The organism is uncultured Campylobacter sp., from assembly GCF_938030785.1.
In the GTDB taxonomy this organism is placed as follows: domain Bacteria; phylum Campylobacterota; class Campylobacteria; order Campylobacterales; family Campylobacteraceae; genus Campylobacter_B.
Map to the genome: position 1 here is coordinate 1 of NZ_CALHIK010000089.1, position 43,211 is coordinate 43,211.

Here is a 43,211-nt window from a genome sequence, read left to right on the forward strand (position 1 = left end):
GCGCCAGGCTAAATATAAAACAGCTTAAAGCTCGCTTCGATCTCATCGCTTATCATCCCGTCTTTAGCCCGCTTTTTCAAAAGTTCCTCGATCTCGCGCTCGCTAGCCTCCGCGCCGTCCATATGCAGGTGCCACGCGGCGTTTTGCACCGCCTCTTGCAGGCTGCGTTTTTGCTCGCGCTTTTCAGTTAAAATTTCGCTTTTAAATTTGATGTCGCGCGCGCCAAGCAGCGCCTCGAACTTTTCGGCGGCGGTAGCAAGTCTTTTATGCCCTGCGCCGAAGCGCTCAAATAGCGGCGCAAGCATCGATGAATTGCGCTCGCTCGCCCAGTTTAGATAAATTTTTCGCTCGCCCAAAGCCAAAAACGCTTCAAAATCCTCCGTGCTTTTTAGCGCGGGGCTCATCGTAAGAAACGCGATGTCAAAAACTGCGGGAATTTTAAAATTTTCACTCTCGCGGTTTTCGCTCGCAGCATCTTTAAAATTTAAAACCTGCGCTTCTTGAGCTTTCGCATTTGAAATTTCGCTTTGCGGGCGCGGATAAATTTTAAAATTTTTTCCCGCCGTATCCCTGAAACCATCGCGGCTCAGCCGCTCGCAAAACTCCGCAAAGCTTAAATTTAATACGTTTTGCAGGCGGATGCCAAATTCCTCCGCGCTGCGTCTTAGCTCGCGCAGCATCCCCTCCGAGCTATCGATCGCCGTGACCTTGGCGCCCAGCGACGCGAGATATAGCGAGTAAACCCCCGTACCGGCGCCCACGTCGAGCACGCTTTTGCCCGCAAAGCTCACGTCCCAGCCGCGCAGTATCTCAAATACCCGCTTGCCGAAATCCCCTAACTCGCCGTTAAATTTAGCGTAACTTTCGGACTTTTTATCCCAGCTATTTTCATCTGATTTTTCGCCGATTTTCTCCACCGCTAGCCTTTAAATTTTTTGTAATAATAGCAAAATTTGGCAATTTTTCCGAATTTGGGCTATAATAAATGCTTTCAAAATCTAGGCGAAAGGGCGTTCATGACGGACGTGACGATAAGAAATTTAAACTTTGCTTACGAAAAACGCGAAATTTTAAAAGATATAAACTTAAGCTACGAGCTGCGCGATTTTTTAGCGATTTTCGGGCCCAACGGCGGCGGCAAAAGCACCCTTTTGAAGCTGCTTTTGGGGCTGCTGCGACCAAGCTCGGGCACGATCGAAATTTTAGGCAGATCGCCCGCGCTTGCCAGGGCGCAAATGGGCTACGTGCCGCAGTTCATCGCGATAAACAAAAGCTTTCCCATAAGCGTGCTCGAGGTAGTTTTAATGGGGCTGATAGATAAGAAAATTTTCGGCTTTTACAGTAAATCCGAGCGCGAGCAAGCCATGCAAGCCCTGGGGCGCGTAGGCATGCAGAGCTTAGCAGACTGCCGTATCAGCGAGCTTAGCGGCGGACAAAGACAGCGCGTTTACATCGCGCGGGCGCTGTGCGCGAAGGCTAAAATTTTACTTCTTGATGAGCCGTTAGCGAGCATCGACACGATGGGGCAGGTTCAAATTTACGAGCTTTTAAAATCCTTAAACGAGAGCGGCTGCGGCATAATTCTAATCAGCCACGACGTGCAGCTTGCGCTAAACTACGCAAACCGCGCGCTTTACGTCGCAAACGGCTCGGCGCATACTCATGAGATCGATCCGGGGGGCAGAGCGGAATTTTTAGATCACCTGCGACGCGAGCACGGGCACTTCTGTGCCGTCGATCTCGCGCTTAACGAATGCTGCTGCAAGGAGGGCGAAAATGGCTGAAATTCTATCCTATGATTTTATGCGAAACGCCCTATTCGGCGGGCTTTTGGTCAGTATAGTCTGCGGCGTCGTAGGCTCTTTAGTCGTGATAAATCGCATGAGCTTCATAGCAGGTGGCATCGCGCACGGCGCATACGGCGGTATCGGCATCGCGCTATTTTTAGGCATCTCGCCCGTGCTGGGAGCTAGCGTATTTGCACTATTTTTGGGGCTGCTCATCGCCTACGTTACGCTGCGAAACACCGAGCGCTTCGACGCCGTAATCGGCGCGATATGGGCGTTTGGAATGGCGCTGGGGATAATTTTCGCCGATCTTACGCCTGGATACAAATCCGATCTGATGAGCTTTTTATTCGGCTCGATCCTAGCGATAAATCACGAAAATTTAATCTTCATCGGCATTTGCGGCACGGCATTTGCGGCGCTTACGGCGTGCTTTTACAGGCAGTTTTTAGCGATCAGCTTCGATAAGGAATTTGCCCTGCTGCGCGGAGTTAATACGAGCGTCTTTTACTACGTCCTCGTGGTAATGGCGAGCCTCGCGGTGGTAGCATCGATTCAGATCGTAGGACTAATCTTAGTGATCTCGCTGATGACGATCCCGCCCTTCATCGCCGAAAAAATTTCAAAAAACTTAGGCTCGATGATGGCGATAAGCTGCGCGCTATCGGCACTTTTCTGCGCGGCGGGGCTTGTTTTGAGCTTTAAGCTCAATCTAACCAGCGGCGCTTCGATAATACTAGTCGCCTCGGTCTGCTTTTTCGCAAGCTCGATCTTTAGCAAACTTCGCGCCTAAAAGCCCACCCAGCTCGCTAAGCAGGATACCTGCGAGTATCAGCGCCGCGCCTAAAATTTGAAGTGTGCTTAGCTTCTCGCCGAAAGCATACCCCATTATGCCCGCGCTTACGGGCTCCAGCGCGAAAATTAGCACCGTTTTTATCTCGCTTACGCCGCGATTTTGCGCCATCGTTTGGATCACAAACGCCGCGACGGTGGCAAAGATCGAGGTCAAAACCAGCGCGAAAACGAAATCAAAGCTCGGCGAAAAGATTAAATTTCCAAGTACCTTTATCTCGCCTTCAAACTGCGCGTGCGGAGCGAAAACCGCCGCGATCAGCGCACAGACGCAGACGCAGATAAACTGCACGATCACAAAGCCGTAGAGGTTGCTTTTGCGCGCGCAGACGCCGGTAAATACGATATGAAGCGCGTATGCAAACGCCGAAATCAGCGTCAGCCGCTCGCCTATGCCGAAACCCACCGCGCTTGCTCCGCTTAAAAAATACAGCCCCAAAAGCGCCGTGGCTGCGCCGCCGAAGGCGCTCGCACCGACCTTTTTACCGAAAAACGCAAGCATTAAAAAGGGCACGATGACGACGTTTAGTCCCAAAATGAACGCCACGGTCGAGGAGAGCGCATAATCAAGCGCTATGGTCTGGCAGGAAAAATCGCAAAATAGCATCAGCCCGCAAAACACGCCCCGCCCTATCGTGCCGCGGTCAAATTTGACGCCGAAGCGCAGGCAGGCGAGGTAGGTAAAAATGCTCGCCGCCAAAAAGCGCCAAAACAAAAAGCTAAAAACGTCGCCGCTATGCAGCGCGCGCTGAACCGGCACGAAAGTGCATCCCCAAACGATCGCTACGAAAAGCAGCCCCAGATCCCACAGCCTGCTAGGCGGAACGGGGTTTTGCGCGCGGCTTTGCGCGGAATTGGAATTTCGCCCGAAACTCTGCGTGGAATCGGAATTTTGCGTGGAGTTGGAATTCTTTGCAGAATCGGAATTGTTCGTAGAATTCGAGCTTCGCGTGGAATTTGAACCGAAGCTATGCGGCATGCTAGCTCCGCCAGGATCGTTTGTAAGGACCTTGGTAAAATTTTTCTCGGAGCGTTGCGCGTGAGCGGCGGCGAGGCTTTTTGCGAGGCTTAAATTTGGATCGTTTACAGCGCTTGTGCGGCTCGGCAAACCCGCGCTATTTGCGCCGTTGCGAGTGAAATTTTCCGCAAAATTTAATATAAAATTTTTTCTGAAATTTCTTGCCGAATTTTCGCAAGGATCTGTTTTGGAGGATTTCGCGGAATTTAAAGCTTTATTTTCGGTGCGGCTCATATCCTGCGCGGGATTTAAATTTAACGCAAGAGCCGCAAAATTTAAAGCGGATTTTCTCCCTGGATTTCTGACGTGCGGAGCGGAATAGAGCGCGACGAGATTGCGCTCGGCAAAACCGGCCGAGGCACGATTGCGCGCGGCAAAACCCACCGAAACGGAAGCAAATTTTAAATTTCTTCCGCGGATAGAATTTGAGCGGACATCCGCATCTTGAAATTTGAAATTTCTTTTGAGGCGGAGAGCGGGAGCGAAATTCGCCGCGCCACCCGGCGCTGTGTTTTTCGCGCACGCAAACGCCGTATTTGAAGCAGAATTTAAAGCTATATTTTTAGCGCGCTCACGCACCGGATCTGAAATAAAATTTAAAGCGGATTTTGAATTAAAATTTTCCGCGGGCTCCGAGATAGAATTTTTCATAAATTTAAAGTAAAATTTCGCCGAGATCTTGGCGCAGCCGCGCCTATCTGACCGTCTTTATCGCGTTTAAAATCGCGCCCGAGTTTTTGCGAAACTCCCTTTCGTTTTTGCTTAAAAAATCAAAACTTTCGTTGATGAAGGCGCTGCTGAATTCGCTGCCGAAATCGTCCGCAATCTCCTTGCCCACGGCATTTTTGTAGCTTTTGGCAAAGCCCGCGTCCGAGCCCAGAGCACGCGCAAACGGCAGCAAAATATCGTAAATTTCATCAAAGGCGTTTGTACGCAGATAGTGGCTAAACAGCACTTCGCCGCTCATAATCGCCTTGGTATCGGCCTCTGGCATCTCTTTGATTTTAGTAAGTATCAAATTTTTTAGCGGCTCGATCGCGGGATTTAGCTTTTGAGTGGCCAGGCGGCGCATATTTTGCACGGCGATGCTTTTTTTGCCGGCGCGCTGCGTCAGATAGCCCGGCAGATCGAGCTCGTAGTCCTCGATCCCTTCGCGCTCGTATTCGCTTGCGGCGCGCTCGATTAGAGTGCTTAGCGAGCTTTTAAAATTTTCGCTATCGCCCACGTTTGCGCTGATGACGACGTCCAGCCCCTTTACGGCGACCTCTTCCCAACTCGCAGCCGCTATGAGCGGCAAAAGGCAAAGAATTAGATTTTTAAGCAAGGCTTTTTCCCGATTTAAGATTGTTCATTTTATTTCATAAATTTTAATGTATAATCAACGCTTTTATAATACCAAAAGGGCTAAATATGGAGCTTTTACTCATCGCTTTTGCGCTTGCGATGGACAGCGTCGCGCTTAGTATCTCAAACGGCGCGAAATATCCGAATTTTAAATTTGCGCAGATCGTGCGCGTCGCGTTTTTCTACGCGGCGGCTCAGTTTATAATGCCGCTTGCAGGCTACGCTTTGGGGATAAATTTCGTAAAATTTATCGCGCAGATCGATCACTTCGTCGCGTTTGGAATTTTATCGTTTTTAGGCGTCAAGATGATCGCGGAATCCCGCCGCGAGCAGGACGAGCCAGCTCTACGCCTAAGCACGAAGGAGCTGGTACTGGGCGCGATCGCTACCAGCATCGACGCGATGGCCGTGGGCGTGACCTTTGCGTTCGGCGAAATAAACATCCTCTACGCCTGTTGCGTAATCGGGCTCGTCTGCTTCGCGCTGTGCGTCGCGGCGTGCTACGCAGGCAAGCTAACGGGCGAATATCTACACTCAAAGGCGCTCGTTTTAGGCGGCGTGATTTTGATCTTAATCGGGATTAAAATTTTGCTCTCGCACCTCGGCGTCATCGATATTTAGCGGCTTTTAAGCGCCGCTTTGAGATAATTTTTAAAACTAATTCGCAGGAGTAAAAATGAAAAATTTAATAAATTTAAGCGGCGGCGACCGCTTAAATTTGCGCGTGCAGGACAAAATTTTAATCAGTGAGAGCGTCAAAAACGGCAAAACTAGGCAGACGCAAAAGGAGTTTGCAAGTGCTGGCGAGGCGCAAAAAGCCTGCGCGAAAAAGGAGTGGGAGAGCTTAAAAAAGGGCTATGTCCTGCAAAACGCGGGCGCAAAAGCGGGCGAAGCGAGTCTGCACGTCTACATCGGCGGCGGATACACGGGCGCGCTAGCCTTTGCGGGCGCAGAAGGCGAGCTTTTCGTCTATAAATGCGGCGGCTACAAAGAGGGTGGCGCGCTGGATGATTTTCTCATCAGGCTGGACGCAAGCGGCGCCGTAAAGCAGCAGATCGTCCTGCCAAAGCCGCTTGCATGGCAGGCGGAGCGCACGGGCGAAATTTTGCTTTTGGATCTGGATCACTTTATCTTTAAATTTGACCCGGCGAGCGGCGAATTTAGCGATCTCTCTCAATGGTTAAGCTTTAAAAATAGCAAAGAATTTACGAGTTTTGTTTGCGCTGCGAAAGATACGGCGGCGTTTGCGATGTTCGGTCAAATTTTTACTCTGCGCGGCGGCGAGATTTCGCCTCTGTCCGAGTACAGATCCGAAATGAAAAACTACACGCCGATCTTGTGTGCCACTCTTAACAATGATGGCATGCGGCTAGCGCTTCATTGCAAGCAAAACGAGATCAAAATTTTAAACACTCTAAACGGCGAAATTTTAAACGAGATCAGGGGCGACTTCGGCATTTTTGATAAAATTTGCTTTCTAGCGGACGGCTCGCTACTAGGCAAGGAGCGCTACGCAGGCAAGCTAGTTTGCCTCGATACCGCAAGCGGCGAACGACTTAAGCCCGCGTGGTTGCAGGGCGAATGCGCCGAGGCGGACGAGTTTTGCGTTAGCGCGGACGGTTTGAGGCTTGCATTAATCAGCTACGACAAAGCCCGCATCATCGATCTAAAAAGTGGAAATTTGCGGCTTAGCTTTGAGCTTTCGCACGTCGTGAAGCGCTGCGAAGCGAAATTTGAGCGTATAAACGGCGAGGAATTTTTGGCCGTACGCACCGACTACGGCTGCTTTAGCTTATATCGCGTTTAAATTTAAAATAGCACGGGGCCATTAAATTTACAATGCGGATTTACGAATAAAACCGCAAAATTAAAATTTATCGGCGGGTTTTACCCGCGCAAATTTACCCGCCGATCAGAAATACAAAAATTTAAGCCGCCTTAATCTCTCGTAGCCTATACCAAGCGATGATTTGTAAGATAAACGCCGCCAGAAGTATAAAATATCCGATAGCTATAGCGACCGTTAGCGCACCGACGACCGTGCAAATGAAGTAATAGAGGAAAAATTTATCGCCCGATATTCTTGAAAGCTCATTATAAACTTGGAATTCTTTAAAAAACGCATAGATCATACCGATTATGCCGGCGATGAAGAAAATGACGCCGATGGCTATGCCGATACCGCTGGCACCGCCATATTTAGCGCTAGCGCCTATCAGTGCGAATACCCCCATAGTCGCACCTATAAAGATAAGTATGGTCGCTACGACGGTGGCTACTAGATAAATGATGTAGTTTTTCTTAAGCGTAGGGCTGGCGGCTTTATTTGAAAGCTTGATGATAGCGAGCAATATACATATAAAACCTGCGATGACGAAAACTAAACCGATAAACGGAATAACGCCTAAAATCGGTAGCGCCGATCCCGCTAGTCCAAGCGTTCTGATGGTTGATAAATTGTCATCCCCAAGAGAAAAATTAGAGAAATCTAAGTTAATGAGCTTTATTTTTGTAAGGTATATCTCCTTTGCAGTTTGACCTTCTGCGATAAAATCAACTTCATCGCCTTGACTCAAAACGACTGGTTTGCCTTCCTCGTTTGCCGATTTCACATCCTCTTGCTGGTATGAGTAGCGGCTCTCATCTGCGGCAAGGATAATGCCCTTAGCCAAAATAGTTCCTTTCACAGTTTCTCCTTTGAAATTAAATAAAATGTGGATTATATATTTTTTAAACAAAAGCTTATCTTAAAGATAGTAGTTCAGCATCAAATCCGCTTTATCCGCGGTCAAATTTACCCGAAGGATCGTCTTACTCACCGCTCTTTCGCAGCGTGAAATTTTAATCTTATCATAGCGCAGCTCTACGCCCGAACTCACGCCGTGCCGCACGTCCAAAACATAAAATTTCAAAATTTAAAAGCGAAATTTCATAAAAGCGATCGGCCTTAAATTTAAATCCGTCGCCTAGGAATTTTAAATCAACTCAAATTTAAAATTTACGAAGGCTTTTTATTTTTTGCCCGCCAGAAGCTTTGAGCTGCCTAGCATCAGCCATTTGGCTTCGCGCGGGCTCATAAAAAGCCCCTGCGTCGTGTCTATAAGCTCGACTCGCTCGTAGCCCTGCTCCTTAAGCCGCGCGATGAAAGCATCCATGTCGCCGTAGTTTCCGCGCGAAAAAAGATCATGGATTGCGAAGCTGCCGCCCTTTTTAAGCACGCGGAGCGTCTCTAAAAGCAGCGCCTGGCGGTCCTTGCGCATAATGTTATGATAGACGTAGTTGCTTGTAACCGCATCGAAGCTGCCGTCCTCAAAGGGTAGCTGCGTGGCATCAGCCTGCTCGAAGCTAGTGTTTTGCACCGCTTCGGCGCGCGCATTGGATTCGCACAGCTGCTTGTTAAAAGACGCATACTCAAAGCCCCAGCGATCGACGCCCAGCACCGATGCGTGCGGGTTGCGCTTGGCGACGGCGATCGTTAGCGCGCCGCTACCGCAGCCCACGTCCAGCCCGCGCCCGCCCTCGGGCAGATCCACGTATTTCGCCGTGCCCTCTACGATCGCGCGCGAGAGCTGACGCTTGCCGCCGTAATCAAACGCGCGGTACCACACGACGCAGTAGATCGTAAAGCCAACCAAAACCAGCGCCGCTGCGCCGAAAAGCCCGGCAAGAAACCACCTCAGCACGCCGCCAACAAAAGCGCCGCAAACGCCGAAAATCAAAAACAAAACTAACGCTACGCCCGCACCCGCGGCAAAGCTCGCGATCATGCCCTTAGGCACCCAGTTTTTATAGTCCGGTTTCATCTTCGCTCCTTTTATTAAATTTAATCCCGCGGCGAAAAAGCACGCTGCGGCGAAATTTTAAATTCCGCCCGTAAATTTTAAATTTCGCAGCTCAAACCTCGCTTAAATTTAAACGCACGCTAATAGGTGTATTTAAACTCCGCGTAATAGTTGCGTCCTGGAGCCGGAGTATAGACGTCCGAGCGTAAATTTTGGTTGTAATTATACTCCTCGTCAAAGACGTTTTTGACTCCGGCACTTATCAAAAATCCGCTTGCGAAGCGGTACGCAGCGCCCAGATCTACGATCGTGCGCGAGTCGATTCTATCGTGGTTGCCGTCGTGCGATGATGAGAAATATTTAAAATCGCTCATCAGCGTCAAATTTCTAATCGGCTCGTAATCGAGCCCTAAAACGAACTTCGAGCGCTCCACCAGCGGAACCTGCTTACCTTTATTCGCGCCGGATTGGATCTTGGCGTCCACATATGAAAAGGTCTCGCTGAGCTTTAAATTTGAAAGCAGACTTTGCTCCGCATACAGCTCCACGCCCTTGCGGCGCGTCTCGTCGATATTGATAAAATGCCAACCGTCGGTGATCGAGCTGCCTAAGGTTTCGTTTACGATCTCGTTTTTCGTATCGGTCCAAAAGATCGTAGCGCTTACGTATTGCCCGTAGATTAGATCTTTAAGACCGATCTCGTAGGTTTTAAAGGTTTCGGATTTGAGGTTATTAAGCACATAAGGGCCGTTGCGACCGAGCTTATCGATGAGCTGATTAGGGCCTGGGGAGATATAGCCGCGCTCAAATTTAAAATATAGATTGCCATCCTTGGAATAATTAAAATTCGGCGTAATCTCAAAAGCGTAGTTGTTTTTATGATCGCTTACTCGGGTACTATTTTGCGTCTGCGAGATTATGTTTCCCATCCTTTTTATAGTAGTCGAAACTCTGCGATCTACTTTGTATTCGGCGCGCTCAAACCGCCCGCCCGCACTAAGCGAAAACAGATCGGTGAAATTGTGCTTTTCTAAAGCATAGACCGAGTGGGTAAGCTTTTGCATATCAAAGATCGTAAGCTGCGAAAGGCTCATCATAGGATTCATCGGAGTGGTAAAGTCAATCTTGCGAAAGCCCTTGTTTTTGAGATAATCATATCCCGCTATAAACTCGCCGCTGTCGTAGTCGAGTTTGCCTTTTAAATTTGCCCCCTCTTTGCGATCTTTCATCACAAATCCCTGCTGTATGCTCCTGATATCTTGATAATAAGGATGCAGATTCATCTCTACCCGATCGCCAAATTTTACCGCGTAGCTTAGATCAAAATTTGATCGCGTGCTTTTGGTAAAGGTCCTCTCGCCTCCCTGCTGGCGGCGATCCGCTTTAAGCTCGGCAAGACCCAGAGTAGGCACGGAATAGGTTCTAGCTTGATAAAAGCTCGGATCGAAAGAGATGCTTTGATCGTCTGAAATTTTATAATGTATCCCGAGCGAGCCGTAGTAGCCGGTATTTTTCTCGCCCTTGCGGTATCCACGCTGCTTAAAGCCCTTAACGGCGGTTTTTAGAAACAGATTATCGCTCACGCCTCCGCCGAGCCCTAAATTTAGATCATTGTAATTATACGATGCGATCTTGGTCGAGATATTGGCGTACGGGTATCTGGCGCCCTTTTTCGTGATGATATTTATCACGCCGCCGCTGGTGCCGCTGCCGTAAAGCACGCTACCGCCGCCCGGGATGATCTCCACGCGCTCAATATCTTCGATCGGAACTAAATCGATCGGAATGCTCGTCGGCGTCGTGTCGATCATATTGAGCGCGACTCCGTTAAGAAGGACTTTGACGGAGGTATTTGCCTTCTGGCCCTGTCCGCGCAGATCGACCGTATCGCCGTGAAAGCTAACCCCCGGCGCCTTTTCTAAAATTTCGCGCAGATCGCGGTATCCGCGGTTTTCCATATCCTCCGCGGTGATGACCGAGACGTTGCGAACCTCGTTTTTAAGCATATCCTCAAAGCCCGTCGCGGTAACTACGATGGTGCCCAACTTCGTGGCGTTCGCGCCGGAAGCGTTTTTAGGAACTGCAGAATTTACGGCTCCCGCGCCGGACGCACTGATATTTTCGGACGTAGCGTTGTTTTCGGCTCCGTTTAGTTGTAAGGCGGCGCACAAACTTAGCGCGATTGCGGCATTTGAAAGATAAAATTTCTTAAACATCACTCTCCCCTATTCAAAATTAGAATTTTGCGAATGATTTGCAAATGCTATATTATAATTTCTCTTGATTAAATAATAATAAATTTCAAAGATTAAAGATAGATTTTTTAAAATTTAGGCGTAGTTTGGATGAAATTTTAATTTCGAGCGTTTTACTGGGCGCGATAAAATTTCGGTTTTAAATTTAGACTCCTTGGCGCCGTTTGCTTTTTAAAACGGCAATTTGCGAAGTGAATCTAGCCGGAATTTTAAAATTTAGACTTTGCATTCGCCCGCTTTGCCGAATTTCGCCTCGATTAAAAGCACCAAGATGAAGAAAATTTTTTCGTCGTTGAGCTTCGCAAGCTCGCGCAGGTCTTGATCTGCGCTTACGAGCTTGATGCCGTTCGATTTTAAAATCGCAGTGAGTTCATCGGCGCCAAAGCCCATTTTACCGGCAATCTCTCTGATATTGTAGGTCTCGATCGCGCCGATGATGCGATCCATATTGCAAAAGCCCGGATTCTTGCGGCTTAAGATCACGTCCAAAAACTCGCCCCAAAGTTTCACGAGCTTCCTTCGCCTGGTGATCAGATGCAAGATCGCGACGCAAAGCAGGCCCAATCCCGCGATCTTATGCAGGCTCATCCACGCCTCGTCATATTCACCGCGCGCGAAATTAACGCCTGAAAAGCCCAAAATGCAAAGCGCGCAACCTAGCAGCACGATGAGCGCAAATTTATAAACAATCCCCGCCTTAAGCATAAAATCTCCTTGCTTCGTTTTAAAATTTAGCGGCTTCGCGCGAAGCGCCTCGGCTAAATTTTATCGCCGCTTAATATAAATGAGTAATTTTAATAAATATGGATTTAAAAAGATATGAATTTAAAGGCGAAATCCCTGCAGCGTGAAATTTCAACGACCGAATTTAAAGCTCTATCGTTCGCTCGAATATGTCCTCAAGCCCCGTTTGATGCACGATCGCTAGCATGCCTAGCCTTGGCAGATCCGCGCGCAGACCCAGTAGCAGCTCGCGCGCCGAGGCGGGATCTAGCGCGGACGTGATCTCGTCTGCGAAAACAAAGCTCGGCTTGTGGTAATGAATACGTGCGAAACTAAGCCGCTGCGCCTCCCCGCCGCTTAAAATTTTAACATAATCGGCGCGCGAGTTTAGCATGCAAGCAAATTTCTTAAGCCCTACGCGGCGTAAAATTTCTAAAAATTCCGCATCGTCTGCGCGCGGCGGCTGCGGATAGCAGATGAGCTCTTTTAGGCTAAGCGGCGCTAAATAGGGCTTTTGCGGGATAAACATCACGCCCGTGCGCGGCAGAGCGATCTCGCCGCGGCCGTATCGCCAAAGCCCCGCCGCGTAGCGCAGAGCCGTGCTTTTGCCCGCACCGCTCTTGCCTCGCAGCATTATAAACTGCGCGGGCGCAAGCTCGAAGCGTAGATCCTCGATCAGCGGCTCGCCCGCAGGCGTGAAGACCGACAAGCCCTCGCAACGAGCAGAATTTTTGTCGCTTTGTGTGACGCAAGCGCTCAAATTTGCGCTCTCGCCGTCCATGCGCGCGATGAACTCATAGATCCTCTGCACGCTCGCCGCCCACTCCATGATCTGCTTGTAATAGTCCATAAACCACGCAAATCCGTCCTGCACGCTGTAAAACGCCGAGCGCGCCTGCATCATATCGCCGAAGCTCATCGCGCGCGACAAATACAGCGGCAAGCAGGCAAAGATCGGGATTAAATTCGTGATTTTTAGGTAGCTTGCCGAAAAGCATTCGAGGCGAAATTCCGTATTCATAATGCTGCGCCAATTTCTCATGATCTCGCTGAAGCTCGCGCGGAAGCGGCCGCGCTCGGCATCCTCTCCGCGCATAAAGGCTACGGCTTCTGCGTTTTCGCGCACGAGCAACAGATCCGAGCGGTAGTCGGCTTCGGCGCGCTGCTTGGCAAAATTTAGCCCCCCTAAGCCTGCGCCCGATAAGATGCGTAATCAGCGAGCAAAGAAGAGTATAAATAAGCGCGACGTAGAGCAAAAAGCCCTCGATCTCAAAGCGCATGCCAAAAATTTCAAATTTCAGCACCTTCGAGACCTGCCACAAGATCGCAACGAAGGCGATGAGCTTGGCGAGATTGTAGACGAGCGATTTTACGAGATCGACGCTTTTTTGCACGAGCAGCAAGCTGTCCTCGGCGATACGCTGATCGGGGTTGTCTAGCTTCGAGACCCTTTTTGAAATTTCACAATCTGCGCGAGTTTTGGATGAAATTTCATTCTCGCTTGCGCTGCTTTGCCCTGCTGCATTTTGCTCTGCCGTGCTCGGTAAAATTTCAAGCCCCTTTACGTCTCTATATAAAGCCGCGCTGTCCGCTTCGACTACGGAACACTCTGCGCGCTCGTTTAAATTCGCGTCGCCAGGTTTTTCTAAATTTGAACCGCCCCTGGCGCTGAAATTCCCCTCAAGGCTAGTGCGGTAGAAGTTTGCGTTGTGTAGCCATTTTCGCTCCATCATCGCGCTTAGCCGCTCGCGCCAGACGATTACGAGCAGTTTGCGAAACCAGCTACCGCAGACGATGAAAAGCACGATGAGCGCCGTGTAGAGCAAAAACTCACCCACGAGCGCAGGGATCAGCTCACCCTTAAGTTCGCTTAGCGCGTCGTAAAAGCGCTTATCCCATGCGTTCATCAGCACGCTGATTTTGATGATAGCGAGGCTAAAACCAAGCGCGAGCAGCAGCAGCGCCCACAGCTTCGCCGCTCCCTCGCCGAACCAGTGCGGACTTAGAATTTCAAAAAATTGCTTTAGCGTTTTCAAATTTTCTCTTTAAATTTTAAAATTTAATGCGAGTTGTAGCGAAATTCCGCGGGATTAAATCACGAGATTAAATTTATCGCCCTTGCCCGCATCGCCTGCAATCGCCCGCGCCAATCAATCGTTAATCAACCAAATAGCGAGTTAAATTTTAATCCCGCGGCTTCGTTTAAATTTTACTCGCCTCGCCACGTGCTACTTACGACAAAGCTTAGCCTCGCGCCTCTGTGCCCGCTTCATCCGCGCCCTTATAAAGCGCGGAATTTATCCGCGACCGCGTACGAGGGAGTTTATCCAAGTTCGCATAAGCGCAAAATTCCATCCGCACCTAATATGTATAATTAAGCGTCAGCATAAAATTCCGCGGCTCGCCGTAGTAGTTGTTATGGCCCGCGACGCGATTTTGTGTATTTTGAAAATACTTCTTATCCGTGATGTTTTTGACCGCAAAATTTACGCTAAAGTGCTTGTCGAAATGATAGCCGACGTTCGCGTCCCACAGCGCGTAAGCCTTCTGCGGCGCGGCGTAGTACGCAACGTTTTCGCGATATATCGAAGCGGTTTTGCTCTGATAGCGCACACCCGTACCCAGGGCGATCTTACGATTTTCGCCGAGTGGAATTTCATAGTTCGTGTAGAGCTTAAACAGATGCTTCGGAATGTAGCGTTTGGCGTTTGCGCCCTTGCTATAATCGACCGCTGCGGAGGTTCTTTCCGTCTTCAAATAGACGCTGCGGTTGAAAGTATATCCCGCGAATAATTTCCAATCATCCGTAAGCGAGCCTTGCAGCTCGGCATCCACGCCGCGGCTTCGCACCTTACCCTCTGCGATGGAGTAGTTCGTATTGATAGGATCGGTCATCGCTCTATTTTTCTGAATGATCTGAAACAGCGCGACATTCGTATTAAGCGCGCCGTCAAAGAATTCTCCCTTCACGCCGGTTTCTAAATTATAGCCGACGACGGGATCTAAAATTTTACCGTCTTTATCACGCGCGGCTTGCGGCTTAAAAATTTCGGCATAGCTTGCGTACCACGAAAAATTATCCGCAAAATCCCAGACCACTCCCGCATACGGCGTGAAATCCGATTTGCTCGGGCTTGCGCTATGCGAAGCCGTACCGCGCAAAATATTATAATAATACCTGCTATAGGCTACTTTCGAAAAGCGCCCACCGAGCAAAAAGTGAAAATCGTCGGTTAAATTTAATCTAGTCCCGAGCGAGATCGCACGCTGCTTTATGGTAGTGGAGCTTCTGTCTTTAAATGTAGCGGCACTGCTCCAATCGGGCTGAGCGATCCTTGAGCGGTCCCAATTATAAATATTCATCCCCAGTGACGCCATAGACGAATCTCTCGTTCTAGTCTCGCGCCAATTAAGCTTTTCGTTGCTAAGCGAGCCGTTTAAGAAAAAGTCGTGCTTCTGCCCGAATGCTTCGAATTTGCCGTCTAGTCCCGTTTGAAACCCGATCTCTTTGGAGTCGTTATCGTAAATTCTATATCGCACCGTATGCGACGTGGTGCCGTTGTAAGGATCTGCCCCGCCGAGCGCTCCGAATTTTAACATGCTGTCGCTATCGGTATAATTGAGCCTCGCATAGGCTTTCAGATCATCGCTAAATTCGTGCGAGAGCTCGCTGTAGACGTTAAATTTTTTATATTCGCTCTTATCCCAGTCCGAGCCGAAATAGCTTCTGCGCGGTAAATTTAGTAAATTTCCATGATTATCCAAGACGGATACGCCGTAAATATCATAGACGCCGACGGTTTTTTGCCACAAAAATCCCGCGCTAAGAAGCGTTTTATCGGTCACATCAAATTCCGTCGAAACGCCGACGCCTTCGCGATAGACGTTGCGCGGATAGTCCTTAAACGAGTCCGTTTTACTTAAAATTCCGATCAACCGCGCGCGTGCCGTACCGCTTTGATTTATCGCATCCGTAACGTCGATCATACCGCGATAATTATCCCAGCTACCGCCGCTTAGACTTGCGTTAAAGCCGAACTGATCGCTCGGGCGCTTTCGGATTAAATTTATCGTGCCGCCGGGCTCGCCGTTGCTTTGCGTAAGGCCCGCTACGCCGCGCAGAACCTCGACGCGATCGTAGAATTCCAAATCGGTAAATTCCTTCGATGAGCCAAGAGGCCCGAACACGGAGCTAGAAACCGAGCTTGCGATGCCGTCTTCTTGGATATTATCGACATAAAAGCCGCGCGAGACGATGCGATTGCCGCCCACGTCGTTATTTAGCGAAATGCCGGTAGCGTATTTTGAAAGAGCCTCTTCGGCGTTGTGTAAGCTCAGATCTTTTAGAAGCTGATTGGAAATGACGCTTATGGACTGCGGCGTCTCTCTTATGCTTAAATTTAGCCCCGTTGCGGTGCTCATATTGCCCGTCGTATAAGAGCCGGTGCCCTCGGTAGTGGACAGATCGGCCTTGCCTATAACGTTTATGGTGCCGAGATTATCGCTGTCTGAACCCTATAGCGTAGAATTTTCTGCGCTACCGTTTTGCGACGTGGAATTTACGACGGTAGAACTCGCTGGCTTTTGCGTAGAATTTTCGGTGCCGCATTATTGGCGGCGAAATTTGAAGCAGGCGGCGTGGAGCTCTGCGATGCAGCGTCTAGGCGCGAGCTTTCATTTTGTGCCGCGGCAAGCCAAAACGGCGAGCAAAGTAGCGCCAAAGAGAGTAAAATTTTACCCTTTTTCATGGTTGATCCTTAAATTTTGATTTAATAATCTCTATCTATTTTGAGGCGAAATTATCGTAAAAAATCTCTTAAATAGTAATAAAATTTATCATAAACTAAATCATAATTTTAGGAAAATATGCAAATTATTTGAAAATTTTGAAATATAAAAAGAGGGGCTAAATTTTAAAATTTAGCCCGCGCGCGAAATGTTTAAATTTAGCGTGCGGGCTTTGGTTGCTCGGATTTATGAAAGCACCAGTACCGGCACTAACGCATTGTGCAAGATGTCCTCGGAGACGCTGCCTAAAAAGAGCTTTTTGAAAAATCCCTTCGTAAAGGCTCCCGTGGCGATGAGATCGAGCTCATTAGCTCGGCGATATTTGATGATCTCATCGGCCGGCACCTCGGCGTTTGCGCATATAAAGCTCGCATTTTGCGTGCCTAAAATTTCGCGCGCCAGATCCAGCATCTCCTCGCCCGCCGCGGCATCGAGATTTACGTGTAGGACGTGTTTGTGCGCGCCTGCGAGGAGCTTGGAGCTTTTTACGAACTCAAGCGTACGCTTCGCCGCATCGGTGCCGTCAAACGCGATGAGCACGGAGTTTATCGGCGAAAATTCCTTATTTACTAAAAGCGACGGCACGTGCAGCTCTTTAACCAGCACGCTTGCGTTGAAGCCCACGTCCTCGTTATTTGAGCCCTTGATACCGAGCACAAACATCTCCGCTTCATCCTTATACTCGGCGATAACATCGATAAAATCGCCATCTTTGATGATCTTTTCGGCCTGTATCCCCGCAGCGGCTGCGGCAGCGACGCACTCTTGCAGCATCACTTCGGCTTCCTCGTAGTCCTTCTGCATATCCACGCCGCCTATCTGAGGGTTGCCGTAGCTACTGGTAAGGATATCCTTTTCGCCCAGGACGATGCCGCCCGCTGCAAGTCCGTAGAAATTCTCACCTAGCTCGGGGATCTCGACGACGTGGATAAATACAAGCTCGGCGCCGAGGCTTTTAGCGACGTAAATTCCATAATCACACACGGGTTTTAAAAGCGCGTTTTGATCGACGCAAGTGATGACCTTTTTCATTTTTCGTCCTTTTAGCGATAAAATTTTGACCGAAATAAGCTTATCAAATTTTGTATAAAAGTTATTTAAATTCGGCGGATTTGAATGCGGCGCGAGCGATTTTGAAATTTATTAAGCCGCTAAAAGCGCGGTTTGCAGCGCCGTTATTGCGGTCAGCAGCCCAAAGGTGATCCCCGGGAAATTCGCCGCGGCGAGCGGATAGTCTTTTTTAGGCTTTAGCAGACCGCAGCTAAGCTATATCGTGCAGTTTACCGCGGCTGCTAGCGATTGGGGACACGGAACTTTGTTGCCGTTTAAATTTGCCGCTATGTGAGGGCTATAGGACACATACATAACGACCGATAGCACATGCCCGCCAAGCTAAAATTTCTGAATTCTTTTCGCTCATCGGCTCTGCTTATTTTTAAGATACATTTTAAATTTACGAATGAAACGGAGCGGGATTTTAATGCATCCAAAGATAAGAAACAAATCAAAAGATAGCAAAGGGCTGGATTTGCCTTTAAAAATTTATCGCAAAGATTTCTAGCAGCTCGCCTCTACTCAAATTTTAAAGCCGTGTTTGAGGCGCGCATTTTAAAACGGCGAAATTTAAAACGCTAGGCGGCGCAACGAATAGATTTTAAATTTAAAAAGGCGGAATTTCAAGCGGCGACCGCGACCGCGACCGCGACGAAATTTAAGTGAATTTGCCGAGGCAAAAGCCATTAAATACACTTTTCCGAAGGCTCGCGGCTAAATTTAAAGTAAAATTTTGCAGCATAATCGCAGCAAAATTTTGAAAAGATGCGTGGATTAAAAATTAAATTTTAAAAGGCTTAATAGCCCGCGTTTGCAATCGCTTCGGCTTGAGAGTGCGCTATGAGCGGGTCGATGATCTCGTCGAATAAGCCCCCTGCCATTATCGCGTCCAGGCGGTAGAGAGTTAAATTTATGCGGTGGTCGCTGATGCGGTTTTGCGGATAGTTGTAGGTACGAATTCGCCCCGAGCGGTCGCCAGTGCCTACCTGATCCTTGCGATCTTTGCGCTCTTTTTCGAGCCGTTCCTGCTCCTGCATATCGTAAAGGCGCGCCTTCAGCACCTTCATCGCCGCCTCTTTGTTTTTGTGCTGATCTTTGCCGTCTTGGTTGGTAACGACTAAACCGGTCGGGATGTGAGTGATACGGACGGCGCTGTCGGTGGTATTTACGGACTGTCCACCGTGTCCGGAACTGCGCATAACGTCTATGCGAAGGTCATTTGGATTGATCTGTATCTCGCTATCCTCGATCTCGGGCATTACGGCGACGGTGATCGCGGAGGTATGCACCCTGCCCTGGCTCTCCGTTTCGGGGACGCGCTGCACGCGGTGAGTGCCGCCTTCAAATTTCAGCCGCGAATACGCTCCCGCGCCCTTTACGAGCAAGATCGCTTCTTTATAGCCGCCGACGCTGCCTTCACTGGTGTTTACGATCTCGCATTTATAGCCGCGAAGATCGGCGTAGCGCAGATAAGCGCCGAGCAGGTCGCCCGCAAACAGCGCCGCTTCGTCGCCGCCCGTACCGGCGCGGATCTCAAGGAAGATATTTTTATCGTCGTTCGGGTCTTTTGGAAGCAGTAAAATTTTGATTTTTTCTTCGAGCTGCGGCTTTTCGCTCTCTAAACTTTTAAGCTCCTCTTTGGCTAGCTCGCCGAGATCAGCATCGCTTAGCAGAGCTTTATTTTCTTCGATCTGATTTAAAATTTTAAGATACTCGCTAGCAGCCTCTTTGATCGGCTCGATACTGCGCTGCTCCTTAGATAGCGCCGTCATATTAGCGATATCTGCGGTAACTGCGGGATCGCTAAGCATGCGCGAAAGCTCGTCGTAGCGATCCAAAAAAGGCTTTAGTTTATCGGCTAGCATTTAAATTTTATGCGTAAGGAGCGTTTACGCGGCGGTTTTTAAAGAATTTACGAGTTTGGCTAGGCGGCTTACTTTTCTGCTCGCGGTCTGTTTTTTCAAAAAGCCCCTGCTTACGAAGCTGTGAAAGCTTTCATTAGCCGTTTTTAGAGCCTGAGTCGCTGCGTCTAGATCCTTGCTCTCGACCGCCTCTCTTACGGCTTTTGTAATATTTTTTACTCTGGTGCGATAAAATCTATTTCGCTCCGTTCTTTTTATGGTTTGTCTCGCGCGTTTTTCGGCGGATTTGTGATTTGCCATAACGTTCCTTTTCGATTAAATTTGAACCTGCAATTATACGTAAAAAATATTTAATCGACGCTTAATTTAAGTAAAATTTAAATATAGTTTAAATTTATTAAGATTAAACTTTTTCTGGTAGAATTTCACGATTTTCATATAAGGATTTGATAATGAAACTTTTCGGAACGGACGGCGTACGAGGCAAAGCGGGAGAATTTCTGACCGCCGAGCTTGCGATGCGCGTAGCGATGGCGGCGGGGATTTACTTTAGGAAAAATTCCGTTACGAATATGATCTTAGTCGGCAAAGACACCCGCAGAAGCGGCTATATGATAGAAACCGCGATCGTAGCAGGCCTTACCTCCGTGGGCTACAACGTCCGCCAGATCGGACCGATGCCTACTCCTGCGATTGCCTTTCTTACGGAGGATATGCGCTGCGACGCGGGCATCATGATAAGCGCAAGCCACAATCCATACTACGACAACGGCATTAAATTTTTCAACAGCGAAGGCTTTAAACTTGATGAAAAAGAGGAAGCGCAGATCGAAAAAATTTATTTTAACGACGAGCTCATCGCCGAAGCGCGCACTAAAATGATGCAGATAGGCGCCGCGAAGCGCGTAGACGACGTCATCGGCAGATACATCGTGCATATTAAAAATTCCTTCCCGAAGCAAAAGACGCTGCACGGGCTTCGCGTCGTCCTTGATTGCGCAAACGGAGCAAGCTACAGGGTCGCACCTACCGTATTTAATGAGCTGGGAGCCGAAACGATCGTCATCGGCGACGAGCCTAACGGAAAAAATATAAATGATGCTTGCGGTGCGCTAAGCCCGCAAGGTCTGGCCGGGGAGGTAAGGCGCCTACGCGCCGACGTGGGCTTTGCCTTTGACGGGGATGCCGACAGACTCGTAGTCGTGGATGAAAACGGCGAGATCATCCACGGCGACGCGCTGCTTGGAATTTTAGCGGTTTATTTGAAAGAGAAAAAGCGCCTCGCGGGCGATCAGATGATCGCGACGGTGATGAGCAACTCCGCGCTGGAGGATTTTTTAGCCAAACACGGCATCGCGCTTCATCGCTGCAATGTCGGCGATAAATTCGTACTTGAGATGATGCGCGAGCTGGGCGCAAATTTCGGCGGCGAGCAGAGCGGGCACGTGATTTTCGGCGATTACGCCAAAACGGGCGACGGCATCGCAAGCGCGCTACAATTCGCCGCTTGCATGCTGGATACGCACAAAAAAGCGAGCGAACTTTCGGCTATGCTTAAACCGTATCCTCAAATTTTACGAAATTTAAAGATCGCGGATAAAAAGCCGCTTGAAAAATTAAAAGGGCTAAAGGAGCTTGAAGCAAGCCTCAAAGCGGACAAGATCCGCTCGCTCTTTCGCTACTCCGGCACCGAAAACGTTATCCGCCTCTTAATCGAGGGCAAAAACGAAAAACTGCTTCAAAAGCGAATGGACGAGGTCGAGAAATTTTTTACCAAAGCCCTAAATGAATAGCGTTGCGGTGAAATTTTACGGCGCGACAAGCTCATGGCTCGGTACAAAAGGCGCGGACAAAAAATGCAGGCTTTACATATTTAAATTTGGGTTGCGAGATGGCTAAGACTTGTATTAAATTTATCCTGCTTTTTGCGGCGATCTTTGCGATCGATCAAGCGATCAAACTTCTGTTTTTAAACGGTTTTTCGTGGCAAGGGGAGTTTTTTTCGCTAGAGCTTACGCTTAATCGCGGCGTTGCGTTTTCGATGTTTGCATTCTTGGGCGAAAATTTAAAATTTATCCAGATCGCGCTGATCTCGGCGCTTGCGGCGTATGTATTTTGTCATAAAAAGCTCTTTTGCGAGCACTGGATGCCGTTTGCGCTGATGCTCGCGGGAGGGTGTTCAAACCTGCTCGATCGCTTCATTCGCGGCGGCGTGGTCGATTACGTCGCGTGGCATAAGTGGTTTGAGTTCGCGGTGTTTAATTTCGCCGACGTGATGATAGATCTGGCCGTCGTGATTTTTATCTTCCAAAGCTACAAGATCGCGAAAAAGGAGAAAAATGAAAAGAAATAATTATATCGCCTATGCGCTGTGGTTTGTAGGCGGCTGCTCATCGCTTTTGGGAATGCCGATCGGGGGCGGGCTGCATAGAATTTACTGTGGTAAATTTATCAGCGGCTTTTCGCAGATCGCGCTATTTTGGCTGGGAAGCTTTACGCTATGGTTTTTAGTGGGCTTTTTGTTTTGGGCTATTTGGGGGATTTGGTGGCTTATCGATCTATTTTTTATAGGTATCTGGGTCGATGATATTAACGAATTTAGCACCGAAACTCTGCGAGACGACTATGAACAGCGCCTTAAAAAGATCGATGCACTTTATGATCTATATCAAAAAGGCGCAATTTCCAAAGAGGAATTTGAAGCTAGAAAAGAAATTTTAATGAGAGATTAAGGAGGCTAAAATGAGTTATTTTTGGTTTAAATTTGTCCATTTTGCGGGCTTTATTTCATGGATGGCGATGCTATTTTATATGCCGCGCCTATATGTTTATCACGCTGAAAATTTAGACAAGCCGGATTTCGTAAAGGTCGTTAAAAAGATGGAGCGGATGCTGTATCACGCGATCGGCTGGATAGCGATGGTCGTGACAGTCTTTAGCGGTGTGATGCTGATCGTTTTAAATCCTGGGCTTATGAAGATGGGATACTTCCATTTAAAACTGCTAGCCGGAGTTTTGCTGATCTGTTATCATCTGTGGCTCTATTATTATATGTATAAATTTGAAAAAAACGAGTGTCACAGGAGTGGAAAGTATTTCCGCGCTATCAACGAAGGTCCTACGATCCTGATGTTTATAATACTTTATGCGATGCTAATAATGCCGAATTTACCGAGCAACTAAGCGCTTTGATAAAAATTTAATTAAAATTTGCATAAAATTAGGACAAAATTTTAAAGGAAGCATGTGCGGCAGATCATAAGAAAAATTTTATCGAGCGAAAGTAGCGCGGGAATCATACTGCTTTTATCCGCAGTCCTTGCGATCATCGCTCAAAACGTAGGCTTTTTATCAAAATACTATGAGGCGTTTTTACATCTAAACTTCACCATAGGCGTCGGCCCTGCAAAGCTCGATGAATCGATGCATTTTTTGGTAAACGACGTGCTAATGGCGATATTTTTCTTCGCTATCGGACTTGAACTAAAGCGCGAAAAGATCGAAGGACAGCTGCGCCATTTCTCTCAAATTTTACTTCCTAGCTTCGCAGCTCTGGGCGGAGTAATGATGCCCGCGATTATATTTTCGATCATTAACTGGGGCGATGCCGTTGCGATGAAGGGCTGGGCGATCCCGACGGCGACCGATATCGCCTTTGCCGTGGGCGTTATGGCACTTTTAGGCAAAAAAATTCCTACGAGCCTTAAAATTTTTGTCCTTACCCTTGCAATAATGGACGATCTGTGCGCCATTTTAATCATCGCTTTATTTTATTCCTCGGATATAAATGCAATCTATCTAGGCGGCGCGGCTGCCTGTATCGTAATAATGCTAGCGATGGGCAGATTCGGCGTTGATAAAAAGCTTCCGTTCATCATCGTAGCCATCGTGCTGTGGGTAATGGTGCTAAACTCGGGCATCCACGCGACCATCGCGGGAGTACTTGCGGGCTTTTGTATCCCGCTTAAGACCCGCTCGGGCTCGATGCTAAAGGATATGGAGCACGGTCTAGCTTACCCCGTAAATTTCTTCATCTTGCCGATCTTTGCTTTCACAAATGCTGGCGTCTCGCTAGCAGGCATCAGCCCTAGATTTCTTTTCGGTCCCGTACCGATGGGCATCATGCTCGGGCTATTTTTCGGCAAACAGATCGGGATTTTTACTTTCAGCTGGATTTTGATCAAAGCCAAAATCGCCTACATGCCCGAAAATGCAGGCTGGATACAGCTTTACGCCGTGGCGATCATCTGTGGTATCGGCTTTACAATGGCGCTTTTTGTCGACGGCCTTGCATACGGCGGCAGCGATCTGTATCACTACACCGATAAGCTCGCGGTATTTTTAGGCTCGATAATTTCGGGCTTGATCGGGTATATAGTGGCAAAAACCGTCGCGGTAAAACATACTTAAATTTAAAACATAGGAGATTTTAAAATTTCCTATGCTGCTTCTAAAATTTCTTGCTTCGATAAAATTTTGAATTTTAAACTACTAAAATCCCCGCATTTTGCATTAAGCTTAGCGCGCATTCCTCATAGTAGTCGCGTTCATGATTCGGTGCATCGTAGGTGGCCACCGCATCACGCGGAACGATGACGTCTTTATCGGCGCCCGTTTCGTTGAGATAGGTGCGCAGGCTAAGCGCAAACTGCATCACGCAGATGTCGGTGCAACAGCCCGTAATCACAAAGCGATCGAAGCCCTCTAAAATTTTCTTATCCAAATTATGAAAGCCGTTCGTGCTGCGCTTAAAAGTGACGTTTTGCTCGCTTACAAATGGCGCGAGCTCCTCGATCACCTCCGCTTCGGGCGAGCCTTTTAGACAGTGAACGGGATATCGCTTCATCTCCAGATCCCGCTCGGCGTGAGCGTCGCAGATGAAATGCACATTTTTAGCCTCCTCTATCTGTCTAAGCACCGCGGGAGCGATCTTTGCTATACTAGGATCGGCCATCGCGCCGAATTTTACGAAGCCATTTACCATATCGATCACAAACACCAAAGTTTTCATCAAAACTCCTTGTAAATTTTAGGTTTCATATCTTTTAAAATATTCATTTTAGCGCGAAATTTTAAAATTTCATCCAAATCCGCTAGAGCAATCTTGATAGCCTCTTTTCTGCCTAGGCGCGCGACGATCTCGCCGCCGGGATTTATCAGCATGGAATTTCCGCCGAAACTCTCACCCTGCCCCGTATCGCCGCAGCCGTTTACCGCGCAGATAAAAATTTGATTTTCAATCGCGCGAGCCCTCGTAAGCGTGATAAAATGTTCTATGCGGCTTTGCGCAAATTGTGCGATTACAAAAACAATCTGTGCGCCACGAAGCGCCAAGGCGCGAAAAATTTCACAAAAGCGCAAATCATAACAGATCGCGACGCCAATTTTGACCGCGCGATTTTTAAATTTAATCTCGCAAATGCCTAGCTTATCGCCGCCGCTTACGATCTCGTTTTCGCGAGCGAGTGAGAAGGCGTGGATCTTGTCGTAGCGTAAAATTTCGGCTCCGTTTTGATATATAAAAGCGGAATTGTAAATTTTATCTCGCTTGGAATTTATCGATCCGCCGATTAAAACAGCGCCGCTTTTTTGCGAAATTTCGCTTAAAAATTTTTTCGTATAAGCAGCGTTCGTATCGGCAAGCTCTTTGAATTTAGCCGTATTAAAGCCCATATTAAATGCCTCCGGCAGCACCGCTATGTCCGCGCCGCGCTTTAACGCACGATCTATCAGCCCGCGCGCGTGAACAAAATTTTGCTCACAATCTGCGAAATTTTGAGCTATTTTCACGTCCATTTGCAAAATAGCAATCTTCATAAAACCCTCCTATTTAGGCGCTAGCCGCATAACATTTGCATGCGTAAGCGCAATAGCTATGGCATCAGTGATATCAAGCGGCTTAATCTCCTTATTAATCCCCAAAATTCGCTTTACCATGAACGCAACCTGCTCCTTCGTCGCCTTTGCCTTGCCCGTGACCGATTTTTTTACCTGAAGCGGCGTGTATTCGGCAAAATTTCCAAAAATTTGTAAAATTTTAAGAGCCAGCGCGCCGCGAAACTGAGCGAGCTTTAAAACAGACTGCGGATTGTAGGCATAAAACATCGATTCTATCGCGACCTCATCAATCTTATGAGCGCTAAAAATTTGATCGATCGCCTCACTCATCTGCGTCATTTGAAATTGCACGTTTTCGGCCTTCATTTTTACCAATCCTGCCTCGATGAGTTTGATCTTATTCACATCTTTTTCCAGAATCGCATAGCCTAAATTTCTAGTTCCCGGATCAATTCCTAAAATTTTCATAGCCACCTTTCACGCTTATTCACGGCTTAATCACCGGTGAATAAACTGAAATTTACCGCAAATTTAGTGAAATTTAGCTAAAATGACGCCTTAATTTATAAGGAAATTCAATGGCGACGTCACAAGCACAAGAAATTTTATCAAACCTAGAGAAGGAAATTTTACCTACAGAATACTCTAGATATATCAAAAATTTGAAATTTAACGATAAAAGCTCGACATCTGAATTTTTCATCTACAACGCATCTAATGAATTTATCGCTAAATATACCCAGACGAAATACGGCAAAAAAATAAAAGAGCTTATCAAAAAACAGTTTGGGCTCAACGACGTAATCGTTAAAATCACCTCAAAAGCTAAAATTTCGCCTAAAGAAAAGGTAAAAATCATCTCCGAAAAGCCTAAGAGCACGATTTTAAGCGAAAATTATAATTTTGAAAATTTTATCATCGGCGATTCAAATAAATTTGCTTTTGAGTGCTCTATCACGGTCGCAAAAGAGCCTGGAATCCGTTTTAATCCGCTTTTTATCTACGGACCTAGCGGACTTGGCAAAACTCACCTACTTCAATCGATCGGAAATTACTGCATTAAAAAAGGAAAGACCGTCATCTGCGTTACCAGCGAGCAGTTTGCCAACGATTTTGTCTTTAATCTCAAAAACAACTCAATCGATAAATTTAAACAAAAATACCGCAACTGCGACGTTTTACTTATCGACGATATTCAGTTTTTAATCGGGCGTGATAAGGCTCAGGAGGAGCTTTTTTACACATTTAACGAGCTAAAAGACAAAAATTGTCAAATCGTCCTTACAAACGACCTGCCGCCAAAATTTTTAAAAGGCTTTGAAAGTCGCCTCACGACGCGGTTTGAAAGTGGCATCATAGCAAACATCACCCCGCCTGATCTTGAAACAAAAATTGCCATTATCAATAAAAAAAGCGAGGAAAACCGCGTTAGAATTCCACACGACGTCGTGGAATACATCGCCGCAAATATGGGCGATAATATCCGCGAGATTGAAGGCGCAATAAATAAACTAAACGCCTATTCATCAATACTTCGCACGAAGATCACGCTGGAATTTACCAAAAGTACGCTTCAAGATCAGATCCATCAAAAATATTCAAGCGTGAGCCTAGAACACGTCATCGAAGTCGTCTCGAAAGAGTTAAACATAAAACCTAGCGAGCTAAAGAGCAAAACGCGAAGTAAAAATGTCGTAGAAGCACGTCAAATTTGCATATATTTAACCAAACAACTAACTCAAAATTCGATGCCAAAAATTGCAACGTTCTTTAATCTAAAAGATCACAGCGCTATCAGCAAAAATATCAAAAAAATCAACGAGCTCATCCAAACCGACGAGATGTTAAAGATAAAAATAGAAGAGCTAAAAAACAAAATAACCAAGAAGGAAAAAAATGAAATTTAACGTATTTTATGAAAACAGATCAAAAAACGTGAATAAAAGTGAATAAAATGAGATCACTTACTCACGATATAAACCTCCTAAAAATGGATCCAAAAATGAGTTTTTCACAAAAAACTCTTACCAACTACTACAACGATAAAATTTTAAAAGGATAAAAATATGAAAGTGTTAATCACTAAAAAACTTTTAGAAGAGATAGTTTCCAATACGAGTTCCTATCTCGATAAGAAAGATCTAAGCTCGATAACTTCGCATCTTTTGATGAGCGCTAAAGATGGAATTTTTAGTATAAAAGCTACCGATCATGAAATCGGTTTGAGCTACAATCTACAAAATGTCTCGATAGAAACAGAGGGAGAAGCTACGGCAAACGGAGGCAAACTTCTTAGCGTTATTAAAGGCTTAAGCGACGATAACGTAACTTTAGAAACCGTTAACGGAGCGCTATTTGTGAAGCAAAAAAAATCCAAGTACAAGCTTCCGATGTTTGAAACGAGGGATTTTCCGAGCTTTCCTACAATAGATGGTAAAAACAGCTTTGACGTAAATGCTGGAATTTTAGGCAGAAGCCTTAAAAAAATATATCCGTCGATCGACACCAACAATCCAAAATATGAGCTTAACGGCGCTTTAATTGACGTAAAAGAGGGCTTTTTAAATTTAGTCGGAACCGATACTAAGCGACTTAGCGTTTATAAGCTGATCACTCAATCAAAAGCGGGCGAGCTCGATACAAAAATTTTAATCCCTAAAAAGGCGATAGGTGAAATTCAAAAGCTATTTTCAGACAAGATTAAAATTTACTACGACGAAAACGTGCTGCTAGCTGTGAGCGAGAATTTTGAGTTTTTTACGAAGCTTATAAACGGCAAATTTCCAAACTACGAGCGCGTTATCCCAAGCGATACGGCGTATAAAATTTCAATCCCGCGCGATAAGATGGTAAGCGGCGTACGAGCGATAAACGCGATGTGTGAGGAGATGAAGGTTACCATTAAAAAGGATGGAATGATTTTTGAGAGCATCAACGAGGATAATTCCGAGGCAAAGACCGAAATTGAAGCGGCGATTGAGATAAACGGCGAGATAGTCTTCGGCGTTAAAAATCGCTTTCTGCTCGATTTTTTAAGTAGCATAGAAAGTGAAATTTTTGAGCTAAATTTTAACAGCTCCGATACGGCGTTTGTGCTTAGCGCGGATGGCTTAAAAACGGTCGTCATGCCAATAAATAATATTTAAAGGAAAATTATGAAGCAAAATTACGGCGCTAGTAATATTAAAGTTTTAAAGGGTCTTGAAGCCGTTAGGAAGCGCCCCGGTATGTATATCGGAGACACCAATATCGGCGGACTTCACCATATGATCTATGAGGTCGTGGATAATTCGATCGATGAGTCGATGGCGGGGTACTGCGACACGATCGATATCGAGATTACGAGCGAAGGAAGCTGTATCGTTAGCGATAATGGTCGCGGAATCCCCGTTGATATGCATCCGACTGAAAAAATTCCTGCCGCGACGGTGGTTCTAACCGTGCTTCACGCAGGTGGTAAATTTGACAAAGACACTTACAAAGTTTCCGGCGGTCTGCACGGCGTTGGCGTTAGCGTTGTAAATGCGCTTTCAAAAAAGCTCATCGCTACGATCAAGCGCGACGGAAATATTTTTAGGCAGGAGTTTTCAAAAGGCATTCCCGTTACTGATCTTGAGAAATTAAAAACAACGAACCGTACGGGCACTACGATCGAGTTTTGGCCCGATGATGAAATTTTTGAAATTTTAGAGTTTGACGATGAAATTTTATCAAAAAGATTTCGCGAGCTAGCGTATCTAAATCCAAAAATCACGATAAATTTTAAAGATAACCGCACGGGCAGGGATGAACACTTTCACTTTGAAGGCGGTTTGGAAAGCTTCGTAAACGATATGAATAAAGCGCCTGCCATATCCAAAGCCGTGTCGTTTAGCGACGGCGCGGAAGATGTTATGGTAGATTTTGCGCTTATGTACAACGAAACGTATAGCGAAAATTTACTGAGCTTCGTAAATAATATTAAAACTCCAGACGGCGGTACGCATGAAGCGGGTTTTAGAGCGGGTCTTACGCGCGCGATAACAAATTATGTCGCGGCAAATGCGGCTGCGCGTGAAAAAGATACGAAGATCACCGGCGACGACGTTCGCGAGGGACTTATCGCGGTAATTAGCGTAAAGGTTCCCGAGCCGCAGTTTGAGGGACAAACTAAAGGTAAGCTGGGCTCTAGCTACGTTAAGCCGATCGTGCAAAAGATGGCGTTCGAGGTACTTAGCAAGTATTTTGAAGAAAATCCGATCGAAGCGCGTGCCATTATGAATAAGGCTCTTTTGGCCGCGCGCGGTCGCGAAGCGGCAAAAAAAGCGCGCGATCTAACGCGCAAAAAAGACAATATAAATTCCGTCGGAACTCTTCCGGGAAAGCTAGCCGATTGTCAGAGTAAGGATGCAAGCATCAGCGAAATTTATCTAGTCGAGGGCGATAGCGCGGGCGGTTCGGCGAAGCAGGGAAGAGACCGCTTATTTCAAGCGATCCTGCCGCTTAGAGGTAAAATTTTAAACGTAGAAAAGGCGCGGCTGGATAGAATTTTACAATCAGAAGAGATTAAAAATATGATAACGGCTTTTGGTTGTGGTATCGGCGAGGAATTTAACGAAGAGAAGCTCCGCTATCACAAAATCATCATTATGACCGATGCGGATGTCGACGGTAGCCACATTCAGACGCTTCTTTTAACATTTTTCTTTAGATTTTTACGCCCTGTTGTCGAAAATGGCTATGTTTATCTAGCACAGCCGCCGCTTTTTAGGTATAAAAAGGGCAAAAAAGAGATCTATCTAAAAGACGAAAAGGCGCTTAGTGAGTTTTTGATCGAAACCGGCATCGATATGGGCGAGTTTGAAGGGATCGGCAACGAGGATCTGATTGATTACCTAAAAATCGTCTCAAACTATCGCTCGCTTCTAAATGAGCTTAAAAAGCGCTTCAGCGTGCTTAGCGCGATCAGATTTTTGATAGAAAACGATGAAGCGCGAAGCCTTGGCTATGAGGAGCTATTTAAAATTTTAAAACCCCGCTTGGAAAGTGAAGGATTTAATATCTTAAATTCCTACGTAAATGATGAAGGCATTAGAATTTATGTCCAGACGCCGAGCGGCTTGGAACAGCTTGTGATAGATGAGAATTTATTTGGCAATTATATCTTTGAAGAGGCGATCAGAGTTTATTCAAAGATCAAAGAGCGAGATGTAAGCTTCGGTAAGGATTTTATTGAAATTTTAGATGAAATCGAAAAAAGCTCGAAAAAAGGCGCTTATATTCAGCGCTATAAAGGTCTTGGAGAGATGAATCCGGAGCAGCTTTGGGAAACAACTATGAGCCCTGAAAATAGAAGGCTTTTAAAAATTAGCATTGCAGACGCACAGAGTGCTAGCGATACCTTTAATCTCTTCATGGGCGACGAGGTTGAACCGCGTAGGAATTACATTCAAGACCATGCCAAAGACGTTAAACACTTGGATATATAATGTCTGTTTTATTTAGTGAGACCAAAGAGCGCGAAAACCGCTTTATAACGGCGCTTAAAATTTCAGTGCCATTTACCTGCGTTTTGATTGTTTTTGGAATTATTTTATTCCGAAATGGCGAGTTTAAATTTGATGACGTAATTTTGTTTTTGATACTTTTAATCTGCTATGTTTATTATGTCATCTATCAAATTTACTTTGGCTTTCAAAAGACGCTGATAGATCCCGTTACTCACGTGTTTGTGCGCGAGGAGATCGAGAAAATTTTAAGTAATGATCTAGCTAAAAATCGTCAAATAAATATCGTTCTTTTGCGAATTAAAAATATCATCGACATAAACGATCGATACGGCTACAAAAACGGCGATGAAATTTTATACGAGTATTGTAAGGAGCTTTCAAATTTTATGGCGGAGCAAGGTTTTAAGGACCTTCCGATCGGGCGCTTTATAAATGGCTACTTTGTATTCGGCGTAGAATCAAAAGCTACAAATTTAAGCCATATTTTGCGGATGTTTGAGCATAAAATTTCAAGTCAAACGATCAAAAATGTAGAGATAAAAAGCGAATTTACGATGCTTCCAAGCTCCTATGATCGCAATCTACATAATATCGTAAATGCGCTATTTTATAAGATAAATCACCTGGACGACGAAGAGCACGGCGAGAAGGCTATTGACGTAGAGAAAGTATTAATAGACGTGTTTTCCGCCGACGTAATGGAAGCGATCGATAGTGAAAATTTTAGCTTTAAATATCAGCGCGTCGCAGATAAAAACGGCGTAAAATCACATATAAATTTAATTCCAAAGCTTGATCTAAGAAGTGGCGAAAAGATCACAAAAAGTAGAATTTTAGATATTTTGCTTCTAAATCATTACGATATTAAATACGATATTTCGATGATGAGGCAGATTTCTAGGATCATCTATTTTAAAGATATCGACGCTAAAATTTTTATCGAGGTCATGCCTCAGACCCTGCGAAATAACGAGTTTCGCAATGAAATTTTAAAGCTCATCGATAATAATCTGATCGATCCGAAAAAGATCGTGTTTGAGTTTAACGAAAAGCTTATTTATTCGGAGATCAAGCGCTTTGACGAAATTTTGATTAAATTCCGCGAACTTGGATTTAGCTTCGCGCTGTCGCAGTTTGGCGGCTCGAATGCAAGCTTTGAATATTTGAAATTTTTGGAAGTGGATTTTATTGTTTACGATATAGAATTTAATAAAAATTTAGACGATGAAAAGATTAAAAATATATTTATAGGCATGAACGAAGCCTGCGCTAAATCCGGCGTTGAAACTGTAATGCGCTTTGTAGATAAGCAGGAATTTCAAATGCAGCTTTATAAAATGGGCATCGATTATATTCAGGGATTTTGCGTCGAAAAGCCGAACGATATATCGAATTTAAGGAGATCATAGTGAGATACGGCGAAGAGGAAATTGAAAAATTTGACATCGAAAATTTAGAAGTTTGGCCCAATAAACAGGAGCGTGACTATTTGATAAAAATAACCCTACCCGAGTTTTGCTGCCGCTGCCCGCGTTCTGGCTATCCGGACTTTGCGACGATCTATTTGGAATATATCCCGTATAAGCTCGTAGTCGAACTTAAAGCGATTAAAATTTACATAAATTCATTCATGAACCGCTATATCAGCCACGAAGATAGCATAAATGAAATTTACGGCGCGCTGCAAAGCAAGCTAAAGCCTAAATTTATGAAAATCAGAGGCGATTTTAATCCGCGCGGCAACGTCCACACTGTAATTGAAATTAACTCGGATCAAATTTACCGATGATAAGCTCAAATTTAGTCGAACAAATTTTTAAATCCGCAAGCATTAGCCGCTGGAACGATTACCCAAAGATGGTGAGCCTAGTTGAGCTCGACAAACAGGCGCATAAATTTATCATCGCTTATTTTATCGCTAGCTTCGAGTGGGACGTGGATATCAACTACGTCATCGAAGCGGGGATCTTTGAGTTTTTAGCGCGCATCGTCGTGACCGACATCCGCCCGGACGTCTTTCATCAGATTCAAAAAACCAAAAAGGATAAGATCAACGAATGGGTTTTAAGCGTCCTCGAAAGCGATCTTTTGCCTATTCAAAACGGCGCTTTTTTCGAGCGATTTAAAAAATATCTAAATTCCAAAGATCATAAGAAAGAAGCCGTGATCTTAAAGGCGGCAAGCTACCTCTCTACGCGGTGGGAATTTAACATCGTCTATCAGACGAGTCAGTTTCTAAACGACATCGAGGAGCTAAAAGCCAAGGTGGAGGAGGAGCTCGAGGATTATTACGAGCTTATCGGCGTGCGAAAGATCGTGATGAATAAAAAGCTTGCCCGCATAGTCGATCTTAGCGGCAGACTTCGTTTTCAAAAGCGCTGGGCGCAGACGCCGCGAATTCCTGAGACATCGGTGCTTGGACACATGCTGGTAGTTGCGATTTTAAGCTACTTTTTTTCGCTTGAAGTGGATGCGTGCCGCTCGCGCACGGCGTATAATTTTTTCTGCGCGTTATTTCACGATTTGCCTGAAAGCCTCACTCGCGACATCATTAGCCCCGTAAAATACGGCGTCAAAGGCCTTAGCGACATCATTAGCGAATATGAGATGCGACTAATAGACGATAAAATTTTGCCTTTCGTGCCGGAGCATATGAGAGATGATTTCAGCTATATTTTGGGTATCCGCAAAGAGAGCGGTAAATTTATAAAAGATGAGTTTGAAAACCGCACCTTCGAGCTAGGCAAGGAGCCTAAATTTGCAGAAGGCAGCCTAAAGATGTTTAACGAAGATAAATTTCGCGCAATCGACGGCAAGGCGCTTAAGTATTGCGACAAACTCGCGGCGTTTTTTGAGGCTGGAATTTCGATTAGCTACGGCGTGAAAAGCAAGGAATTGCTTAGCGGGTATAATTCGATGCTAGAGTTTTTCAAAGCAAAGCCGAAAATTGAAGGCGTTGATTTTCAGAGTGTTTGCGAGGATTTCAAAGAGCATTTCGGGCTTAATAGGATCGATTTATAAAACCCCTTCCCAGATGGCTGCGGCACATGCGAGATCTAAGTGCTCTGCTGTATTCCTACCCTGAAGCGGTGCCTAAAAAAAGCATTGCACAGGTCTAAGAAAGGGCAAACGGGATTATATGGAAATGTTTCTTAAAGTAAGGTTATAAATGAATTTCAAAAATCATCTTCTATCCGTATTTCGCGAGGTCTTTATCCCTCATCATCGCTCTATCGAGTTTAGAGCCAAAATTTTTGCCGCGATGCTGCTTGCCAAAAAGAAGCAGACTGACGAGGATTACGACGTGATCAAAGATATAGCGGGCGAAATTTACGTAGGCGATGAGCAGCGCATCGGCGTGCTGGTCTCCATCGTAAAAGAGTATATCTTAAAGGCGAAGACCTATAAAGGCCTAAATTTAGACTCGCTTTTAAAAGAGATCGACAGGGATATTAAAAATAACAAAAAATATATCAAAAAGATCGATTTTTCGCATCTACGCCGTCTGATCGGCGATGATGACGAAGATGCGCTGATCCAACAGCGCGTTTATGAGTTTTTTGTCTGCGAAGTCAAAGAGTATTCGTAAATTTTTATCTTAAGAATTTTTTTAGTATAATCGTCAGCCTTTAAAATAGCAAACGGAGAAAATTTTGGAAAATATCAGAAATATCGCGGTTATCGCGCACGTCGATCACGGAAAGACCACTATCGTAGATGAGCTTTTAAAACAATCCGGCACCTTCGGCAACCGCCAAGAGGTCGGCGAGCGCGTGATGGACAGCAACGATATTGAGCGCGAGCGCGGCATTACGATTCTATCCAAAAATACCGCCATCCACTACGGCGGCGTTAAAATCAATATCATCGACACTCCGGGCCACGCCGATTTCGGCGGCGAGGTTGAGCGCGTACTAAAGATGGTGGACGGAGTGCTCTTGCTCGTCGATGCGCAAGAAGGCGTTATGCCGCAGACTAAATTTGTCGTGAAAAAGGCGCTGTCTTTGGGGCTGCGGCCGATCGTGGTCGTAAATAAAATCGACAAGCCCGCAGCCGATCCGGACCGCGTGGTAAATGAAATTTTCGATCTTTTCGTAGCGCTTGACGCAAACGACGAGCAACTCGAGTTTCCCGTCATCTACGCCGCCGCTAAAAACGGCTACGCAAAATACGATCTAAGCGACGAAAGCGCCGATATGAAGCCGCTTTTTGAGACGATCATCTCTCACGTCCCTACTCCGAGCGGTAGCGATGAAAATCCGCTGCAACTGCAGGTTTTCACGCTAGATTACGACAACTACGTCGGTAAGATCGGCATCGCTAGGATTTTCAACGGCACGATAAACAAAAACCAAAGCGTTATGCTAGCTAAAGCCGACGGCACGCACATCAACGGTAGAATTTCAAAGCTCATCGGCTTTAGCGGGCTTGAGCGCACCGACATCGACGCGGCAGGCACTGGCGATATCGTGGCGATTGCGGGCTTTGACGCGCTTGACGTAGGCGATAGCATCGTAGATCCCAATAATCCGATTCCGCTTGATGCGCTGCATATCGAAGAGCCGACCCTCAGCGTAATTTTCAGCGTAAATGACGGACCGCTAGCGGGCACGGAGGGTAAATTCGTAACCTCAAACAAGATCGACGAGCGCTTGGAAGCGGAGATGAAAACCAACATCGCGATGCGCTATGAAAACGCGGGCGAGGGCAAATTTAAAGTAAGCGGTCGCGGCGAGCTGCAGATCACGATTTTGGCCGAGAATATGCGCCGCGAGGGCTTTGAGTTTTGCCTTGGGCGCCCGGAAGTTATCATCAAAGAGATCGACGGCATCAAATGCGAGCCTTTCGAGCACCTAGTTATCGACGCGCCCGATGATTGCACCGGCACCGTCATCGAAAAACTAGGCCGCAAAAAGGCCGAGATGAAGGTGATGAACCCTACCGGCGACGGGCAGACGCGTATGGAGTTTGAGATCCCGGCGCGCGGTCTTATCGGCTTTCGTTCGCAGTTTTTGACCGATACTCGCGGCGAAGGCGTGATGAACCATAGCTTTTTGGAATTCCGCCCTTTCATCGGCGCGGTCGAGAAGCGACAAAACGGCGCGCTCGTAAGTATGGAAAACGGAGTGGCGCTAGGATACAGCCTGTGGAACCTGCAAGATCGCGGCGTGCTTTTTATCGCTCCGCAGGCGAAGGTTTATCTGGGCATGATTATCGGCGAGCATAGCCGTCCGAACGATCTGGACGTTAATCCGATCAAGGGTAAAAATTTAACCAACGTCCGCGCCAGCGGTAGCGACGACGCGATCAAGCTCGTGCCGCCGCGTGCGCTAAATTTAGAGCGCGCGCTGGAGTGGATCGAAGAGGACGAGCTTGTGGAGGTTACGCCCGTAAATATCCGCGTGCGTAAGCGATACTTAGACCCTACGACGCGCAGACGAATGGCGAAAAAATAGAATTTCAAAATGAAATTTTAAAATTTGGCGTGAAATTTAGCTTTTAAATTTCACGCCTTTTTTATAGGCAAATTTTAAAATTTACGCTTCTGAAATTTTGCTAGGAGAGACAATGAATCTTGTTTTATTCGACTTTGACGGCACGATCACGCGAGATGATTCCCTGCTCGAGTTCGTCGCCTACGTAGTCGGATTTAAGAAATTTTTTCGCGGGATTTTGGTGCTATCGCCCATTTTAGCGGCGTATAAGCTAGGTCTTGCGAGCAATAATTTTACGCGCAGAAAGCTTCTAGGCTACTTTTTTGCGGGCATGAGTGCCGATAAATTCGATAAAATTTGCAAAAAATACTCTACCACTCACATCGAAGATATCCTAAAACAAAGCGCGATGGACAAGATCGCAAGCTACAAAGCCGCGGGCGATAGGGTCGTCATCGTTACCGCCTCGCTCGAAGACTGGCTGCGCCCGTGGTGCGACGCGCAGGGCTTGGAGCTTTTAGGCACCAAAATACGGCGCAAAGGCGGCATCATCACGGGCGAGATCGAGGGGCAGAACTGCTACGGCGCGCAAAAAGTCGCCCGCGTGCGTGCGGCATACGACGTGCAGGCTTTCGATCGAATCATCGCTTACGGCGACAGCAGGGGCGATCGCGAGATGTTAGAATTCGCCGATGAGGCGCACTACAAGGCGTTTGAGTAAATTTCTGCGGCTACAAAGCTTAAACGATAGCATCTGCGGCGACCGCGCTTTTGCCGTGAGTCAGAATTTGCCTCACGCGGAATTTTATCCTTTTAAATTTATCGCGCTTATCTGGGGGATTTTGTTGCAGTACGGATTTTAAAATTCGCAGTGCGAGTAAATTCTAAAATTCTCTCCGTAGCGTAGAATTTTGCTTTGAATGGAATAGATATTCTAAAACCGAGCAAGCGTGAGATAAAATTTTAAATTTTAGAATTTTACGAAATCTCGCAGCTACAAAAATTTCAAAATTTACGGATTGCAGAATTCCACTCGCCGCGTGCGAAGCGGAATTTTAAAATTTAAAAATCCCGCGCCTTAGAATTCTAAGGTCTAAAGCATGTTATAAATTCCGTCTAAAAGGAAGTATTTTCTATCCGCAGTGCCGCGGTAAAACGGCTCGAAGGTGTCCTCATACGCCTTTTTGAAAAATCCCTCTTTGCTTAGCTTGATGAGTTCGGAATTTATGAAATCCAGTAGCTCCTTGTTGCCCTTTTGCACGCCAATGCCTAGAAATTCCGCCGCTCCTAAATTTTTAAACGGCACCTCCAGCGCGTCGTCCACTACGGCGTAGGCTAGGACGATTATGTTGTCGTTTGCGTAACCGTCGGCTCTGCCGTCCTTCATCATCGCGTAACACTCGCTAGTATTTTTGCAATAGACCAAATTGCTAAATTTCTCTTTTCGCAGATAGCGCTCGGTCATCGAGCCGTTGGGATTTTTTTCGATCGAAATTTTCATATCGCGGACGCGCGCAAAATCCCTTACTTGATCCTCTTTGCGCGTTACGATGCCAAAATTTACCGATAGATATGGCAGCGAAAAATCGACCTGTTTTTTTCTCTCAGGCGTTATCATAAAGGTGCCGATAACTATATCGACCTTGTTGTTTTGTAAAAACGGAATCCTCTCTCCCGCGGTTACGGCCACGAACTCGACGCTTCCTTTGTTTTCGCCGAAAATGTCCTTAGCGATTGCGCTGGCAAGCTCGATCTCAAAGCCCTCAAATTTACCGTTAACGGACTCGCTAAGCGGCGGACGACCTTCACGCACACCTATTCTAACGCTGCCTTGATGCTTTATCTCCTCAAGAGTGTTAGCAAAGATAGAGGCACAAATCAATGCCAAAGTAAAAAGTAGTTTCACCGATACTCCTTATTAAATTTAAACTTGCCTCGCGATTTAGCCAGGCATATTTTAAGCCTGCATTTGTCGCAAAACCCGTGATATTTGCGCGGCAAAGACAGGCGACGCATTTTCAAAGGGTAGTATTAAATTTAATCTTATCCCCGCAATTTTTTAAAGCAAATTATAGATCCCATCCAGTAGGAAGTATTTTTTATCCGCCGTACCGCGGTAAAACGGCTCGAAGGTGTCCTCATAAGCCTTTTTGAAAAATCCCTCTTTGCTTAGCTTGATGAGTTCGGAATTGATCAGATCAAGCAGGGCTTGGTTTCCCTTTTGCACGCCGATACCGATGAAGTCGGGTTTGCCGAAGTTTTGAAACGGCACTTCCAGTGTATCGTCGATGACTGCGTAAGCTAGAGTCGTGATATTTAAATTTACATATCCGTCCGCCCTGCCGTCTTTGATCATCGCGTAGCATTCGGAGGTATTTTTACAATAGCTTACGTTGGTAAATTTTTCCTTTTTTAGATAGTTATCTACCGTGGTGCCGGCTTCCGTTGCGAGCTTGATGTCGCGAAGCTTCGATATATCGGTGATGGCGTCCGCTTTGCGGGTTAGCACACCTAGATTAGTAGAAAAATAGGGTGTTGAGAAGTCTACGTGCTTTTTACGCTCTGCGTCGATGACGAAGGTAGCAATGACCAGATCGACTTTATTATTTACCAGATATGAGACGCGATCGGAAGCGCTTGTAGAGACGAATTGCACCTCACCCTGTTTGCCGCCAAAAATCTCCTTTGCGATCGCGTTAGCAAGCTCGATCTCAAAGCCTTCAAATTTACCGCCGATTTCTTCGCTAAAAGGCGGCCTGCCGTCTCTAACGCCGATTCTAACGACACCCTGATGCCTAATCTCTTCAAGCGTATTTGCAAAGAGTGACGCGCACAATAAAATCAAAGTAAAAAGCAATCTCATAATATCTCCTTTCGGCGCGAATTTTTACATCGCTCTCATTTTACCACAATATAAAGCAAAGGTGGCTTTTTTGCCGAAATTTAGTGCCTTTTTTGGGCTAAGTGATAAAAATTTTTATTCCGCTTTTGCAAATTTAGGCTTCGGTTTTGTTATAATCGGGCAAAATTTATGGAAAGGGCGATATGAAAAATTTTATCTTTTTGTGGCTTTTGCTTGTAATCTGCGCTTTCGGCGCCGCTAAAGAGAACGCAGTCGCCGCCACTACGCAGCAGGCGGCGTTAAACTTACCGCAGCCGAATTTTGAGGCCGTATATGACGATAACGCCAGCGACGAGCAGATCGATGCGGGCTTGGACGCGCTTTTGGAATTCGCGGCGCAAAACAGGGGCAGGATCGACGAGGATTTCGGGGAGTTTAAAGATAGAATTTTCACCGCTTTCATTTTTAATCCGAAGGTGCTGCGAAATTCAAAATTTGACTTCGAGCGGATAGAAAAAATCCTTAAATTTAAACCAAATCTCAATTACGGCGGAGATGGCGGTTCTTTATCGCCGCTAAAGCTCGCGATCTTTTTCGGCTCGAAATTTAGCGGCGAGACGGCGAAGCTTTATCGCTTTGATAGTGCCGATGCGATGCGGCTTTTAGAGCTTTTGGTACAAAACGGCGCGGACGTTAAAGCTAGTGGGCTGCTACGAGATGCCGTGGCAAGTGATAATTTCGAGGCTTTTAAGTTTTTGATCGCAAACGGCGCGCGAGATACGAAAGACGTAGTCGGCTCGGTTGCGGGCAGCGAATTAATATTTTTAAGCGATAATAACGTTTCCATTCTCGGATATAAAGAGGCGCTGCCGCTTGCTGCGAGGGAGTTTGCCGCGGGCACCAAATTTAAAGAATTCCGCGACGGGAGGCTACGCTATGTAGAGGAAATTTTAAAATTTCAAAGCTTTGCGAGCATCGATAAAAAGGAGATCGAAACGCTTATCAAAGTAGCTGTGGTGCTGGATGACGAGATGACGGCGGAGTTTTTGCTCGCTCACGACCTTTGTAAGCAGAAAGAGCTTTGCGAGTTTCTAAAAGCGCAGGCGAAAACTTACGACGCTGTAAAAATTTCTAAAATTTTAAGCGGCAAAGGGAAGTAAATTTTAAAATTTACACGGCTACGGCAGGGCAGAGCGGATAAAATTTGTCATTGCTTAATCGCCTGCCACTTTGCCGTTTGGCGCGCGAAAAAGAGTAAAATTTCACTCCGCCCGCCCGCACCGCTTCGTTCGTCAAACGGCTCGCTATTAAGCCCACTCGGGCTAAATTTTAATGTATTTATCTAGCGGCGCCGCAGCGGAGAAAATTTAAAATTCCGCCGCTCGGCGCCGAGATTTTGAGGCCGCTTTTAGCTCTAGCGCGCCGAGTTAAATTTATCCAAACCTTGGATCTGTTATTTGGCTCAGTTCGAGCAACTGTTGCGCGAGATTATGCGGGCTAGATCTATCATCGCTTCAAAATCAGGCTCGCATTCCACCTCGCTTACTACTTGCTTGTACACCGTCACGCCGAGGCTGTCGATGATAAATAGCGCCTTCGCGCATAGCCCTGCAAGCACCCCGCCGCCGATCAACATGCCGTAAGAGCGGGCGAAATCTTTGGCGCGGAAGTCGCTTGCAAAACGCAGATTTTTGATCCCGTTCGCAGCGCGAAATTTCTCCGCCGCAAAGGGTAGATCCATCGAAACCACGATCGCTTCGGTGTTTCTAAGCCCCGCTGTTAGCTCGTCAAATTTACGCAGCTCATCGGTGCATCCGGGCATATCAAGCGACGGCACCGACATGATGATCTGCACCCGCTCGCTTTTGCCGAGCCTGATCTCGCTTAGATCGGGCGCAGCCAGCGTGCATACGGCGGCTTTGTCGCCGAGCTCGAGCTTGCTGCCCGCTAGCGGCGCGGGCTTGCCCATAAACTCTACTTCATTCATTTTTTCCTCCGTTAAAATTTGCCGTAGAGTAACGCAAATTCTTTAAATTTCGGGTAAAATTACTCCAAAAATTAAGGAGATAGGATGGGAAACGACATCTGGGGCGGCGAAACTAACCCCGCTTGTCTTGCAAATATCAAAAAAAAGGCAGTAAATTTAAACTCCCAAAAGCCGCCAACCGCGGCACAGGAGAGCTCGGAGCTAAAAGACGCGCAGCAAAGCTTAGGCGATGAAATTTTAAAAAGCTCGACCAGCGAAAATTATAACGATGAAATTTTAGGCGCAAATTTAGATCAGGCAGAGGCTGCCTCGTCGCAGACGGGCTCTTCGGGCGCAAATTCCGGCGCTTTTGGTAACGCAGGTGGCTTGAATTTCGGCAGCAGCTTGGGCGGCGCAAACGGAAGTTCAAATTTTACCGCGGCTAGCGGCGGTTCAAATTCTAATGCTTCAGGCGGCGGTTCAAATTTTAACGGTAGCTATGATGAGGGCTACTCCGCCTCATCTAAGATCGCCGCTAAAGCCTATGATATAAATAAAGCCTATGCGTTTTACGTCGTTTTGGGCGCTTTTGGAGCGCACCGCTTCTATCTTGGACGCATAGTCTCCGCCGTATTCCAACTTTTAGGTGGGTTGGGATTTATAATATGGGTGGCGCTTGCAGCGGTATCGTTACTGGCGCAAAGCGATTTATTTGGTGAGCTGGCGGCTCAGTTGCGTCCAGATTCTGATCTTACCGCCTCGGATGTGCAGGAGATTTTTACAAAGATAAAAAATCCTTTTATGGTGTTTTCCCTGCCGAATGTGATATTTTTGATCTGGCTTATTAGCGATTTTTTTAAACTCGGCTCGATGGTTCGAGAGCAAAATGCGCGCCTAGGCTTGGGCGACGTGGATTTCGTATATGAGTGGGACGATAGGAGCGCGGAGAATCTATCGAATGCCAAGGTATCGCTTTATATCGCGCTTGGGTTAAATTTATTAAACGTCGCGGCGGTTTTTATCGATTCCGTTAAGTCAGATGAAGTCAGTAATATCTCATTCATCGCTACCATCTGCTTTGCCGTGGGGTTGTATTTTGCCTCCAGAAGCATGCGATCCAAGAGGTTGCTTTTTAACTTCACGATATTCGGCGTATTTTGGTATTTAAACACTCTAGTGCTTGTAGGACGCGTTTTTTTCGAAAATTCTATGCTGCTAACGGCTTTGGCTACCTTTTGTACCGCCATTTTTTTGCCGTTTGCGCTTTTGGTTTGCAAGGAGCTTTCCGACTGCTCGGGCGAAAAAACCTATCTGCGAGCGTTTTACGTATTTGCACTGCTAAGCATCATAGATATCGCCTTAAGCGTGCTAAATTCCTCACTTTATTTACTTGCATCCAATATTGGCTCGGTGATCGCGGCGATATTCGGCATCGGCGCAGTTTATGGCACGACGGAATTTCGCGCCTCACGAAACAACTACGATCTGGCGCATCTTGGTATGCATGTAAGGCAGATGAATAACGATCCTATGAACTGATACGGCTTGCTTTTGCGGCGGAGCTTGTCTTTAAATTTCGCCTTTAAATTTCGCCTAAATTTGCGGCGAATAATTTTAAAATTTAATCAATATAAAGGATAAATTTAAGCCCTGTTGCTATATAATTTACTATATTTTTTTAAAAGGAGTTGAAAATGACTTTTATGGAGTCCGTGCAAACTTGTCTCAAAGAGAGTTATTTCGGTTTTGAGGGGCGCGCATCGCGTTCAGAGTATTGGTGGTTCACACTATTTGTGGTACTTTTAGGAATCGTAACATCGATAATCGACGGCATATTAGGTACCGTTACCGCCAATGGCATCGGTCTTATTAGTTCTATAGCTTCACTGGCATTAATTATACCTTCTATCGCCGTAGCGGTAAGACGCCTGCATGATACCGATAGAAGCGGCTGGTTTTATCTATTAAATTTTATCCCGATAATAGGCTGGATCGTATTGATCGTATTTTTCGTACAACAAGGCACTAACGGGCGCAACCGCTTTGGAGACGATCCGTTGCGACCCGCAAGCAGAGGCTCGATTTTTTAAAACCATAGCTTTGCACACATACATAAGCTTCACAAATAAGCTAAATTTAGGGCTAATCCCATTTTGGTTTTAGCCCTTTGTTTTATG

At 46.4% G+C, this 43,211-nt stretch carries 41 protein-coding genes, 1 other RNA gene and 2 pseudogenes; 22 read left to right on the top strand and 22 right to left on the bottom strand.

Annotated features, from left to right (window positions below):
* Positions 1–8: 8 nt before the first annotated feature.
* Entirely contained in the window at positions 9–917 is a 909-nt protein-coding gene (locus Q0438_RS04780; RefSeq protein ID WP_299187958.1) for a bifunctional 2-polyprenyl-6-hydroxyphenol methylase/3-demethylubiquinol 3-O-methyltransferase UbiG, read from the bottom strand.
* A gap of 99 nt (positions 918–1,016) precedes the next feature.
* Here Q0438_RS04780 and Q0438_RS04785 point away from each other — a divergent pair, with 99 nt between their 5' ends.
* Positions 1,017–1,784: an ABC transporter ATP-binding protein gene (locus Q0438_RS04785; protein WP_299187960.1), complete on the top strand. Its 768-nt coding sequence runs from the start codon at positions 1,017–1,019 to the stop codon at positions 1,782–1,784.
* On the top strand, positions 1,777–2,580 hold the full coding sequence (locus Q0438_RS04790) for a metal ABC transporter permease (RefSeq protein ID WP_299187962.1): 804 nt from the start codon (positions 1,777–1,779) through the stop codon (positions 2,578–2,580). The genes Q0438_RS04785 and Q0438_RS04790 overlap by 8 nt, the downstream gene beginning before the upstream one ends.
* Here the strand turns inward: Q0438_RS04790 and Q0438_RS04795 are convergent.
* Together Q0438_RS04795 and Q0438_RS04800 are read right to left on the bottom strand one after the other, a co-directional pair.
* Entirely contained in the window at positions 2,524–4,308 is a 1,785-nt protein-coding gene (locus Q0438_RS04795) for a DMT family transporter (protein ID WP_299187964.1), read from the bottom strand. The genes Q0438_RS04790 and Q0438_RS04795 overlap by 57 nt on opposite strands.
* Positions 4,309–4,351: 43 nt before the next feature.
* Complete coding sequence (locus Q0438_RS04800; RefSeq protein WP_299187966.1) at positions 4,352–4,981, bottom strand: hypothetical protein; 630 nt, start codon at positions 4,979–4,981, stop codon at positions 4,352–4,354.
* 86 nt (positions 4,982–5,067) lie between these two features.
* Here Q0438_RS04800 and Q0438_RS04805 point away from each other — a divergent pair, with 86 nt between their 5' ends.
* Positions 5,068–5,622: a manganese efflux pump MntP family protein gene (locus Q0438_RS04805; protein WP_299187969.1), complete on the top strand. Its 555-nt coding sequence runs from the start codon at positions 5,068–5,070 to the stop codon at positions 5,620–5,622.
* Between the two features lie 55 nt (positions 5,623–5,677).
* Entirely contained in the window at positions 5,678–6,808 is a 1,131-nt protein-coding gene (locus Q0438_RS04810) for a hypothetical protein (protein ID WP_299187971.1), read from the top strand.
* A gap of 121 nt (positions 6,809–6,929) precedes the next feature.
* Here Q0438_RS04810 and Q0438_RS04815 read toward each other — a convergent pair whose 3' ends face one another.
* The 12 genes and pseudogenes from Q0438_RS04815 to rpsT all read right to left on the bottom strand — a co-directional run bounded on the left by Q0438_RS04815 (position 6,930) and on the right by rpsT (position 19,764).
* Positions 6,930–7,688, bottom strand: coding sequence for a DUF996 domain-containing protein (locus Q0438_RS04815; protein ID WP_299187974.1), 759 nt, complete (start codon positions 7,686–7,688; stop codon positions 6,930–6,932).
* Positions 7,689–7,748: 60 nt separating this feature from the next.
* Positions 7,749–7,880, bottom strand: coding sequence for a hypothetical protein (locus Q0438_RS04820; RefSeq protein ID WP_297961872.1), 132 nt, complete (start codon positions 7,878–7,880; stop codon positions 7,749–7,751).
* A gap of 132 nt (positions 7,881–8,012) precedes the next feature.
* Entirely contained in the window at positions 8,013–8,804 is a 792-nt protein-coding gene (locus tag Q0438_RS04825; protein ID WP_299187977.1) for a class I SAM-dependent methyltransferase, read from the bottom strand.
* Between the two features lie 119 nt (positions 8,805–8,923).
* A complete protein-coding gene (locus Q0438_RS04830) occupies positions 8,924–10,999 on the bottom strand; it encodes a TonB-dependent receptor (RefSeq protein WP_299187980.1) in 2,076 nt (691 codons plus the stop codon).
* A 255-nt stretch (positions 11,000–11,254) separates the two neighbouring features.
* Positions 11,255–11,743, bottom strand: a complete 489-nt coding sequence (locus Q0438_RS04835; protein ID WP_299187986.1) for a chemotaxis protein — start codon at positions 11,741–11,743, stop codon at positions 11,255–11,257.
* A gap of 163 nt (positions 11,744–11,906) precedes the next feature.
* Positions 11,907–12,887: an ATP-binding cassette domain-containing protein gene (locus tag Q0438_RS04840; protein ID WP_367178496.1), complete on the bottom strand. Its 981-nt coding sequence runs from the start codon at positions 12,885–12,887 to the stop codon at positions 11,907–11,909.
* Positions 12,888–12,981: 94 nt separating this feature from the next.
* Positions 12,982–13,674, bottom strand: a pseudogene (locus tag Q0438_RS04845) (ABC transporter ATP-binding protein/permease); the annotation flags it as partial.
* 448 nt (positions 13,675–14,122) lie between these two features.
* Positions 14,123–16,183 (bottom strand): TonB-dependent siderophore receptor, encoded by a 2,061-nt coding sequence (locus Q0438_RS04850; RefSeq protein WP_299187989.1) that lies wholly within the window; start codon positions 16,181–16,183, stop codon positions 14,123–14,125.
* A 137-nt stretch (positions 16,184–16,320) separates the two neighbouring features.
* Positions 16,321–16,509 (bottom strand): hypothetical protein, encoded by a 189-nt coding sequence (locus tag Q0438_RS04855; protein WP_299187992.1) that lies wholly within the window; start codon positions 16,507–16,509, stop codon positions 16,321–16,323.
* A gap of 226 nt (positions 16,510–16,735) precedes the next feature.
* Positions 16,736–17,581, bottom strand: a complete 846-nt coding sequence (locus tag Q0438_RS04860; protein WP_299187994.1) for a universal stress protein — start codon at positions 17,579–17,581, stop codon at positions 16,736–16,738.
* 818 nt (positions 17,582–18,399) lie between these two features.
* Complete coding sequence (prfA, locus tag Q0438_RS04865; protein ID WP_299187996.1) at positions 18,400–19,467, bottom strand: peptide chain release factor 1; 1,068 nt, start codon at positions 19,465–19,467, stop codon at positions 18,400–18,402.
* A 24-nt stretch (positions 19,468–19,491) separates the two neighbouring features.
* On the bottom strand, positions 19,492–19,764 hold the full coding sequence (gene rpsT / locus Q0438_RS04870; RefSeq protein WP_291938896.1) for a 30S ribosomal protein S20: 273 nt from the start codon (positions 19,762–19,764) through the stop codon (positions 19,492–19,494).
* Positions 19,765–19,916: 152 nt separating this feature from the next.
* Between rpsT and glmM the strand changes: the two genes are divergently transcribed.
* From glmM to nhaA, 5 genes are all read left to right on the top strand, one after another.
* Positions 19,917–21,257: a phosphoglucosamine mutase gene (gene glmM / locus Q0438_RS04875; protein WP_299187998.1), complete on the top strand. Its 1,341-nt coding sequence runs from the start codon at positions 19,917–19,919 to the stop codon at positions 21,255–21,257.
* 98 nt (positions 21,258–21,355) lie between these two features.
* Positions 21,356–21,817 (top strand): signal peptidase II, encoded by a 462-nt coding sequence (gene lspA, locus Q0438_RS04880; protein WP_299188000.1) that lies wholly within the window; start codon positions 21,356–21,358, stop codon positions 21,815–21,817.
* Positions 21,804–22,196, top strand: a complete 393-nt coding sequence (locus Q0438_RS04885) for an NINE protein (RefSeq protein WP_299188002.1) — start codon at positions 21,804–21,806, stop codon at positions 22,194–22,196. Before lspA ends, Q0438_RS04885 begins: the two co-directional genes overlap by 14 nt.
* 10 nt (positions 22,197–22,206) lie before the next feature.
* Positions 22,207–22,647 (top strand): CopD family protein, encoded by a 441-nt coding sequence (locus tag Q0438_RS04890; RefSeq protein ID WP_299188004.1) that lies wholly within the window; start codon positions 22,207–22,209, stop codon positions 22,645–22,647.
* A 63-nt stretch (positions 22,648–22,710) separates the two neighbouring features.
* Entirely contained in the window at positions 22,711–23,874 is a 1,164-nt protein-coding gene (gene nhaA / locus Q0438_RS04895) for a Na+/H+ antiporter NhaA (protein WP_299188006.1), read from the top strand.
* Positions 23,875–23,947: 73 nt separating this feature from the next.
* On the opposite strand, the gene Q0438_RS04900 is transcribed toward nhaA, so the two are convergent.
* The 3 genes from Q0438_RS04900 to ruvC are packed head-to-tail and all read right to left on the bottom strand — an operon-like array spanning position 23,948 to position 25,770.
* Positions 23,948–24,475: a cysteine hydrolase family protein gene (locus tag Q0438_RS04900; protein WP_299188008.1), complete on the bottom strand. Its 528-nt coding sequence runs from the start codon at positions 24,473–24,475 to the stop codon at positions 23,948–23,950.
* Positions 24,475–25,281 (bottom strand): nitrilase-related carbon-nitrogen hydrolase, encoded by an 807-nt coding sequence (locus Q0438_RS04905; protein WP_299188010.1) that lies wholly within the window; start codon positions 25,279–25,281, stop codon positions 24,475–24,477. Before Q0438_RS04905 ends, Q0438_RS04900 begins: the two co-directional genes overlap by 1 nt.
* Before the next feature lie 9 nt (positions 25,282–25,290).
* Positions 25,291–25,770 (bottom strand): crossover junction endodeoxyribonuclease RuvC, encoded by a 480-nt coding sequence (gene ruvC, locus Q0438_RS04910; RefSeq protein ID WP_299188013.1) that lies wholly within the window; start codon positions 25,768–25,770, stop codon positions 25,291–25,293.
* 110 nt (positions 25,771–25,880) lie between these two features.
* On the opposite strand from ruvC, the gene dnaA reads away from it, so the two are divergent.
* The 6 genes and pseudogenes from dnaA (at position 25,881) to Q0438_RS04940 (ending at position 33,812) form a co-directional block, all read left to right on the top strand.
* Positions 25,881–27,209 carry a chromosomal replication initiator protein DnaA gene (gene dnaA / locus Q0438_RS04915; RefSeq protein ID WP_299188016.1) on the top strand — a complete coding sequence of 443 codons (1,329 nt, stop codon included), beginning with the start codon at positions 25,881–25,883 and terminating at the stop codon, positions 27,207–27,209.
* 159 nt (positions 27,210–27,368) lie between these two features.
* Positions 27,369–28,448, top strand: coding sequence for a DNA polymerase III subunit beta (gene dnaN, locus Q0438_RS04920; protein WP_299188019.1), 1,080 nt, complete (start codon positions 27,369–27,371; stop codon positions 28,446–28,448).
* Positions 28,449–28,457: 9 nt separating this feature from the next.
* On the top strand, positions 28,458–30,770 hold the full coding sequence (gyrB, locus tag Q0438_RS04925) for a DNA topoisomerase (ATP-hydrolyzing) subunit B (RefSeq protein WP_299188022.1): 2,313 nt from the start codon (positions 28,458–28,460) through the stop codon (positions 30,768–30,770).
* Entirely contained in the window at positions 30,770–32,200 is a 1,431-nt protein-coding gene (locus tag Q0438_RS04930) for an EAL domain-containing protein (protein ID WP_299188024.1), read from the top strand. Before gyrB ends, Q0438_RS04930 begins: the two co-directional genes overlap by 1 nt.
* Positions 32,179–32,577: pseudogene (queF, locus tag Q0438_RS04935) on the top strand (preQ(1) synthase); the annotation flags it as partial. The gene Q0438_RS04930 and the pseudogene queF, both read left to right, overlap by 22 nt.
* Positions 32,577–33,812 carry an HD domain-containing protein gene (locus Q0438_RS04940; protein WP_299188030.1) on the top strand — a complete coding sequence of 412 codons (1,236 nt, stop codon included), beginning with the start codon at positions 32,577–32,579 and terminating at the stop codon, positions 33,810–33,812. The pseudogene queF and the gene Q0438_RS04940, both read left to right, overlap by 1 nt.
* Positions 33,813–33,815: 3 nt before the next feature.
* On the opposite strand, the gene ffs is transcribed toward Q0438_RS04940, so the two are convergent.
* Positions 33,816–33,913: signal recognition particle sRNA small type (ffs, locus tag Q0438_RS04945), an RNA gene on the bottom strand.
* Positions 33,914–33,960: 47 nt separating this feature from the next.
* Between ffs and Q0438_RS04950 the strand changes: the two genes are divergently transcribed.
* The 4 genes from Q0438_RS04950 to Q0438_RS04965 all read left to right on the top strand — a co-directional run bounded on the left by Q0438_RS04950 (position 33,961) and on the right by Q0438_RS04965 (position 37,089).
* On the top strand, positions 33,961–34,380 hold the full coding sequence (locus Q0438_RS04950; protein ID WP_299188032.1) for a hypothetical protein: 420 nt from the start codon (positions 33,961–33,963) through the stop codon (positions 34,378–34,380).
* Positions 34,381–34,444: 64 nt separating this feature from the next.
* Positions 34,445–36,247: a translational GTPase TypA gene (gene typA / locus Q0438_RS04955; protein ID WP_299188034.1), complete on the top strand. Its 1,803-nt coding sequence runs from the start codon at positions 34,445–34,447 to the stop codon at positions 36,245–36,247.
* 112 nt (positions 36,248–36,359) lie between these two features.
* Positions 36,360–36,947, top strand: coding sequence for an HAD-IB family hydrolase (locus tag Q0438_RS04960; protein WP_299188036.1), 588 nt, complete (start codon positions 36,360–36,362; stop codon positions 36,945–36,947).
* Positions 36,940–37,089, top strand: coding sequence for a hypothetical protein (locus Q0438_RS04965; protein ID WP_299188038.1), 150 nt, complete (start codon positions 36,940–36,942; stop codon positions 37,087–37,089). The genes Q0438_RS04960 and Q0438_RS04965 overlap by 8 nt, the downstream gene beginning before the upstream one ends.
* A gap of 230 nt (positions 37,090–37,319) precedes the next feature.
* On the opposite strand, the gene Q0438_RS04970 is transcribed toward Q0438_RS04965, so the two are convergent.
* On the bottom strand, positions 37,320–38,132 hold the full coding sequence (locus Q0438_RS04970) for a transporter substrate-binding domain-containing protein (RefSeq protein ID WP_299188040.1): 813 nt from the start codon (positions 38,130–38,132) through the stop codon (positions 37,320–37,322).
* 153 nt (positions 38,133–38,285) lie between these two features.
* The gene (locus tag Q0438_RS04975; protein WP_299188041.1) at positions 38,286–39,089 is read right to left on the bottom strand and encodes a transporter substrate-binding domain-containing protein; all 804 of its coding nucleotides are present in this window, start codon (positions 39,087–39,089) and stop codon (positions 38,286–38,288) included.
* Positions 39,090–39,271: 182 nt separating this feature from the next.
* On the opposite strand from Q0438_RS04975, the gene Q0438_RS04980 reads away from it, so the two are divergent.
* On the top strand, positions 39,272–40,228 hold the full coding sequence (locus Q0438_RS04980) for a hypothetical protein (RefSeq protein ID WP_299188044.1): 957 nt from the start codon (positions 39,272–39,274) through the stop codon (positions 40,226–40,228).
* A 302-nt stretch (positions 40,229–40,530) separates the two neighbouring features.
* On the opposite strand, the gene tpx is transcribed toward Q0438_RS04980, so the two are convergent.
* On the bottom strand, positions 40,531–41,055 hold the full coding sequence (gene tpx / locus Q0438_RS04985) for a thiol peroxidase (RefSeq protein WP_299188047.1): 525 nt from the start codon (positions 41,053–41,055) through the stop codon (positions 40,531–40,533).
* 84 nt (positions 41,056–41,139) lie between these two features.
* On the opposite strand from tpx, the gene Q0438_RS04990 reads away from it, so the two are divergent.
* Entirely contained in the window at positions 41,140–42,573 is a 1,434-nt protein-coding gene (locus Q0438_RS04990) for an NINE protein (RefSeq protein WP_299188049.1), read from the top strand.
* A gap of 155 nt (positions 42,574–42,728) precedes the next feature.
* Complete coding sequence (locus Q0438_RS04995; RefSeq protein ID WP_299188052.1) at positions 42,729–43,124, top strand: DUF805 domain-containing protein; 396 nt, start codon at positions 42,729–42,731, stop codon at positions 43,122–43,124.
* The last annotated feature ends 87 nt before the right edge of the window (positions 43,125–43,211 follow it).

Bases quoted from the DNA above. Each gene is read 5' to 3' on its own strand.
- Q0438_RS04785 (WP_299187960.1), top strand. From the start codon at position 1,017: ATGACGGACGTGACGATAAGAAATTTAAACTTTGCTTACGAAAAACGC.
- Q0438_RS04790 (WP_299187962.1), top strand. From the start codon at position 1,777: ATGGCTGAAATTCTATCCTATGATTTTATGCGAAACGCCCTATTCGGC.
- Q0438_RS04795 (WP_299187964.1), bottom strand. From the start codon at position 4,308: ATGAAAAATTCTATCTCGGAGCCCGCGGAAAATTTTAATTCAAAATCC.
- Q0438_RS04805 (WP_299187969.1), top strand. From the start codon at position 5,068: ATGGAGCTTTTACTCATCGCTTTTGCGCTTGCGATGGACAGCGTCGCG.
- Q0438_RS04810 (WP_299187971.1), top strand. From the start codon at position 5,678: ATGAAAAATTTAATAAATTTAAGCGGCGGCGACCGCTTAAATTTGCGC.
- Q0438_RS04825 (WP_299187977.1), bottom strand. From the start codon at position 8,804: ATGAAACCGGACTATAAAAACTGGGTGCCTAAGGGCATGATCGCGAGC.
- Q0438_RS04830 (WP_299187980.1), bottom strand. From the start codon at position 10,999: ATGTTTAAGAAATTTTATCTTTCAAATGCCGCAATCGCGCTAAGTTTG.
- Q0438_RS04835 (WP_299187986.1), bottom strand. From the start codon at position 11,743: ATGCTTAAGGCGGGGATTGTTTATAAATTTGCGCTCATCGTGCTGCTA.
- Q0438_RS04850 (WP_299187989.1), bottom strand. From the start codon at position 16,183: ATGAGCACCGCAACGGGGCTAAATTTAAGCATAAGAGAGACGCCGCAG.
- Q0438_RS04855 (WP_299187992.1), bottom strand. From the start codon at position 16,509: ATGAAAAAGGGTAAAATTTTACTCTCTTTGGCGCTACTTTGCTCGCCG.
- Q0438_RS04860 (WP_299187994.1), bottom strand. From the start codon at position 17,581: ATGAAAAAGGTCATCACTTGCGTCGATCAAAACGCGCTTTTAAAACCC.
- prfA (WP_299187996.1), bottom strand. From the start codon at position 19,467: ATGCTAGCCGATAAACTAAAGCCTTTTTTGGATCGCTACGACGAGCTT.
- rpsT (WP_291938896.1), bottom strand. From the start codon at position 19,764: ATGGCAAATCACAAATCCGCCGAAAAACGCGCGAGACAAACCATAAAA.
- glmM (WP_299187998.1), top strand. From the start codon at position 19,917: ATGAAACTTTTCGGAACGGACGGCGTACGAGGCAAAGCGGGAGAATTT.
- lspA (WP_299188000.1), top strand. From the start codon at position 21,356: ATGGCTAAGACTTGTATTAAATTTATCCTGCTTTTTGCGGCGATCTTT.
- Q0438_RS04885 (WP_299188002.1), top strand. From the start codon at position 21,804: ATGAAAAGAAATAATTATATCGCCTATGCGCTGTGGTTTGTAGGCGGC.
- Q0438_RS04890 (WP_299188004.1), top strand. From the start codon at position 22,207: ATGAGTTATTTTTGGTTTAAATTTGTCCATTTTGCGGGCTTTATTTCA.
- Q0438_RS04900 (WP_299188008.1), bottom strand. From the start codon at position 24,475: ATGAAAACTTTGGTGTTTGTGATCGATATGGTAAATGGCTTCGTAAAA.
- Q0438_RS04905 (WP_299188010.1), bottom strand. From the start codon at position 25,281: ATGAAGATTGCTATTTTGCAAATGGACGTGAAAATAGCTCAAAATTTC.
- ruvC (WP_299188013.1), bottom strand. From the start codon at position 25,770: ATGAAAATTTTAGGAATTGATCCGGGAACTAGAAATTTAGGCTATGCG.
- dnaA (WP_299188016.1), top strand. From the start codon at position 25,881: ATGGCGACGTCACAAGCACAAGAAATTTTATCAAACCTAGAGAAGGAA.
- dnaN (WP_299188019.1), top strand. From the start codon at position 27,369: ATGAAAGTGTTAATCACTAAAAAACTTTTAGAAGAGATAGTTTCCAAT.
- gyrB (WP_299188022.1), top strand. From the start codon at position 28,458: ATGAAGCAAAATTACGGCGCTAGTAATATTAAAGTTTTAAAGGGTCTT.
- Q0438_RS04930 (WP_299188024.1), top strand. From the start codon at position 30,770: ATGTCTGTTTTATTTAGTGAGACCAAAGAGCGCGAAAACCGCTTTATA.
- Q0438_RS04940 (WP_299188030.1), top strand. From the start codon at position 32,577: ATGATAAGCTCAAATTTAGTCGAACAAATTTTTAAATCCGCAAGCATT.
- Q0438_RS04950 (WP_299188032.1), top strand. From the start codon at position 33,961: ATGAATTTCAAAAATCATCTTCTATCCGTATTTCGCGAGGTCTTTATC.
- Q0438_RS04960 (WP_299188036.1), top strand. From the start codon at position 36,360: ATGAATCTTGTTTTATTCGACTTTGACGGCACGATCACGCGAGATGAT.
- Q0438_RS04975 (WP_299188041.1), bottom strand. From the start codon at position 39,089: ATGAGATTGCTTTTTACTTTGATTTTATTGTGCGCGTCACTCTTTGCA.
- Q0438_RS04980 (WP_299188044.1), top strand. From the start codon at position 39,272: ATGAAAAATTTTATCTTTTTGTGGCTTTTGCTTGTAATCTGCGCTTTC.
- tpx (WP_299188047.1), bottom strand. From the start codon at position 41,055: ATGAATGAAGTAGAGTTTATGGGCAAGCCCGCGCCGCTAGCGGGCAGC.
- Q0438_RS04990 (WP_299188049.1), top strand. From the start codon at position 41,140: ATGGGAAACGACATCTGGGGCGGCGAAACTAACCCCGCTTGTCTTGCA.
- Q0438_RS04995 (WP_299188052.1), top strand. From the start codon at position 42,729: ATGACTTTTATGGAGTCCGTGCAAACTTGTCTCAAAGAGAGTTATTTC.